Source organism: Roseofilum capinflatum BLCC-M114 (genome assembly GCF_030068505.1).
In the GTDB taxonomy this organism is placed as follows: Bacteria; Cyanobacteriota; Cyanobacteriia; order Cyanobacteriales; family Desertifilaceae; genus Roseofilum; species Roseofilum capinflatum.
In genome coordinates, this window is sequence record NZ_JAQOSO010000026.1 from 1 (window position 1) to 48836 (window position 48836).

A 48836-nucleotide genomic window follows, 5' to 3' on the forward strand; every position below is an offset into this window, starting at 1 on the left:
CTGTGGTGATGTCCCACACCCGTAGGGTATTGTCCCAACTCCCAGAAATGACCTTGGAGCCATCGGGGGTGATGGCGATAGAGGTGACATCATTCTGATGACCCTCCAGGACGGCTAAGGACTCTCCTGTGGTGATGTCCCACACCCGTAGGGTATTGTCGTTACTTCCCACCAAAGTACTCCCACTGCCAGAAATGACCTTGGAGCCATCGGGGGTGATGGCAATGGAGTTGACCGTACTCTGATGACCCTCCAGGACGGCTAAGGACTCTCCTGTGGCTATGTCCCACACCCGCAGGGTATTGTCCTCACTGCCAGAAATGACCTTGGAGCCATCGGGGGTGATGGCGATGGAGGTGACATCATTCTGATGACCCTCCAGGACGGCTAAGGACTCTCCTGTGGTGATGTCCCACACCCGTAGGGTATTGTCGTTACTGCCAGAAATGACCTTGGAGCCATCGGGGGTGATGGCGATAGAGGTGACATCATTCTGATGACCCTCCAGGATGGCTAAGGACTCTCCTGTGGTGATGTCCCACACCCGTAGGGTATTGTCGTTACTTCCCACCAAAGTACTCCCACTGCCAGAAATCACCTTGGAGCCATCGGGGGTGATGGCGAGAGACCTGACCGAAGCCTGATGACCCTGGAACAGTTGACGTTCGCGACTAACTTGCACGGTTTCCGCTAAACTCGATTGCACCAAGGGCAAAACTTGCCCCAGTTTCTGCTCACTTCTGGCAGTGGTTGCAATAGCACGAGTCAGGGCTGGTACAGGTCTAACTTCCACCAGCCTCTGTGCGAACAAGGCATCAGCTCGCACTTCTGCCTCCACCCTCCGTCGCTCTGCCTGCCATCCAAACAAACCTGCGGCGGCTGCCAAAACTGTCATCACTCCTCCCACAGCCACTGCCCCTTGTAGCACCCGTCGGCGCTGCTTTTCTCGCTCCTGGATACTCTTCTCTCGCTTCTCGATACTCTCACGAATAAACTCTTGTTGCTCCTTACTCAGTTCTCCTCTGCGCTCTTGCAACCAATACTCCGCCTGAATCAACCGCTTCCCTTGCAGCCAGTCCCCCAATTTCCGCTCCACTTCTAACTGCTCTTGCCAACGGCGAAACTCCCAGTCCTCCTTAATCCACTCTTGAAACCGTTCCCATTCTCGAATTAACGCCTCATGGATTAACTCAACCGTTTTTGTCCCCTCATTGCGATTCGTCACCACCAGGCGATAGTCTCCCTTCGCCAACTCCTGAGCCAGAGACCACTGTTGCTCCCCCAACTCAGAGCTAGTCACAATTTTCCGAGTATGGCGATTTTCCACTCCCGGATACACCAGTTGAATAAACAGTTGCCGCATCGTGTCCTGTTCCTCTGGCTTCAGAGCCTGAAACTTCGCCTCCGCATGTTGGGCAATCGCCCCCTTTACGCCGCCAATCTGCTCATAGGCTTCATGGGTGAGCCATCCCCGCTCATGGGCATCCCACAGTTGCTTGAGGGCAAACTCCACCAACGGCAAACAACCCGCTTGCTCCACCAACGTTGCCTCCTTCTCCGTCAGTGCATCCTCTAATATCCGTTCAGTCAACCCGTCCTGGATTTGCACCAACCCCTGAGCCGGTCGTTCAATTATCGCCCGCAACTGCTCCACCCCCATTGGCTTCACCTTCACATCCCCATCCAACACCTCCGCTAACCGAGGCTCAGACAGGGCATTTTCCATAAAGTCTGCCCGCATCGTAAACAGCAGCGTTACCCGGCGCTTCCCCTGGTTGAGCGCTGCCACCCCTTCCAGCACCCGTTCCAGAAACACACTGCGCTTTTCTGTGGTAAAGACCTCTTCAAACTGGTCAATCACCAACACTATCCGCTTCTGCGGGTGACGCTCCAACACAGAACCGAGCCACTTCTCAACCGTTAAGGGGTCATCTTGCAACCGTTGAGCCACAATCGGCGCGTTTAAGTTCTCCTCTTGCAGTTCCGTCTCTGGAGCAGTCAACCGCAACAACGCCCGCGCCAGTTCATACAACGGATCATTTTTCGGCCGCAACGACTCCATCAACCAACCGGACTGTTTCTCTAACTCAGGCAGCAACCCCGCAAACACCACGGAAGACTTACCACTCCCCGACGGCCCAATTACCGGTACAATCTCTCGACCCTCAACAGCCTGCACCAACTCCTGAATCAAGGCATCTCGACCAAAGAATAAATGTTGGTCATCTTTCCCAAACGCCGATAAACCCAGATAGGGACAAGGCAAGGACAGGGGCGGCGCTTGACCCCCCACCCACCGCAAATCAGGCAACGGTTGCCCCTGTTCCTCCTCGCTCCCCCGTTGATGCAGCAACTCCAGCACAACCACCAACATGGCCTTAATCTCTTGCAATTCCTGATGAATGCCGGACTCCACGCGCTCCAAAGCCTGACAAATATCCTCACGGGTAGCCAGTTTCTGAAAGGCTTCCTTAAACTCCTTCTCGATATTGTCCAGTTGGGCTAAGGTCTTGCCATGCAAATCCAGCAACATGCCCGCAAACGCTTCTCCCCCATTGGCTGCATCGTCTTTGAGGACTTCCCGCAGATTTTTATTAAAGTTGAGCTGCAACTCCTGGGCTAAAGCGTTGATGACATTGGCATAGTCTGCCAACTCCCCCAACAGCGCCCCCTGCTGGCAACCCTGCTCAAACAGCCAAGTCGCCAAGTCGCGCCACTCCTCCGCCCGCAAGACTTGATACTGGCTAAACTCCTCCGGACTCTGGGCAAAAATATTAACGAGTTTCTCTTCCCGCACGGACTCAAACAGGGTCAGGTTTTGGGCTTGTTCTTCCCACTGGAGCCAATAGGCCTCGGTCTGAGTCGCCAAGTGTTCCAATTGACCTTGAATTTTTGGATACTGAGGACTGATTTTCCCCAAAGCCAAGGTTATCGCCAGGGCCGCCGCCTTCGCTAAATCCTGATTACGCAAAACCTCCCGGTTATCGCGTAACTTATCGACCAACGCCCCTAAGTTATTCGCCACCATCCCCGCCGTGAAGTTGGAGATTCCAGTCAGCGCTCCCACAGCGATCGCCCCACCAATGGGGTTTGCCAACGCCAAAGCACCCGCGCCAATAGAGCCTAACCCCAACAGCGCCGTCCCACCCAAGAGTGACTTATTTAACCGGAGAATGTGTTTAATGTCCATAGCTGCTGCTGCCCTGTGGCTACCAGAAACCCGGTTTCTCCAAGAAACCGGGTTTCTAAACCTCGCCAAGGTTTTTCCGATACTGTTGTTCTGATTATAGGCTAACTGAAAGAGAGCTTGCGCTCTGAAGTCATACAATCTTGCAAATAAAGATCGATTAGCTCCTGACAAGAGATTCCTTGCTCTTGAGCCATAGCTTCAAAATATTCAATGACCTCAATTCTCAAAGAAAGGGTCACTTGTTTTTTTAACTGCTTGGCAAAAGGATTAGGTCTTCTTTTTAGTTTTGAAAGATCGTATTCTATTTTCATTGATTAATAATTGTTCGTTCATTTTCTTCCTTAACGATCCCACTCTTCTCTGAGCGTATGTAGCGATCGCCCCTCATCCCCCTACCCCCTTCTCCCGCGGGAGAAGGGGGAAAAAGTCCCTCTCCCACGGGAGAGGGATATAGGGAGAGGGCATCCCCCCCATCCCCCCATCCCATATTGATGGGACGCTCACAGGTGCTTAAAATGGGATCGTGTCCCATTCGTATCATCTAGAACCACTGTGACTACCACTCCAATCAATCCTCCTCAAACCATCGCCTCCGTACCCGATCGCCTCGGCCGGTTTGGTCAGTTTGGCGGCAAATATGTCCCCGAAACCCTCATGCCTGCCCTAGCTGAACTAGAGCAAGCCTACGATCATTATCGCCATGACCCCGAATTCCAAGCCGAACTGCAAGGCCTGCTCCGGGATTATGTTGGTCGTCCCAGTCCCCTCTACTTCGCCGAACGCCTCACCGCACACTACCGTAAACCCGATGGCACAGGCCCCCAAATCTATCTCAAACGAGAAGACCTCAACCATACGGGCGCTCATAAAATTAATAATGCCCTGGCTCAGGTTCTCCTCGCCAAGCGCATGGGCAAACAGCGCATTATTGCCGAAACCGGAGCCGGACAACATGGCGTTGCCACTGCCACCGTTTGCGCCCGGTTTGGTCTAAGTTGCGTGATTTATATGGGCGTTCAAGACATGGAGCGCCAAAAACTGAATGTGTTTCGGATGCGACTATTGGGGGCTGAAGTCTGTCCCGTGGAAGCGGGAACCGGAACCCTGAAAGATGCTACATCGGAAGCCATTCGCGACTGGGTGACGAATGTGGAAACCACCCACTATATCTTAGGTTCCGTTGCCGGCCCCCATCCTTACCCGATGATGGTGCGCGACTTTCACACCATCATTGGTGAAGAAACCCGCTCCCAAGCTTGGGAAAAATGGGGCGGACTCCCGGATATTCTCCTCGCTTGTGTGGGGGGTGGCTCGAATGCCATGGGACTCTTCTATGAGTTTGTCAAAGAGAGTTCGGTGCGCCTCATTGGTGTGGAAGCTGCCGGAGAAGGGGTGAAGACTGATAAGCACGCCGCCACTCTTACCCAAGGCCAGGTGGGTGTTTTACATGGAGCCATGAGCTATCTGTTGCAAGATGATGAGGGTCAGGTGATTGAAGCTCATTCGATTAGTGCGGGCTTAGATTATCCGGGAGTGGGGCCGGAACATAGCTATTTGAAGCAGACGGAACGGGCTGAATATTACAGTGTGACGGATGAAGAGGCAGTGGCGGCCTTTGAGCGGCTATCGAAATTAGAGGGGATTATTCCTGCTCTAGAAACATCTCATGCGATCGCCTATTTAGAAACCCTCTGTCCCCAACTCGAAGGCAGTCCCCGCATCATTATCAACTGTTCCGGGCGCGGTGACAAAGACGTGCAAACCGTAGCTCAATACTTGGGTTAAGTCCCATCTCGCCATCTCCCCATTCCCTCACTTCCCCACTCCCCCCAATGTAAAGAAATATTACAGTTTTTGGGATTTTGCATAAAAACCGCCTCAAAAAACTGAGAACCCTATAGGAGGGAGTGAACAACTCAGTCCTGCCGCTATCCTCTCGAAGGAGAACTCAGTTCTCCTTCTTTCCTCTATCCATCGCGTCTACCCAAGAAGATGAACTCCGAATCATCCCCCCCGCTTTCAGAAGCCCATACCCTGATTTGTCCCAATTTGGGCGAATATTGGAAACTCGGTAAAGTCAAGGACTCCGAGCAAGTTATCCTCAAAGCTCCCGGACAACAGTTCCTATTTTCACCCGCAGAAGGCTATGCTCTGCGCTACTTTACCGGGCAATTTAGTCTAGAGAGTATCCAAAAAGCTTGCCAAGATGAGTTTGAAGATACCCTTGACCCCAACTTTGCCGGGCAACTGCTGGAAAAATTAATGACGTTGGGGATTTTGACATTTGATGAAGTCGAAGCCCCAGAACCGCCTGAATCTCCGCCTCCTGGGGGTTCCCAACTCAAACCCTGTCTAGAGTGGATTGAACACCGAGACTATTGGGTACTGCGAAACCCAGAAAACGTCACATTTTTGCAAGTGTGCGAGCCAGATAAAATTATTATCGAACAGATTGGCCGGCGATCGCCCCAAGCCATTATCCAAGAATTTTGCATTCCCCCCCACCATCTCAAAGGCTTGCTGCAAATGCTGGCAGCCACCGGCATGTTAGTGGGAACGGAACCCGCCAAGCCCCGTAGAGGCAAATTTACGCCCCTACAACTGCTCTTTTTCCGAATTCCCCTTTTTAACCCCGATCGCTTCCTCAACGCCCATATCGACAAAATACGCTGGGTCTTTTCCCAACCCGCCTTTGTTCTCCTCCTCGGCTTTCTCAGCTTTTCGGCTGCCCTCGGCATCTACAACCGAGATCTAATTGTGTATCAAGGGCAACAACTTCTCCAAACCTATGGCGGTTCACTGATGTTACCCTTTGTTCTCTGTAGCGCCTTTGTCGTCACCCTGCACGAATTCGGTCACGCCTTCACCCTCAAACATTATCGAGGAATCGTACCCGAAATCGGTCTATTATTCATGATGCTCATCCCCGCAGCCTACACCAACACCAGCGATAGTTACTGTTTACCGCGCTGGAAACGGTTATTTGTAGTCGGAGCTGGCATCTTAGTACAATTCATTTTAGCGGCGATCGGCTTTTGGCTCTGGCACTTTTCCACCGACGGCATCTGGCTACATCAGACCAGTTTTCTGCTCATGGCTGCCGCCCTATTTACCCTCGCCCTCAACCTCAACCCCGTGGCCAAATTTGACGGCTATTATCTCGCCGTTGCTGCCACCGGCATTAACAACTTAAGAGGTCGCGCCTTCGGACTCTACATTAACTTTTTCACCGGCAAACCCATTCGCGAACCTAAAAAAGATCTGTGGATTTTAGCCCTGTACGCCCCCTTTAGCTTACTCTACATTTGGTTTGTCTTTGGCTTTCTTTTTTGGAGAATCTTCACCTGGAGTTTTGCCAATATGCCCATCACTGCCTTACTCTTATTGGCCATTTGGGCAGTTTACTATTTTTGTCCGAGAGACTAATTAGTTCATCAACTCTTGCCTCAAACTTCCTGTTATTTTATTCTTTGTATCTACCATGACTAGCACCCCTGAGAAAAAACCCGCTTCCTTAAAAGCCGTTCCCCCCAATCAAATTAAATCCTCTGCCCAATCTGCACCCAAATCGCCAGAAATGCCCGCCCAAGAATCCATGCCCGTCCCCGAAAAACCTGGCATCAACTGGGGCAGAATTCTCTTTCTATCGGTTGTTCTGGGTGGTGGTTTTTGGCTCTCCCAACTGGAAGTTCCTATCTCAGTGCGAGGAGAAGGGAAATTCACCCCTTTAGACGAGAATACCCACTCTGTTTATTTGGAAGAACCTGGAAGAATCATTAATTTCCTGGTTCAACACGCAGATGAAGTCAAACCTGGGACAATTTTAGCAGAAGTACAAAATGAAGATTTGAAAGACGAGATTGTAGAAGAACAATTTCAACTGCAAGAGGAACAAGCTAAACTGACCTCTGCTCGCGAACGAATTTTTATTTTAATGGCCCAAAAAAGTGAAGCAGAGCAACGGGTTAGAACTATAGAGCGTCAAGTTCAAGAAGCCGAGGATGATGTCAATCGATTATTGAGCAGCTCCCCCCCTCCAGAAATTCAGAGCATCACCCATGAAATTGCCGCGATGGATCGACAGATTGCGGGATTAGAGAAAGCCATTTATCATCGCGATCAACGCATGGAAGGACTTCAAAAACAGATTGATGATGCAGAAGATGCGATCGCAGTCCGGGCTTTATCGAGAAATTATCAAACGGATCTTGAAGAAAGAATCCAAATGTTGCAAGAAGAGTCGGCAATGAATGACGCGAGAATTTCAGAATTGATCGCACATCAGTTGTCTAAACAGGCAGAAATTGCGTCAATTGGTCAAAATTTGGAGCGCCAATTGGAGAATATTCAAGATGAGTTGCGAATGGAAGAAGATCGTTTAGCGACAGTCATTCAGGAATTGGAGTCTGCGGAGCAAGAAAAATTAGCTCAAGAGGATATTGTCCGGATGCATCAACAAGCGATCGCTTCGCTGCAAGAACAACAGGATAAAAATAAAACCCTTGAAGCGGAGCATGAAGGCGTTGTTTTTGCCGAAAATTTGTCAGAAAATAAGGGTAAATGGTTAGAGCGTCACGATCAGATTATGACAATTGTCAAAATCGATCAACTGGAGGCGAGAATTTTCGTCGATCAAGCGGAGCTTGATTTACTTCAACCCCTGATCAAGGCAGGATCGGCAGAAGTAAAGTTAAAACGGATGCAACCGGGTTATAAACCCCAAACGGTAGAACTGAGCAATATGAAACCAGTGGCGCAACCCGATCCTTCTCAAACCACTAAACAAGCGGTTTTAACGGCAACAGTCACGAATTTAGAGCAGCAAGAGCTGATCAATAGTGAATTTTATGCAGATATTCCCGTGGGAACCCTGCCCTTGTATGAACGGGTACGCCGCGAGGCGATAAAAGTGTTAAAATTGCGGCAATATTTCTAAGTATTTTAGGAGTTAGCTGAAATTGTTGCTTTCCGTCTTTCCGTGCGCCCTTCGACTATGCGCCCTGAGCGGAGTCGAAGGACGCATAGGGCGAGTATATTGGTGTAAATCTCCCGGCGATCGCTTTGACTTTCCCCTAGGAGTTTTGTTATTGTGAAGCTAACAGCATACAGCGCTTCGCGCTGTCATGAAGTACATGATCAGCCCGCCATCGCTGGAACTGCTGGATTGATGTTGTACCTCATAGCAGAGGAAAGTGCTGTATCCCTCTTCTATCACTTTCGGAAAAAAGGGCGTGAAACCCTGATTCCTTCGTGAGCGATAAAACTCCGTTTTCGGCTGTCGCCGACATGAAACGCTTCGCGATAAAACTCCGTTTTCGGCTGTCGCCGACATGAAACGCTTCGCGATCGCGGGCTGTAACAACGGAAATTCTAACGAATTTCCAAGAGTGAGAGAGATATCCCTCTTATGTCACTCTCCGAGTTCAATGAATAGCAAATCTGCCAATTATCCGGAAGGATAAAAGGATTGAAATTTATTAACACCGTTAATCAATTTATTAAATCCTCGTAATAAACAAGAACTCGGAACCACATCTAACCACGGAACAATTGACCAGAACAGAAGTACTAGGGTTTCATGAGCCAGAAAGTCGGAAGTTTACGGAGTTTGCGATCGCCTAAACCCTGATACTGCCTGGGATAGGGATAGTGGGGTAGGGGGTTTGGGGGCGATCGCCTGGCTCAAAGAACAGGGCGTTGAGGAGAATTTGGTGGATTTTTAAGAGGTCTTGGGCGCTTAGTCCCTGAGTATGCGTCCTGCATTCAGGATGGCTAATAAGGCAACCCCGACATCGGCAAAGACGGCTTCCCAGAGGGTGGCGACCCCGATCGCCCCTAGAGCAATGAAGAGGCCTTTCACCCCCAGGGCAAAGATGATGTTCTGCCAAACAATGCGAAGGGTTCTATGGGCAATCTGAATCGCTTCTGCCACCTTTGAGGGGGCATCCGTCATAATCACTATGTCGGCGGTTTCAATGGCTGCATCGGAACCGAGTCCCCCCATGGCTATGCCTACATCGGCTCTGGCAATGACGGGGGCATCATTAATCCCATCGCCAACGAAGGCTACTTTGCTTTGGGTTCCGTTGGCTTGATGTAAAAATTCTTCTAGAGCGTTTACTTTGTCTTCCGGTAGAAGTTCAGCGCGATAGCGATCGAGTCCTAATTCCTGGGCAATGCGATCGGCGACAGATTGACTGTCCCCGGTGAGCATGGCGGTTTGAATTCCTTGTGCATGTAAGCTTTGAATGGCTTCGGCTGCATCCTCTTTTAGCTCATCGGCAATCAGAATGCGTCCGGTGTATTGACCATCAACGGCCAGATGGGCGACGGTTTCCGTGACTCCACAGACCGTATTGGGGATATTTTCTTGGTGAAGGAGGCGATCGCTTCCTGCCAGTACAATTTGATTCCCCACTTGGGCGCGAATACCATATCCTGAAATTTCTTGATAGTCTTGCACCCTAGAATCATCAATCGTTTGGCCATAGGCCGCTCGGATCGATTGGGCAATGGGATGATGGGAATGGGACTCAACCGTTGCAGCTAATTCTAAGAGTTGGGCCGTCGTCAGTCCATTCTCAGAAATCACATCCGTCACCTTAAACGTTCCTTGGGTAAGCGTCCCCGTTTTGTCAAAGACCACGGTTTTCACTTGGGTGAGCGCGTCTAAAAAGGTGGAACCTTTGACCAAAATGCCCCGCTTGGCTGCACCCCCCACACCGCCAAAGTAGCCCAAGGGAATACTAATCACTAAACCGCAGGGACAGGAAATTACTAACAAGACCAAGGCTCGATACGTCCATTCTGCCTGGGTTGCACCAGCGAGTAATAGGGGGGGGAGCAGGGCAACGGCTAATGAGAGAAAAACGACGACGGGGGTATAGTAGCGAGCAAAACGGGTGATAAATTTTTCCGTTTCGGCTTTCTTACTACTGGCATTTTCCACCAGATCGAGAATCTTGGCAATGGAGGATTCTGCAAAGGGTCTCCTCACCTGTAGGGTGAGGAGACCAGATTGGTTAATCATGCCCGCGAGTATGGTTTCCCCGGCTCTGACGCTGCGGGGTCTTGATTCTCCGGTTAATGCAGAGGTGTCTACTTGGGAGTTGCCTTCTAGAATTGCTCCATCTAGGGGAACTTTTTCCCCTGGATTGACGATAATGATTTCTCCCACGTTAACGGTTTCTGGTGATACAGTTTTGACTGTGCCCTTGCGCTTCACATGGGCTGTATCGGGGCGAACTGTGAGCAGGGACTTGATGGAGCGACGAGAACGACCCACAGAGTAGCCTTGAAAGAGTTCTCCAATTTGGTAGAACAACATGACACCGACGGCTTCAGGCAGTTCGTGAATGGCGATCGCTCCCACTGTGGCAATGGTCATCAGAAAATTTTCATCAAACACCTGACCTCTGAGCAAGTTCCGTCCCGCAGCCTTGAGTACAGTGGAACCACTTAACCAGTAAGCGGGAAGAAAGAGGGCATATTCACCTAAACTGTAAGGGGTGTTATGGAGTGGTTTCTGAAACATCAACCCCAACGTCAAGAGAACGATTACGGTAATAATGGGCAGGAGTTTCTTGTTTAGGTCAAATTCTACGGCTTGTTGATCGCCGGAACTATTTCCGGAATCATTATTGCAACTACAGCAGCCCCCGGTTTCTGATTTTGGATTACTCATCTGGATTTTCTTAATCGTTTGACATATGAACAGTCTTTCATGTGTTATATCAAAAAAGAATGATTTTGTCCAACTTTAGAATAGGTCTCCTGAAGTTAAAATGATAATAATAATCAATGTTATATAATTAAATAGCCTAATCTCGGAGGCATGATTATGATTACAGCAATAGAAAAACGTCAAGCTTTGAGCTTAGAAGAGTTTTTGGCACTGCCAGAAACCAAACCTGCTCGTGAATATTTCAATGGAGAAATAACCCAAAAACCTATGCCTCAAGGAAAACATAGTCGCCTGCAAAGTCGTTTAGCACGGGAAATTGACCTATTCACAGAAGAGAAAAAAGTTGCTCTAGCCCTCACTGAATTGCGCTGTACTTTTGCTGGGCACTCTATTGTCCCGGATATTGCAGTGATTCGCTGGGATAATTTGCCCAAGGATGAAGAGGGGGAAATCGCAAATCGTTTTGAGCGTCATCCAGATTGGATTATTGAAATTTTGTCACCGGATCAACCCATGACCTTAGTGATGGAAAAAATTCTATTTTGTCTGGAAAATGGCACAGAATTAGGTTGGCTTATTGACCCTAAAACCCAGTCGATTACAGTATTTCAGTCAGGTTTGCCCAAAATTTATCGGGTGAATAATGGCGACGGGGAACCCTTACCGATGCTGACCGGTTTAGAGAAATGGACATTATCAGTAAACGATATTTTTGGCTGGTTGAAACTGTAGAAGTGAACAATTTTCGTCCCTACCACTTGATACTCTTTAATCAAGAGTTAGGGATTGAATGTTATCATCGCCACCTGGCCAAAACCCATCATTTAGCACTTCCTCGATTTCATAGGGACAACTTACAGGAAAACGACTCAACGACAATTGCGTCTCATCACTAGCTTCCTGTCGTGCCCGTGAATAAGCCGTTTCCAACACTTCCGGGAGATAATTTTTCAAACTGGGCGAATCTTCTAAGGCGTACAGAATGCGGGTGCGATGCTGGGTAATGCTTCCCGACCAACTACCGGTGCGAAATTCGGGCTGAAACTCCCACTTTAAAAGATGCATGAGGACAACGGTCAGATTGCTCTTGATGCTACGGCGTTCGCTTTTTCCCATATCCTCAATTTCTTCAAGCAAATTCTGCCAGTCTACCTGGTTGTAGTCGCGATCGCGTAACTGTTGTAAAGTGGTTTCAATCCACAGCAGGTAATCAATCTCGTAAAGTGTCGTTACTTTTTCTGGTGATAAGGTCATCACTCATGGCCCTTCAATTTCTTCAACCGCTTACACCTAGTCTAGCGGATTATTGAACAAAGATCTTGTAGGAGCGAAAAATTTTTCGCCCCTACAGATGCATGTCCCGACAAGTCAACTTTAGTGCTATCTTTATATCAAATCCGCTTAAACACTTGTCATTGTGACCGAAGGGAAGCAATCGCCAAGATTACCGGGATAGGCGAGATTGTTTCATTCCGCTTGCGCGACCTTCGCAATGACATACTGTAACTGATTATTCGGATTTGATATTACTTAATTGTTGAAAGATCCAGCGCATCAAAAGATTGCAAAAAAGTGAGTAATTTACGAGCAATTTTAGGGACTCCCCCGCTCACATTCGATTCGATATTCAAGGGAATAACTGGATCGTGAAGAGACAGACGCAGCAGAAACCAGCCCTGTTCTTCGGGATCGGTGCAGGAAACTCGTACACCTTCATAATTATGGGGAACTACGCTCCAGCTAGGTTGACTATTAGCAAAGGTAGAGAGGGCTTCAATGACTTGATTTCCATAGGGTTTAAAGTCATCGAGGGTGAGTTTAATACGGAATTCCTGGCTTTCGACGGGTTCTTTCAGGTTAGCAATTAAATCGGTGAGCGATCGCCCTTCTAATTTCCCTTTCGCCAATTCGATCGCCAGTTTACTCACTAAGTAAGCTCCGTCATCGAGAAAGTAATTTTCTTTCATCGCCGCATGACCGGAGGTTTCAATCGCCAACCAAGACTCCTGACCTTCTCCATTCAACCGTTGCGCTTCATTAATCACATTTTTATACCCGCGCTTAAATCGATGATGGACTCCTTTCAAGTCTTCAGTAATAAACCTCGTTAAACCATCCGAAGTAATGGAATCCGTCACCACCGTCGAGCCAGGATGTTCCCGCAGCACAATGGCAGAAATCAAAGCAATCAGGCGGTTGCGGTTCAGTTCTTTACCCGTTTCGTCTACGGCTCCGCCGCGATCGACATCTGTATCAAAAATAATGCCAAAATCCGCATTATTCTCAATGACAGCTTGACAGATAGCATCCATCGCTTTCCCATTTTCCGGATTCGGCACATGGTTGGGAAAGTTGCCATCCGGGTCAAGAAATTGACTACCTGTCGTGTCTGCCCCCAAGGGTTTTAGCACTTGACTGACGTAAAAACCCCCTGCCCCATTCCCCGCATCAACGACAATTTTGAGACCTTTCAGGGGCTGTTCAAAGTCCGTAGGATGGTTCACCCCTTCCCGGATTTTCTGTGCCAGTTGCCCCGCATAGACACTCATAAAGTCTTTGGGAGTAATGGTTCCGGGGGTGGGTGCTGGAGTAAAGTCAGCTTCCGAGCAGAGGGCCAGAATCTCACTGATATTTTGTTTTTCTAAGCCCCCTTTCGCCGTAAAAAACTTACAGCCATTACGATTAGACGGCAGATGACTCGCAGTCAGCATCATAGCTCCATCGCACTCAAAGCCAGGGGTTACCGTACTCATGAACATCGCAGGAGTCGAAGCGAGTCCAAAATCATACACCTTAGTACCAAGTGCAATAATGCCTTCCATCATCGCACTCATCAGATCTGGCCCAGAAATCCGGCTATCGCGTCCTAGAGCGAGGGTTAATTCTGCCACCGGTTTTTCTAAAGTTTGACTGAGCCAGGTGCAAAAACTTTGACCAATTTTACAACACACTTCCGGCGTTAAATTAACCGGTTCATCGGGGATAGAGGGAAGTGCCACCCCGCGAATATCCGAACCATTTTGTAATTTTTTCCAATTGATATCGTTAATCATAGCCAGTCAGCATAGGTAAAGCTAATTCGTACATTACCCTAAGTTGCACCCTATTTCCCCCAAGCTTAAGATAATTTACCAATCTCGCCTCAATTGACAAAAAAATCAATTCGATTACTCTAAAATTAGGTCATAATAAAAGAAAGCAAGAAAAGGGTGGGAAAGCTGAAGATAGAAATTAAGGAATCAAGTATAAGAAAAACTCAAAGAAGAACTAAAAAATCCGCAAGGATTTACAAGCTATAAAAAAGTACCGTTATGGTTAAAAGCCCTCTCTCTAGTAAACATTAAGGTTTTTAATAATATCTAGAACAGCTAAAAGCTCCACCAAGTCTGTTGTTTTCTCTCCCTATTCCCCCATCACAGCGCAAAGCGCTGTATCAACCAGTGGATTTGATCAAAAATCTCTATCCCCATACCCTTCAACTCCGCTCAGGGTAAGGGGAATCGGCTGTTAAATATCCAAATCAGCCAGGTTTAATTTCGGCCCGTAGGTTTCAATGAACTCGCGACGGGGAGCAACCCGATCGCCCATTAATACCGTGAAAATACGGTCGGCTTCGGCTGCATCTTCAATTTCTACCCGTTTCATCATCCGGGTTTCCGGGTTCATGGTGGTATCCCACAACTGCTGAGGCATCATTTCGCCCAACCCTTTGAACCGTTGGATGTTGTAGTTGGCATTGTCGGGGAATTGGCGAATTTGTTCTTGTAATTCGCGATCGCTATAACAATAGTAGTGCCGTTTACCGCGCTCTAACTTATACAAGGGAGGACAAGCAATATAAATATAGCCTTGATCGACCAAATCCCGTTGATAGCGATAGAAGAAGGTTAACAACAGGGTGCGAATATGGGCCCCGTCTACGTCAGCATCGGTCATAATCACCACCCGATGGTAGCGCAACTGCTCCGCATTAAACTCTTCTCCCTTAATGCCCAAACCCAAGGCAGTAATCAAGGATTGGATTTCATTATTCTTGTAGATCTTGGCATCATCGGTTTTCTCGATATTCAAGATTTTACCGCGCAAAGGCAAAATCGCTTGAAAGCGGCGATCGCGTCCCTGTTTCGCCGAACCGCCCGCACTATCTCCCTCAACCAAGAAAATCTCCGATTCTGCCGGATCTCTGGTACTACAATCTGCCAATTTACCCGGCAATGTGGAGCTTTCCAACACCGACTTCCGGCGCACCAACTCCCTTGCCCGACGAGCCGCTTCTGCCGCATTAAACGCCTGAATTGCCTTTTCTAGAATCGCATCCCCCACGGCGGGACGAAACTCCAGAAACTCATTCAAATATTCGCCCACCAGAGAATCCACAATTCCCCGCACTTCCGTATTTCCCAGTTTCGTTTTCGTCTGTCCTTCAAATTCTGGATCGGGAACTTTCACCGAAACCACACCGGTTAAGCCTTCGCGGATATTCTCCCCCGCCAGATTAGCATTATTTTCCTTCAGTTTATTCCGTTTGCGGGCGATCGCATTCATCGTCCGCGTCAGCACCGTCTTCAACCCCTCCAAATGGGTTCCCCCATCAATGGTGCGAATATTATTAGCAAAACCCAACAAATTATCAGAATAGGCATCCGTACACCACTGAAGCGCCACTTCCACCTGCACATCATTCTTTTCCGCATTCATGTAAATGATTTCTTCGTGCAGAGGCGTTTTTTCCCGATTAATATAGGCGACATATTCCTGAATGCCCCCATCATACTTGTAGCTCTCAATTTTTTCTGGGGTTACGCGATGATCGGAAAACGTAATTTTCACCCCAGCATTCAGATAGGCCAACTCTCGCAACCGACGGGCTAAGGTCTCATATTCAAACTCAATTCCCGTGGTAAAAATCTGCTCATCCGGGCGAAAATTCACCGACGTTCCCGTAAGCCCTTCGTTCTGCTTCGTCTTGATCAACTCGGTTACCGGAACCCCCCGTTCATAGCGTTGGGTGTGGCGTTCTTTTTCCCGATAAACCGTCACTTCCACCCATTCCGAAAGGGCATTCACCACGGAAACCCCCACCCCGTGCAACCCTCCAGACACCTTATAGCCGCCGCCACCAAACTTACCGCCCGCGTGCAACACGGTCATTACGGTTTCCAAAGCGGACTTTCCTGTGCGAGGATGGATATCGGTGGGAATGCCGCGCCCATCATCGGCAACGGAGACGGAACCATCGGCATTGAGGTCAACTTCAATGTGGGTGCAATACCCGGCTAAAGCCTCATCGATGGAGTTGTCCACCACCTCGTAGACTAGATGATGAAGTCCTCTAGGGCCGGTGGAACCAATATACATTCCGGGTCGTTTCCGAACGGGTTCCAATCCTTCAAGAACTTGAATCTGTTCGGCGCTGTAACTGCTGGTCATGTTAAGCTATCTCCTGGTGTGCGGGCGATAAACGACCCGATAAGCTAGTAAACGACAAAAGACTCCAAAATTCTAGCACAAAAGGGTTAGAGACGGTACTAAGGCAATTTTATAAGAATTTTCTGAGGGGGATGCACCCAATGAAACGAGGGTTGATTGTCATTTGCGGGCCGACGGCTACGGGAAAATCGGGTTTGGCGATCGCCTTGGCAAAGCACTTGCAGACGGTCATTCTGGGGGCTGACTCGCGGCAAATTTACCGGGAGTTTGACATTGGTACAGCCAAACCCTCCCCGGATGAACTGGGGCAGGTTCCCCATTATCTAATTAATATCTGCAATCCACAAGAGCTATTTACGGTTGCTGAGTATCAAGAGCAAACCCAGAGCCTGATTGAGCAGTTTCAAAACCAGGGAAAAATTCCCCTGTTGGTGGGGGGAACGGGCTTATATATTCGCTCGATTATCGCCGGAATGAAGATACCAAGGGTTGCACCTCAGCCAGAATTGCGATCGCAACTTCAAGCACTCTCCCAACCCCAATGTTACGCCATGCTGCAACAAGTCGATCCCCAAGCCACCCAAAAAATCCATGCCAACGATCAGGTGCGTACCCTACGCGCCCTAGAAGTCTACTATGTCACTGGTATTCCCATCTCCGAGCAACAAGGAGAAAACCCACCGAGCTATCCCATTGTGCAAATCGGCTTAGACTGTTTTGAATCCGAACATCTGCAAGACAGAATTGCCCAACGCACCGCCAAAATGATCGAGAATGGCTTAGTCGAAGAAGTGAAAACCCTCTGTGAAAAATATGGCGCAGACTTACCCTTACTCGACACATTAGGCTATCGGGAAATCAAACAATATTTAGCTGGAGAAATTGACTTAGCCACGGCTGAAGAATTAACCATTCTCCATACCCGACAATTCGCCAAACGCCAGCGCACCTGGTTCCGCGCCAACGAGCAGATTCAATGGTTCGATTCCGAAGATCCAGAGTTAGTAGAAAAGGCGATAAAGAGGATCAATTTGTTGCAGTAGGGTGTTCCTGGTAAATTCCTGCACGGCTCACAGCATGATCTGATAGTAGGGGAACATCAGGTTTGACACAAGCAGTAAAAGTATTGGTAAGCTGTTTAACCTTCGCATCAAACTCTTCAATACTGGGCATAGTTTGCTTCTGCTTTACAAGGCGATCTCGTTCTTCTATGGCTAGTCTAAATGAGTTGTGCAACAGGAAATGCCCTCTCCCTAATCCCTCTCCCACGGGAGAGGGACTTCTGCTCCCCTTCTCCTGCGGGAGAAGGGGCTGGGGGATGAGGGGCCGCTATTACATAACTCATTTAGGTTTGCTATAAAAGTTGCAACGCGGTTTGAACCACTTCATCGGCAGTTGAGTAGCGATCGCTTCGCCGTCAATGCTAAACTGATGAGAGTCTTTGACAAAAAAGTATTATGAGTATTCTTATTTCTGATGAAATCTTAACTCTGACTCGGATGAGTGAGCCTGAAATGAGGCAAGAAATCGCGGTTTTACTGTTTCAAAAAAGAAAGCTAAGTCTAGCTCAAGCTAGTCGTTTTGCTCAGATGAATCGTATCGCTTTCCAGCATCTTCTGGCTAGTCGTCAAATTTCCGTTTACGATCTAGAAGATTTTGAGAAAGATATTAAAAACCTACAGGAAATCGGTCGGCTATGATTGTTATCAGCGACACATCACCAATCAACAATTTAGCGGCGATTGGGTATCTTCATTTGTTGCAGTCACTTTATGAGACAGTCATTATTCCAGAAGCCGTTTATCAAGAATTAACTGACCCAGAATTTCCAGTTTCTGGTGCAACTGAAGTGCAAACCTTGGATTGGATTACCACTTGCACTTGTCGAGATCTGAATCTTGTTGAAGCCCTGTGTAATGAACTAGATCGAGGCGAAGCAGAGGCAATCGCTTTGGCACTAGAATTTAAAGCCGATGTTCTCTTAATTGATGAACGCCAAGGTCGTTTAGTTGCCGATAAATTCCATATCTATTATACGGGAGTATTAGGTGTTTTAGTCGAAGCAAAAAAACAAGATTTGATTAAAGCAGTGAGACCATTGCTGGATGATTTAATCGACAAAGCTGGATTTTGGATCGCTTTACCGTTATACAATAAAGTTCTCCAGCTTGTTGAGGAGAATGAATGATATTAATCTAGACGTATTGAATCTCACCATAAAAATTTATCGAGGAATGTCTTGCTCGTGCGATCGCCGAAATCAATCACCAAAGTTGTATCATCCTTATCTCCACCGAAAAACCTCTATCAGTGATGCAAGAGTACATCCAGACTGGGAAATAAAGTAGAGTAAGGTCGAAAAAATGCATCCCCCTAGCGTCAGATTTAGCGATTCCCTTGAATAATGTATTTGACTGTGGTTAGAGCTTCTAAATTAATCAAACCTCGGCGCACTCCTTTTTGATTCGACATACCTAAAAATACCGTATTGCCTCTAGTGCGATAGCGATAAAACCGAGGACTGGCATTAATGTAGAGTGAAGCACTGTTAATACCTAGGGCAAATTTACGACTTTCGTTATAGGATTGGGTGACTAAACAATTGGCATGGCCACTGCTATGGGCATTCATCCAGGCGATCGCCTCGTCTATATTGTCTGCCACCTTAAATGTAACAATTTTCTCTAAATACGCCTGATTCCATTCCTCCGGTTCTGCGGGTTTCAGCTCCTCATGTTGAGCCGCTAATTCGGGATCTGCCCTGAGTTCAAACCCTTTTTCTTTCAAGAACTTCCACAAAGAAACCATGGCCGAAGAACTTTGTCCCTGTTCAATTAAAACCTTCTCAATGGCATTGACGGGATCGGGTTCGCTGGCGTGGGAATCTAGAATTAAATGACGAACTGTATCTAAACTGCCAGAATTACCCCAATATAAATAACAATTACCCATCGCCGATCGCAATACCGGTGCAGTAGCCTGTCGCACCACTTGTTCTACCAAGGACGGCCGACCGTAGGGAATCACCAAATCAATCTGCTGGTCTTGCCGAATCACCTCGCGAATGGGAGCGCCTTCTTCTGAAGGTAACAAGATTAATGCATCTTTCGGTAATCCCTCCTCGTCCAATGCCGTTTGTAGGGCTTCAGCGATCGCATGATTCGTATGGGAGGATTCACTACCTCCCCGTAAAATTAAGCTATTTCCCGTTTTTAAGCATAATCCGGCGGCGATCGCCCCCAACTCTGGAAACGCTTCATACACCAAAGCCACCACTCCTAAAGGCATTCGCTGGCAATAGGTTTGTACCTCTTGCACTTGATAAGAAGCGTTCATCACCTCTTGGAGCGGGTCAGGGAACTCTGACAATCGTTGTAAGATTTTAACCGCATGTTGGATGCGCTCCGGGGTTAACTTGAGCCATTCTAAAATCAGATCCGGAACCGCCATCTCACGGGACGTTTCTAAATCTAAGGTATTGGCCTCTAACACTCGATCAATAGAGTCCTCCAACACCTCTGCCATCAGCTTCAGGGCGCGATCGCGCAAAGGACTCGGAGTCTTCGATAAAATTAAAGAGGCTTGGTGGGAAGCGCCCACATCCTCCAAAAGGTCATGGGATGAAGTCATGGATCAGTCGTCTACATCATTTAAGAAGAGCGTCGATACACCAGCCATTTCATCAGTGCCAGCAATAGGAGTAGGATCAAGGGAATGAACACCCACACTATAATACTCGACCCTGATGGCGCTAAGAGAAAATATAAGGATAACCATACAATGGGTAACACTAAAATGACCAACAAACCCACCGGTAAGTAATATTCCTTCAAATCTGAATGGGTTGCTACCCATTGTGTCCCTGTCCAGTACCAGGTTTTCTTGTAGGGAGAACTGGTTGAAACCTGCTGCAAAACATAGCTATTTTCTTCAACCGCAAAAATTTTCTGACAGCGATCGCATCCAAACGCTTCCGTGAGCAAAATCGGCTGTAAGCGACCTTTGCAACGGCAAGGACAAGGATAATCATGGATGGTCAAATCAATTTTTTGAGCTGGTTTAGACTTCACAAGTCACCCGTATTCTAATTTCAGATGAATTGAGACTCTTCTCGATCCTAAACGAGAAGTGGCGATCGGCTCTAACCCTGTTGATTCAATCTAGGCAAAAGTTCCCTATCCATCTAGTTTAACTGCAAAGATTAAACACGATGAAACTTTCTCTTAGACTTTATAAAGCGGGTAACGCGATTCGAACGCGCGACATTCACCTTGGCAAGGTGACGCTCTACCACTGAGCTATACCCGCATCACTTTATTAAGCTACACTAACCGTTGGCTCTTGTCAAGGGGTTAGCCAAGATTTTCCATCTCGGCCCATTCAACCTAGAGCTGTTGACTCAGCAAAGGGAGAACGAATCAGACTTAACGCCATACCCAGAGCAGGGTAAGCTATTTGAATCATCAAAAACATCTGTGTGGAGTGCCGGAACCTTGTCTGTAAAATACTTTTTCTTATCAGATGGATGGATTATTGGCCGCGTCTGGGAATTTGGAGGAATCTGGAATGAAGTGGTTTGGCGCAGAAAACCACAAATTGAGCCTCTCAACATGGGTATTGTGGAACATCAACAAACCCTATGGCTCTATCGAGTTGAAGAGGCTGTACTCATGGTGGAAGTCAAACCCATGGCCGACTCTCCCACCAACCAAACCATCGGCCAAGTGGTTCTCAAGCGACTGATTGATGCAGAACAGGTCATTGAGAGGCTTGGTCAAGCAGAAAGCGTTGTCCATCGCTTTTCCGAAGGATAGCCGCTTTATTGACACTCTGGGGGCTGAAGCCACGCAGATTCTTAAGCAGTCCAAAATCGGACTCTTAAAAGCGTTGTCAAAGTGCCCCTATCTAGTCGGTCGGCTTATATATGTTCCACTTCATTGACCAGCAAAGCTCTATTCACAGAACTATGCAAGAATGTCCCGTTTGTCAAGCGACTCTTCAAGCCAGGCGATCGCCTGGTCTATTATACTGCCAACAGTGCCAGATCTGGGTTTCCGACTTCAGCACTGATATCACACAACACTCAGAAGCCATCATTGAAGAAAATCGCGCCCAAGGCTTAAAACAACTACGCCTCAACAACTTTAACAAAATTCTTGACCATTTACAAACCTATGGCCCCTTAGAAAACCAGCGCCTTTGTGATGTCGGATGCGCCTATGGATGGTTCCTAGAAGCAGCCGCCCAACGGGGAATAGAAGCCGTAGGAATTGAACCCGAAGAAGCCGTCGCCCTGCAAGGAATTAAACAAGGATTAACCCTTAAAATCGGCTACTTTCCCGACTGTTTAGACGACGCAGAACGCTATGATATCATCTCCTTTAACGACTCCCTCGAACACTTACCCGACTTACCCACCATTTTCCAAGCCTGTTATCATCACCTCAACCCTGGCGGAAAACTGATTATTAACATTCCCAATAGTCAAGGAATCTTCTTCAAAATTGCCGAAAAACTCGCCCAATTTGGATATAGTAAACCCTGGGATAGACTGTGGCAGAAACACTATCGATTTCCCCATCTCATTTACGTCAATCCCCACAACCTAGAACACTATCTAACCCCCTATGGCTTTAAGCTGCTCCACAGTCAAACCTTAGAAACCCTTGAAATCAAAGGACTCTGGCAACGGTTACGCATGGATCAAAGCTCTGGGTGGCTCATGTCGGCTATACTTTATATCGGGTTGGTTCTCCTCTACCCTCTCATTCATAACTGTCCCTCCGATATCCTGCTCCAGATTTATCAAAAAGAAGCTTAGATGTTTATTCAACTCGATCCAGATTTTTTAGCCCAAATTGCAACCGATAACGATCGCATCCCCACCCTGTACTATTCTAAACTCGATTTAATCCGAGCCGTCTTCTGGATGCGACTCAGATTAATCTACTCCATCTTACAAGATCTGTATATTCAACGGGAAACTTGCCTAGACTTTGGTGGGGGTGGCGGCATTTTCTTGCCCACATTAGCCGAAGACTTCGATCGCGTCTTTTTCCTAGATCTCGAAGATCGAGAAGCCCGTCAAGTTATCGCTCACTATAACTTATCCAATATTCAGATTATCAAACAAGATGTCAGTCAAGTCAAGCTGCCCCATGAATCCTTCGATGCCATTATTGCGGCTGATGTTCTCGAACACTTCCAAGATTTATCTATTCCCACCCAACCCCTAAAATCTTGGCTCAAACCCAACGGGGTTTTAATTACCTCCCTACCCACAGAAAACTGGATTTATCAAGGATTACGCACCCTTTTCAATATCGAAAAACCCATCGATCATTATCATACCGGATACGAAGTCGAAGCCTATCTAGAATCTGAAGGATTTCACCCGATTCACCGTCAATTTGTCCCCCTCGTCTGGAATCTGTTTCCCTTATTTTTAATCACGGTATGGAGATTTAAACCCCAAAAAACATGACATTACCCATCATCACTTACTTAATTGCCTGTGTCTTCAGCATTAGCCTTGGGCAACTCCTGTTTAAGTTAGCCGCTAACTTTAGTAATACCCACTCTCCCCAAGGGTTAACCCTGATGAGCTATTTAAGCAATCCCTATCTGTGGAGCGCCCTGATTATTTATGGCTCGGCTACCCTGTTTTGGATGTGGTTATTGCGGTTTATTCCGCTCAATCAAGCTTATCCGTTTATGGCATTAGCGTTTGTGATTGTTCCCCTGCTCAGTAGCTTATTCTTAGGGGAAAAAGTCGATGCTCGCTACTTGGTGGGAGTTGCCCTGATTATGTCTGGTTTAATTATTATGAATTATCAATAACAGAGGGGAGTTGAATTGAGTTCAAAGCCGCTAATTGCTGTGATTATTCCCTGTTACCGAGTGCGCCAACATATCCATTCTGTGTTATCAGAAATTGGTGCAGCAGTGGATAAAATCTACCTAGTGGATGATTGTTGCCCGGAAAATACGGGGGAGTTTGTAGAAAAAAATAGTCAAGATTGCCGAGTTCAAGTTCTCTATCATGCCCAAAATCAGGGGGTTGGTGGTGCAGTGATTACGGGATATCAACAGGCACTTCTGGACGGAGCCACCATTTTGATTAAGCTGGATGGGGATGGGCAAATGAATCCCCGTTTTATCCCTCAATTGATTGCGCCGTTGCTCGCAGGAGAAGCAGATTATACAAAAGGAAACCGTTTTTATCATCCCGAACACCTGCAAGGAATGCCGATGATTCGAGTATTGGGGAATGCGGGTTTATCGTTTTTAACGAAACTTTCTTCTGGATATTGGGAATTATTCGATCCTACGAATGGCTATACTGCGATTCATCATACGGTTTTAGAATTGATTCCGTTGCGGAAATTGAGTAAACGGTTTTTCTTTGAGTCGGATTTACTGTTTCGTCTGAATACAGTGCAAGCGGTGGTGATGGATATTCCGATGGCTTCCCAATATGGAGAGGAAGAGAGTAATTTGAAGATTATGAAGATTTTTCTGCCGTTTCTATGGGGGAATTGCCATAATTTTATTAAGCGAATTTTCTATAATTATTATCTGAGAAGTTTTTCGATCGCCTCCCTAGAGCTGTTGCTAGGATTGCCGTTATTGGGTTTTGGGTTTATTTTCGGGGCTGTGGCTTGGCTGAAAAGTTTTACTACGGGTGAAACGGCGACTGCGGGAACGGTGATGTTAGCGGCGCTGCCAATTATTCTGGGCTTCCAGTTGGTGTTATCGTTTATTAACTACGATATTTCGATTACGCCTCGCATTCCGTTGCAACGGAAGTGGGGGAGGGCGGGTTTCCGCAAGCGGACATGAATACAAAAATAGTGATCAATCTACAAGATTTGGGTATAACCCGCCCCTACAGTAAATAATTGTTAATTGTTAATTGTTAATTGTTCATTATTTACGGGCCGTCTAATACGGCAGCTTGGATATCTTGACGACTGAGGGAATATTTAAATCCTCTCTGAATATCGTTGCCGTCATTTCCTGCTTTTAAGTAGCAGACGATGAGCTGTTCGGTTTCTAAATAAATTTCGGCTTCCCAACTGTTATGTTTTAACCGCCAACAATGGAGTTCTTCTTTATCTTGTTTACCCCCCAGTTGAGTTAACCATTGTTCAATTTGGGGGAGGGGATGGTTGTATAGGGGAGTGTCGGGAGTAGGAAGGGACATAGATGGAAAAGAAGATCGAGAAGATAAATTTAGGGGGATGGGGGTAGGGATAGGGTGGGTGAAATCAGTTCGGGATGCAGCCAGGCGATCGCGATCGCCAATCCTAAACATATCACAAAGGTCAGTCCCAGAATAAACAGGGCAAAGAGTTCCCCGGCAGACAGGGGGCGATCGGTCGAATCGAGATAAGCTGAAGAACGATACTCCTTTGGGGAGTTCCCGGAGCGCAAATCCACAGGAGGACGCACTACATAGAACCGAGAATAACCCATGGCGCGATCGTAGATGCCTCGACGCTCTGGATTACTTAAGACTGCATAGGCTTCATTGAGATCGTGAAAGCGCTGGGTTGCCACATCCGGATCTAGCTCCGTTGTATCCGGATGATAGCGCTTACTCAGCTCTCGATAGGCGCGGCGAATCTCCAACGCAGAAGCCAAAGGATGAACCCCTAATCGGACATAGTGAGTGGATGAAAGCGTCTGTTGACGCTGATCGGAAGAACTCGAAGAAGGATGATTCACGGATGAGCGTTTAGGTCACAACACTGAAGAACTTTAATGGATTTTAAGGGATTTTAGAGGGTGATGAAAGCGAGAGGAGATAATTTTACCCGATAGGATCGCCAGGGAACTTTGACGACTCTTAATCGTCTGCTCTAGGCTATTATCCAGGATATTCACAATGCCACTTGACCCCAATTATGGTAACTACAATTGTTTCGTGGGTTAGACAACTGAGAACATCGGGGCGCTTGTCTCGGTGGATATGGGTATTTTTAGCCACGGTCAGTTTAACGATTCTTGCCCAACCGTCTTTACCCCCCAGTATTGCCCAGAATGCTCGGATTACGGAAGCAACGATCGCCGAAATTGTGGGTAGACAAGTCTTAATTAATCGTCGTCTCGTGGGTCAAAATGACAAAGCCAGATTAGGGGAACGGATTCAAACCACGGGAGCGAGAGTAGAACTTAAATTGAATACCGGGGCGATCGCCCGTTTGGGAACCGATTCCGCTCTGATTCTGGGGAGTCAATGCTTACAACTGCAACAGGGACAGGTATTAGTCAGTGGAGCGAGTAGTGCTTGTACTCCCAACGTTGACTCCAACGTTCGGGAAGCCACTTATTTACTCGAACGATTGGACAATAACCAAACCCACTATGCCGTTTTAGAAGGAGAACTGGAAATCAGCAATCCTGAACTCCCCAATTTAGCCCCAGTTTCCGTCCAGCAAGGACAAGACATCATCATTGAATCCGACGGTCGTTTTAATCTCGTTCAGCCCCTCTCCTCTAGGGATTATGCCGAGATTCTCAACGGAGAATTAATGCGAGATTTTTCTAAGCCTTTACCCAACCTGATTGCCATTAAAGAAACCTTTGAAACCCTATATCCTAATCGCCTCTTTCCCTCCTATCTCTCTCAACGAATTGTCGAGCGATCGATCCGTTGTCCCGCTAATTTCGTCGCCACTGCTGCACCCGTAGAAACCCAACAAGATTGGACAACTCAACTCAAGTTATCTCGCCTCACCTCAGCCAGACAAGGGGGATTACTGATTCAACTGAACATTTTAGATAAACCCCTGACTCGATATGCCAATGCCGTTTATCAGGTTTATGCTTTGCAGGAACAGGATTGGGTTCCTTTGTACACCAGCACAGGAGCCAGATTAATTGAGAATCAGAATGGTAATTTGCTCCCCATGTCCGAAACCATTCCGATTGAATCTCTGCGCCTGCAAGCATTAGGAGAAGAGGTCAATATCGAGAACTTGGAGTTAAAAGCCGTGGTAAAAATTCGCTATGATTTATCCAGAGAAGAACGGGATATAGCCTTAGAAGTTGAACAAATCCAGGCTTATCCAGATATTCCCATTAGTCATTGTTTGCCCTAGTGATACAGCGCTTTGCGCTGTAACGGAGTACAGTCTCATTGAGATCAGTCATTGCGAATGGAATGAAGTGGAATGAAGCAATCGCAAAATCCCCCAATCTTGGCGTTTCGGCTGTCGCCGACATGAAAGCGAAGCTTGCGTGAAACGCGAATGCTTCCCTGCGGTCGCAATGACAACTCACAACAGGGCCTGATAACATTGATAATTGCGATCGTCCCAACAGACAACAATCACTTGCTCGATTGAGGGGTGTTGTTGCAACACTTTGCTAATCGTGCGTAGGGCGATGGAGGCTGCCCAGTCTGGGGGACATCCTAACGCACCCGTGGCAATGGAAGGAAAAGAGACGGTTTTTAATCCCTTTTGCAAGGCTAAATTAAGGGCATTCCGGTAACAGTTGGTGAGCTGTTCTTCTTCCTTCGCACGTCCCTCTTGCCAACCGGGGCCGACGGTGTGAATCACATATTGGGCAGGCAGATTAAAGGCGGGGGTAATTTTGGCTTCGCCTACATCACAGGTCACCAGGGCGTTGCAGGCTTGGCGTAATTCTGGGCCGGCGGCTCGGTGAATGGCGGCATCGACTCCAAATGTGCCGCTCATCAGGGGATTGGTGGCATTAACGATCGCCTCAACCCCAATCTGAGTAATGTCTCCTTTGACGACTTTAATCCGATCGCCCATCTGTTGCCAAAGTTTTGCCCCCTGTCCTGACTGGGGAACCGGTGAGGGAGATCCGACCCTCTTTTGACGCTCTTGTTGATATTCACCATAACGGGATTGTCCCCATCCGCGACTGCGACTATGGGATTCAAAATGACCGCGTTTACTAAATTGCTCGTATTCCCGCCGTTTCAGGTTGGTACTCAAAGACTCCAGGGCGTTTGATTCCTGACTCATGGCTGGGGAAGCAGGAGCAGATTGAATCACTTCCATGCCTTTGGCGATGGTTTGTTCGGCTAGGTCATACTGCCCCAGTCGGGCTTGCTCGGCGGCTTCTTTTTTAGCACGGGAGGCCAGCAGAGCGGCTACTTCTTGCTGCACTTCTGGGTTAAAGAGAAATTCGCTTAAGCTTTGCCGGTTCACCCAGGGTAAGGTCAGGGATTGATTGAGCTGTTGCCGTTGACCGGTTTCCACATCATCCCAGGCTAGATTCAGGGTGAGGATAGATGGCAGGGTTTGGGCCGGAATGTGTAGCCGTAGGGCAACGGTAAAGGGATTGCCAGCAATCAGGTTAGGCAGTTGATACTCACCATTGGGGAGGGTGGTAAAGTCGTTGAAGACATCGAGCAGTTGCACGGGATGGGGCAGGGTGAAGCCTAAACTGACGTTTTTGCCCTGAGTCGCCATCAAGCCTTGCAATTCCATGGCGAAAATGTCGGGGAGTTGGTCGGGACTTTCGATGTAGTAGTAGTTGCCATCGCCACTGGCGGCGATCGCCTCTAACAGGGTTTCATTATAGTCATCGCCCACGCCCATCGTCGTTGTACTGACTCCCCTCTGGGCGAGTCCATGGACATCGGCGGCGATCGCATCCGGGTTGGTTTCCCCCACATTAGCAATACCGTCTGATAGCAAAATTATCCGGTTGAGGGAATCCGGTTTGAGATGTTGGCTCACCTGTACCCCTCCTTCTATCCAACCGGCATGAAGGGCGGTTCCGCCCCCAGCTTGAATCTGTTGGATTTGTTGCAGGATATAGCGTTTATTCTGTAGGAGTTGACTGGGAACGGGGGTTTTAATGCGGCTCTCAAAGGTGACCACACTGACGCGATCGCTCGGCAATAAGGCATTTACGGCATAGGCAGCCGCTTGTTTGGTGAAGGTAATTTTGTTCCGGTCTGCCATGGAACCCGACCGATCTAGCACCAAGCTGAGATTAATGGGTGGCCGTTCCTGGGTCACCTGGGGGGCAGGGGGTGTAATCCGGATTAAAACATCGAGGGTGGTGGGAATTTCCGTGCATACAGCCCCACGGAGAGGGATAAATTCGATCGCAGGTTGCATAAAGACTTCCTCCAATGCAATTAAGAAGAATGCAGAGCTAAGAGCGCCTGGAGAATGGCTTGCACCAGGTTTTTCTGCTCTTGGGGACTGGTGGGTAGGGTGACATCCGATCGCAGATGGATTTCTAAACCCGGTAAGATTTCTAGGTGTTTCCAGTCTTCTGGGGTGGGTTGTGTTGCCTCGGAAACTAGGGGACGTTTCTGGTGTTTGCCCGGAGAACCGATGCTTCGTTGGGGAGCAGGGGGGGCTTCGGGCGATCGCTGTTTCACTTGTTCGAGAAACGCTAAAGCCGGATTCGCCGGTTCTAAGGCCAGTTGCACCCCTCCCTGTAGCAGGGACTCTAACTCAGTATCGGTTTTTGCCACCACAAAGGATTGCAGGGCGCTCGTGCCGAATCCCTCACTGAGTAATCGTCTGATTAACAACATCTGTAACAGATGACGGTAAGTATAACGGGCCTCCCTCCCCTGTTTGAGTGGCTCATCGAGCAACCCCTGACTGGCATAATGGCGGACTAAACGAGGGTTGACCTCTTCACGCGATCGCCGGGAGTGGGCTTGCCGATCCGGTAAAAATTGAGGCAACAACTCATTTAACACCTGGGCAAATTCCTCCAGAGACCAGAGGGGCTGCTCTTGTGAAAGCTGTTGCAATGTTTTCATAGTTCGAGTCTAACAATTACAATCAAAAGTGTCAATAACAAAAATATATGTCAGCTTAATCAAAGCGGTAAAACTCGTAACTGTCCTGAAAGGGGATATCCTGAAAAACGTGATGGATGATTTGGCGATCGCACAACAATTGCCCTAACTGCACCGCTTGCGGTTGTTTCAACTTCAGTGCTTTCATCCACCAATCGACCGCTTCAGCAGCCACAAACACACCGGGATAGAAATTCCCTCGATACCATCGATCCTTAATCTCTACCCCTTCTTCCCCTTGCATGTTCTCGATCAGATCCTCCAATGCTGTATCGGTCAACTCTAAAGGGGGGCTGTTCTGCGGCTCAGGTTTGGCTTCTGTGCCTTTTTGCAACTGCTGTAGCATCTCGTCGATATGGGTCGATCGCAGATGTAAATCCCGTTGAGGATAGGGAATCTCCAAATTATAGTAGCGCAGGGCTTTTTCTAAGCGAAAATAGAGGTCACTTTTGAGCTGAAATTGTTGGCGCGGTTCCCTGATCCATACCAATAGCTCAAAATCCAAAGAACTATCCCCAAACCCCTTAAATAACACCTGGGGAACCGGCTCAACCATGACATCGGGATGGGACTGAGCCGTATTTAAAAGGACAGAGCGCACCTGTTCTGGGTTGCAATTGTAGGAGACTCCCACGGGCAAACGCAACCGCGACACTGGGTTACTATGGCTCCAGTTAATCACCTCTGTTTCCAAAAACCGGGAATTGGGCACAATAATGGAAATTTGATCCAAGGTTAAAATCTGGGTACTGCGAGCGCCTACCTGTTCCACGGTTCCCATTAAATTTGCCACCTCAACAAAATCTCCGGCTTGCACATGGCGCTCGAAGGTAATAATCAAGCCACTGATTAAATTATTGGCAATATTTTGCAGTCCAAACCCAATCCCTACCCCCAACACACTGGCGATAATGGTTAAAGAGCTAACATCTAATCCCCAAATTTGTAAGATAATCAACAGCCCTAGAAACATGAGTAGGGATTGCACCAGCACCCCTAATACATCTTGCACGGCGCGATCGGTACTGGTAAAGGCAAGGACACGGATTCGGAAGAGGCGAGTGAGCGATCGCACCCCAAACCATAACCCCACCGTCAACCCAATTAAGGTCAGCAGATCTAACAGGGAATAGCTATTCTCATTGAGGGTAAAAACGGGGTCGGTTAAACTCTCTAGAATCAGATCGAAAAACCAATAGCGCGATCGCCGCAACAGGGGAAACAGATCGGTAACATAATATCCAACGGCCCACCACAACCCGAACAACATCCCAAAACGGACTAACTTAATTAACCGATGCAGTAATTTATCCGGGATTTGCAAGCGCCCAAACTGCCATCTCCCAGAGTCCATCCATATTCTTAGCCGACGCTCTCCCCACTGCACCCCCTTATTGACTCCTATATGAAGGCCAAGGGCCACAAACAACACCCCCAGCATCACCAATACTGCTTGGCGCAGATACTCAGCCGTGCGCTCATACTGGGCTGTCTCAATTCCGCTTAAAATTAGAGCCGCATAGCGTCGCGCTTGAGATTCTGTGGTGCGCTCCCCCCGCACATCCACAGGAGTCACGGTTAACAAATAGGAATTGTCAAAACTTAAAATTGATTGCTCATTATCCGGATCGATCGAGTATTGGGGAAGGGGTGAACCGGGTCTTAAATGGGATTGCAGCACTTGTTCGAGCTTGGTATTAATTACCTCCGCTCTCTCAGGAGCTGGAAAGCCCACAATCCCCCTAACTTCAAATAAAACCTTACCATCCATTTCCACAGTTGCCCGATTCTCAATGGGGCTAAAGGGAGAGCGTCCCCAACTTGGATGAGCGACTAGGGTTAACAGACACACCAACAGAGTCACCAGTATCCAACGCCACCTCAATTTGATCATTTCCGTAATTCCACCCTAAATGCCTCTTCTACCGCCGGTCTAGACGGTCTAGACTTTTCCAATAACCAACTCACCAGGGCCCATGTGCCCACAGCGATACAGACAGCGATCGCCGCGCCCATAATACCAATGATCCAAGACTGAGACCACCAAGGATTCAGGGTGGTTTGAGTTTGAGGACTCAGGGGCGATCGCCGAGTGGTTTCCGGTTCCGTGGCTTTCGGATCGTATTGACTGACCAAGCTTAACGTGATTTTATAGGGGCCAATTTCGATCTGGTCTTGACTCTGAATGGGTAGGGTTCCCTGTTGCAGCAGATGATTGTGTAATCGCGTACCATTGGCACTCCGATCGGTCAAGAGGATCTGGTTCCCTTCTAGGGTAATGAGGGCATGGAGGCGAGAGACTTTTTTATGGTCGAGTACCACGGGGGTAACAGTCTGATTTTCTACGGTCTTGGGCATCGAGATCTCCTCTCGACCCAAGGCAACCGGTAAGGGCAATACGGGGTTTTGGCGATCGCCCGTTTCTGGATCGTGCCACGTTAACTGAATAAAAAATGGCTCCTGAGACATAGGGAAAAGGCAACACAAGAGGGTGAAGGTCAATGACTTGTGCTTCTAAGCTATAGTTTCAGAGCTAAATTGACAATGGTTAAATTAGTTGGGTTTCTATCTCCCCATTTCCCCATTGCCTAACTCATCGCGGCAATCAGTAACCCCACCAGTTGGGCCGAGGTATGAATGGAGGTTTTTTCTTCCTCACTCAGGTTATAAGTCTCTGTCCATTGCAGGGAAAGTAGGGCTAACCGGTTTTGCTGATAGTGGATGGGAATTGCCAGATGAGCCTTAATGGAGCCATCCGTTGGTTGTGAATATTGGGGAGTCCCTGACGAAAGGGCTTCTTCTACTAAGGGATCTGTACTTAAGTCAATGGGAGCATCCGTACTGCTATAACGACCCACAGGGGAGCTAAGGGCCCCATCTTTAACGATTTGTAGAATACAGCCTTGGGTGTCAAAGGCCTGGGCAAATACTTGGGCGATCGCCACCAGAGCCGTCTCTAGTTCTTGAGGTTCTTGGGTTAACTTCACTAAGGTGGAGAGCAATAAGGTTTGAGCCTGACAAGTTTCTAACTCTTCCGTGCGCTGTTTGAGAAGCTCATAGGTTTGAGTCGCTCGGTCTACCACTCCCTTTAATTCTGTCGGGTCCCAAGGCTTCGTTATATATTTATAGACCTGGCCAGAATTAATGGCTTCTACAAGATCTTCTACATCCGTAAACCCAGTCAGAATGATCCGCATGGTATTCGGATACTGTTCCACCGTCTGACTGAGGAACTCTGTACCCTTCATTTGGGGCATCCGTTGGTCAGAGATAATTACCGCCACTTCCCCTTCTGCGGCCAACACCTTGAGGGCTTCAGCTCCACTTTCAGCTTTCGAGACCTGAAATTCACGCCTAAAGGTTCGATAAAGTAAGTCCAAATTATCCGGTTCGTCATCTACGACGAGCATTTTTGGCTTTTTCCGTCGGCTCATACTGTATAACTGGGGAACTGGTGGACAATTGAGACCAGCACTTCGGAACCGGTCACTCTATTAATCATAATGGCTTTTGGGTTGTTCTCCAACTGCATTATTGGGTGAGTTGAGCGATCGCCGAGTTTAGCGATCGCCCAGGTTTGGGTATTGGCCGATCTCTGTCCCTTCAACCCAAGTTTGTTGAGCTTCATCGAACTCCACTAGCCAACTGAGGACTTCACGGGGTTCTTCTATGGCCTGATCGTTGAACCGAGCGGCTTCACTCAAATAGCCGACATAATGCCCCATGAGAAAATAAACCGCTACCATGGCTACCGCAGCCCCTGCCACTAGAACCCCAGCTAACATCAGAGAGAATTCCCGCGTATGAATCGCCGATTCCATCAGATGTAAAGACCAGGCTACTAAGGCAATGACAATTATGAGAATAATGATCATTGCTCGTTTAAGAATTGTAACAATTCCTGTATTGTAACAAGTTATTGCAGGACTGTCGCGGTTCAATTCTTAAATTCTTGTAGAAATCTCTGTTTCCCCAACAGAGTGTGATAGATATCACCCCATTGGCTGTCTAATCTTCAAACCTTGGGCGGCCAAATGCTCCTTAATTTGAGCAACGGACAGTTGACCGTAGTGCAATAAGGAGGCTAAAAGAGCCGCTTCAGCCTTGCCGTCCGTTAACGCTTCATGGATATGTTCGCAGGTTCCCGCCCCCCCAGAAGCAATCACCGGAATTTCCACCGCTTCAGCAATCGTACGGGTTAGCACCAGATCGTAACCGGCTTGAGTGCCATCGGCATCCATGCTTGTGAGCAAAATTTCTCCAGCTCCGCGAGCGGCCACATCCTTCGCCCAGGAGAGGGCATCAAGTCCAGTATTCTCTCGTCCCCCGCGCACATAAACATCCCATCCCGGATTCCCAGGATCGTCGCGTCTTTTTGCATCAATCGCTACTACAATACACTGATTCCCAAAGCGATCGCTGGCCCGATTCACCAAATCCGGGTCTCGAACTGCTGAGGAGTTGATACTCACCTTATCCGCCCCGGCCCTTAACAAATTTTTAATCATTTCTAAGGATTGAATTCCTCCACCCACCGTCAGAGGAATAAACACCTGCTCGGCCGTCCGGTAAACCACATCCAGAATAATATCCCGGTCTTCATGAGTGGCTGTAATATCCAGAAACACCAACTCATCAGCCCCCGCATCATTGTAGATCGAAGCCAACTCCACCGGATCGCCCGCATCCTGAAGGTTAACAAAATTAATTCCTTTCACCACTCGCCCTGCCCTCACATCCAGACAGGGTAAAATCCGTTTAGCAACCATCCGCGTCCTCTGACTTATGACTTATGACTGATTACTTTTACTCTACAGCGCGATCGCCTATTTCTGTTTAATCACCACTAACGTAATATCATCAAACACCTTCTGCTTCCCAATAAACTCTCGCACATCTTGAATCACCCGCTCTCGAATTCCCTCGGCCGACTTATCTCGATGCTGAACTACCACAGTGCATAACTGTTCTAAGCCATATTGAACTCGATCCATATTAGCCGCTTCCGTAATTCCATCCGTATATAACACAACGACATCTCCCCGGTTGAGGTGAATATCTTGTTGGCTAATAAACTGCCTAATTTCTCCATCCAAACCAATCGGAAATCCTAAATCAATTGTATCAATAATCTCAACTTCACCCTCTAATCGCACCAGGATCAAGTGTTCGTGTTGTCCGCTTAGAGTCATCACCCCATCATGATAATCTAGAATCGATAACGTCATATTTTTATCACAATTCATTCGTTGCAAATTATCGTATAGCGTTTGATTGAGTACATCTAAAAACTCAACGGGGTTCGTTTGATTAACTTTTTGCAGCGTTCGGACGACGGTTTGAGTCATCAGCATTAATACACCGCTTTCCAACCCATGTCCCGTCACATCACCAATGCTGATTTTCAAATGATCCCCTTGTTGAAGCACATCATAATAATCCCCTCCCACTTCATCCGCAGGTTCCATATACCCAGCAATATCTAAACAAGATATATTCTTTAGCTCTCCGGGTTTTGGCAAAACCATTTTCTGGATAGTTTTTGCGATCTCTATTTCAGAGCTTAAACGAATATTTTCCGCCTTAAGTTTTTCATTTAAAATACCAATTTCTTGATTCGCGCACTCTAGCTCTGCTGTTCGTTCTTCGACTTTCTGTTCTAAGGTATGATAAAGATTCGCATTATCTAGGGAGGTATTGACTAAAACCTTCGCCAATTGTGAGAACTCGTCATTAGTTGATAAAGAAATATTGCGAATAGCTTCTCCTCGTTTGGTATTTTCAATAGCAGCGCTAAGTTTGTGCAGAGGAGAAACAATTCTATGGCGGAAAAAGACCAGGATATCGTAGACCAAAAACAGGACAGCTCCTAAAATAAAAACAATCACAATTGCAGGAATTAAAAGAGAGAACAACGCTTCTTCTATCGGTTGCTCAACAATAGCAAACCAAGGAACGACATTCAGAGATTGCCCGGAGGCAAACACCCATTTATTCTGCAATCCACGATAGAATTGCAGTTCCGTATTGGCAATACTTTCAGGAGTTCGGCCTAATAAATCCTTTAACGTGAGATTGCGATTGACTAAATAGCTGCGGTTGCGATGGCTAATCAGATAACCTTCGCTATCGACAATGTAAGCATACCCCGATTCACCAACCTGAATCGCCAAGGTTGTATTCCATAATTCCGTTAGATCAACTCTAACCATCAATATACCCGTTTGAATTCCCAGTTCATCAAACAAGGGGGTGAGGATATCGATCGTTGATATTTCTTCTTCATAAGCGATCTGACTGAAAGATATTTCTGAAAATTTAAGCTCCATTTTGAGCAATTCAGGGTATTCATATTGGGTAACATTGGGGCGACCAAAAGCATGATATTGATCGTTTATTTCTCCCTGTTGATTCATGATCAGAATATCAACAATTGAGGGATTTAGGGAGGCGATTTGCAAAATCGCATATTGAACATCATTAGTCGCTTGTAGTAAGTTAGAAGCCGCCAGAATACTGGCTTTTAAGCGAATAAAATACTCGTCAAATGCTCGAACTGCTTCCACATTAGAGTCAAGCATTTGTTTGTGTACTGAATCAATGCGATTGAGGGCTAATAAAACAATGGTGCTACCTAGACCGAATATACTAATAAGCGCGATTAGTAATACTTTTTGAATGAGCTGTTTGATTAAGGATTTATTTTTGCGAGTCTTCATGATTAATCATAATCTGATTACTGAAGAGAGTTTTGTGCATTCTCTTTAGAAACGACTTTAATTTCCGGCATATAGATGATAGAAGGAAGGGTTCCCCCTGTTTCTAAATGACGCACCATCATTTGTAGAGCAATACGAGCTTGAAGATCGGGAGATTGATCGATGGTAGCAGCAATTTCTCCTTTGGCGATCGCCGCGATCGCCTCCTGAATAGCATCATAACCGGTAATTAAAATATCACTGCGTCCCGCTTTTTGAATGGCCCTGAGCGCCCCCAAAGCCATGGTATCATTGGCACACATAATCGCATCAATATCCGAGAAATCATTGAGCCATTGAGTTGTTATTTGTTCTGCCATCTCCCGATCCCAAAGAGCAGATTCCGTCGCGAGAACATTGATATTGCCTTGTTCGAGTCCCGCTAAGAACCCATTGCGGCGATCGATCGCGCTCCTTTGACTCCTCACTCCTTCTAAAATCAAAACATTACTATTATCTTCTAGTCGTTCAACCAACCACTCTCCCATCACTTTTCCCGCTTGAAAATTATTAAAACTGACAAGAGACAATACTTTTTCAGTATTAATTGCACTATCTAGAGCAATTACGGGAATGCCTGTCTCAATTATTTTTTCAGTCACGGGAACCAAACGATTGGCATCCATCGGAGCAATAATCATTCCATCCGTATTTTCACTGCTTAAATACTCAGAAATTAGCCTAATTTGTGCTTCAATACATTCCAATTCATTCTCACAAGGATCGCTAATGTAAGCCAACTCTACATTAACTCCAAAGTCTTTTCCTGCCTGCTCGATACCGCGCCATGTCACTGACCAATAATCATCCTCTGATAATTCTGCGTAATTGGGAGCTTTCGTCACAAATGTAATATTCCAGGGTTGCGTCGCTACCCTTTCAGTCTCTAGATCGATTTCAGACCCATCAACCGTCGCAGAATCGGTTCCTGTTTGAGAAATAGTCTCACTAGAACTAGAGAGATTTTCTTCGGAAGTTAACGAATTGTTGGTAGCCGATTTACAACTGACTAAACTAATGCTAAGATAAAAAAGAATCATCCATGTCGTAAATAGATTTATTTTCATAAAACACCTAAAAAATAAAATTTACACCATTTTTATTATAAGCGAAAACAGTAAGCTTTATAGCTCAATCTATGCAATGTTAATCTTATGTCTACTTCAATGAGTGCTGTATCTTCGTCAACCTCAAACCTATTGTTTAGCTTCACTCCCAATGACACAATAGTTCTATGACTCTCAATGACTAATATATGCGTCTTCTGTTTACCATTGCCCATTTTTATAACCCCCAAGGATCTCAGCGACATGCTTCCCAACGTCCCGATCCTCAACCGCGTATCCAAGCGCTCACCTCAAGTTTGGCTGCTATTCATCAACTCTATAGCCAATTTCAATGCATGATTGACATTGGTAAACGAGAGGTTGTGCCGAGTAACCAACAATACATTAACCATATTGATATTGTTATTTGTACGACCAAGGGACATCACTTACTCAATCAACTCCCCATTTCCCCAGACTCTTACCATCACCATGCAACCCAATGCGAACCTATGTTTCTGGGGTTTGAATGTCAAGCCATCTTGCGAGATAACCTAGGATGTTATGATTATTACTGTTTTCTAGAAGATGACTTGATTTTATCTGACCCTTGGTTTTTTATTAAACTGATGTGGTTTAATCGGATTACTGGCGATCGCAACCTCCTGCAACCCAACCGCTATGAAACCTCCATCGGCGGTACATTTCGTAAAGCTTACATCGACGGAGACCTCAAACCCCACGTCACTCAACCCTTTCAAAACCTGGAAGAGCATCCCCAACTCACCGGAAAAGTGATGGAATGTCCCGTTGTCTTAAAACGTCCTCTTAATCCCCACTCCGGTTGCTACTTTCTCAATGGCGCACAAATGGATTATTGGGTCAATCAACCCCATTTTCTCGACCGAGATACTCGCTTTATTGGCCCCCTAGAAAGTGCGGCGACTCTAGGGATTATGAAAACCTTCCGCATCTACAAACCTGCGCCTCAGAATGCCAATTTTCTAGAAATTCAGCATTTTGGCACGAGCTTTTTAAGTCTGATTGGTAAAGAAGTGAAAATGCCCAATCAAACTCCTTGAGAGTTACAGCGCTTTGAGGCTAGATCCAGGTGTTGAACCACATCCGTAGGCGAAAGGCTTGGGGAGAGAGGGGAAGACCTAGGTAGATGGGGAGCCAAAAGAGGAAGCCGATCGCCATTATCCCTAAAGCGATTAGGGCTAACTTCTGAAATTTTCGCCTAGAATGATACAGCCAGCCATCCAGAATAACACTGAGGGCTAGAATAGAGAAGAGGAGAGCGCCCATGTAATGATAGAGAAAGACACAGCGACTGACGATGCTCCAGGGGAGCCAGTTGGCGAGATAGTTGAAGCCTAAATAGAGGGAGAGATTAAAGAGAGTCGGGGATTGATGACGTTCTAAAAGACACAGGGAGAGGGCGGCGATCACCAAGGTTGCCCCCCACCATAACAGGGGATTTCCGAAGGCATGAACATCAAAAATCACTTGTCCATCATTAACCGTTTGATAATAATAGGCAACGGGACGGATTAAAAATGGCCAACTGAACCAAGAAGAGCAATAAGGATGAACCTCTTCACCGCCACCAATGCGGTTATGATAGCCGATAATTTCCCCTTGCATCTGCCAGAAGCTATAGTCAGGATTGAGATTAAGATGGGGAATCCAAACTAGAGCATAGGTGAGATAGGGTACAATGAAGCCATAAATGGGAAGAGTCCACAGCTTTAACTCGGCGGCGCGATCGTACCATAATAAATTAGGAAATTGGCGATCGCGCTTACCCCAACCTTCCCACACCTTAATCGCCAGGATCGCCCCCCAAAATCCGAGCCAAAACCCCAACCCATTCCACTTCACCGCAGCCGATAATCCAAAACATATAGCAGATAAAATAAGCCCTAGAGTTCGCCATTGATGTCTAGTTTGCAAGGCCCATAATCCGAACACCTGGCCGAGCAATCCAAAGAACACTAAATAAATATTGATCAACCCATAGCGAGACTCGACTAAAAACAAGCCTTCTATGGTCATTAATCCCGCCGATAACAAAGCATAACTTTTGCGCTGGGTTAACTGATAACTCAGAGCTGCAACCAGCAAAGGAATCAACGATCCAGTAAAGGCATTAAACCAGCGATAACTCCAGGGAGAGCGTAGGGAACCAGTTAAATCATTGGTCACCGATGAATCGCCCCAAGAAAAGTAATCCGCCAGCGCCATTCCCACAGCAATCAAGTATTTTCCGAGGGGAGGATGGGCATCAAACAATGAAGTTTTGTCTAAATAATTTTGGGCAAATTTAGCAAAATAGACTTCATCAAAAACCAAGGTATTAAACCGATTTAATCCCCAAAACCGTAATCCTAAAGCCACGATCCAGAGCAGCAAAAGACCGAAGATAAACCAGGGAAAATTTGACCCAACGGTACTAGGATTAGATTTGGACATGGGTAGAGGTTTATTGAAGATGAGGATCGCGATCGCATCTTAAATTTTAACAAATCCTGATTTATAAGGCCTGTTCTATCGGTAATATAGACAGGTAGCGTCCCTCATATAGCGCTTTCCGCTTCGCGGACATGAACGCGCTAGGGAATAGGGAATAGGGTTGTAGTACATGGCTTTGAGCCTTTAAGACTGTACACCATAACAGCGCGAAGCGCTGTTATGCAAGCAAGGCGCTATAACTCATTAAAATGCTTAAATAACCTAGGGTAAGAGCGCGTGGAATTCTTATTACGTCTATCTCGGACAATCGATCGCCTGAATGAGGGCATTGGCAGAGCAGCCTATTGGCTGACATTGGTGATGGTAGCAGTGGGATCTTGGAATGTGTTTGGGCGCTATGTAGGACGGGCGATCGGTCACAATCTTAGCTCGAATGCCCTTTTAGAAATTCAATGGTATCTATTCGATCTCGTGTTTCTCTTAGGTGCAGCTTATACCCTGAAGCACAATAACCATGTGCGAGTAGATGTGCTGCAAAGTCGCTTAAATCCCAAACAAAAAGCCTGGATTGATTTAGTGGGTTCGCTAATCTTTTTAATTCCCTTTTGTACCATGATTATCTTTTATTCTACAGGGGCAGTCGTTAACTCCTGGAAACTATTAGAAAATTCTCCCGATCCTGGTGGCTTGGTACGCTACCCCATTAAAACGATGATTTTAGTGAGTTTCGGTTTACTGATATTACAAGGGATTTCTCAAGCAATTAAAAACTTGAATTTTATCCTCAATCATTCAGATCCAACTGACTAATATTACGCCAACCTGAAAACGATACTGATTCATTCGCCTCAAAACATTTTGATTGGGATTGGGGCGGCTGGGTTCAGAGAGAATATTTGTATCTAGTAAAAATCTAACCATAACAGCAGTTTTCGCTGTTATGTGGGACATCTTGATCCCCCTTTCATGTCCGCTTGCGGAAAATCCCCCTGCTTTTTAAGCAGGGCAAGGGGGGATCTTTTCCTACTGTCCACCGATACAGCGCAAAGCGCTGTATGTCATTGCGAGTGGAGCGAAGCGGAACGAAGCAATCTCGACCATCTCGGTAATCTTGGCGTTTCCGCTTTCCGAAGTGGGTTCGTGCGGGTTTCCGCAAGCGGACATGAATACAAAAATAGTTGTCAGTCTACAAGATTTGGGTATAACCCGCCCCTACAGAGATCTTTAGCGTAAATAAATAGATTTGATATAAAACCCTATTTTTTAGAATCACAACATTAGCTTTAAAAATAGAAAATCGAAACGTTTAAGCCCGATCGCCTTGTAGTTTTGTCCACAATTCATCCTTAATCCGATTTAAGATCGAAGTCTCATCTAGCCCCGATAAAATCCGGGTAACGACGGCTTTTGGCCCATCAGGGCCCCAGGATGCGCCATTGGCTAAATACTCTTTAGTCACTTGGCCAATGCCATAGGAGGATAGGGCAGAAATAGCCGCTTGACTAATCGCCACGGAGAGATAAGGCCCGATCGCCGCTCCTCCGGTCACAGGAGTGGCTAAACCCAACAAACCCTTCAGGCTACTGAGTCCCAAATTAGCGAACAATTCCCCAGCGCTAATTCCTCCCATGGCGATCGCAATTTTTTGCAGTAAATTCAGCGCCCCCTGTTGAGTCATCGGGATACCATAGAGCTGGGAGAGCTTGAGAATCATCACCACATCAATGATGGCCGCACTCAATAAATCGATCGCCGTCACCGGATTGAGAGCGATCGCCAAACCCTTAACCCTGACAAAATTCCAGATAATCTGATTCCCCTTCCCCTCCCGAATCTCCATCTTGCGCTTAACCAACCGCTCATTCACCGTATCCGCATAGAGCATCGTATTTAACGCCACTAAAGACTTGCCCTCGCGATCGAGCAGCTCCAAAATCTTCAGCTTCAAATCCTCCACCTGCGGTTCTCCCCGCACCAACTTCACCCCCAAACTGCCATCCGGTCGCCGTACCCCTTCCGGAACCAACGGACAAGCAGCCGCCATCACAATTTCCTCCGGGGACAGCAACTCCTTCACCCGTTCATCGCGAATTTTTTCATAAATCATCATCCGATCCGTATCCGGATATTGATCGATCTTATTAAACACCAACAAAATCGGCTTACTCTCCCCTCGCAACAGCGACAAAGCCTCATATTCCACCTGGGTCATATCCCCAGCAATCACAAATAAAATCAGATCCGACTGTTTCGCCACCTGATGAGCCAGAACCGCTCGCTGCTGGCCATTCACCTCATCAATGCCTGGCGTATCCATTAACTGAATTTGGGCTTGGCCTTGCCGGCCAATGGTCACCCGTACTAAGTCCGATTCCCGTTGAGTCGAAATTTCCCAGGAGGCTCCATGAATGGCGCGAGTGACTCCATGGGTAGGGCCGGTTTCAAACACGCGATCGCCCAACAGAGCATTCAAAACCGAAGATTTTCCCCGTCCCACTAACCCAAAGACGGAAATTTGGACTCGACTGTGTTCTAACTTGTCGAGCAGGGTTTGTAAATTCTCAATTTCTGCTTCCAGCCCTGACCGTTCTGAGGCGCTCAAATCCAAATTTTTGACCAAGGACTGTAAGGATTCCGTGGCCTGTTTATAGTTTAATTCGGCTTGTATATCGGCAAAGCTGAGGACGGTTTGTTCCAGTTCTCGCTCAAAATCGGCTGCACTCATGGATTATATCGGTATCCTACCGAAACGCTGACAAAGGAGAATCAGGCTCCTTTCCTGAGTTTAGCGAATGATCGAGAGATCGACTTTGCCGAAGTTGGTACTCAGAGCGACATTCATATGTTCAAGGGCATGAACCAACCAGGAAACTGCCGACTTGGTAGAGCCTTCATAGTGGTTATAGAGGATGGCTAACCGTTTTTCTAAGTAGGGTCTGACCTTACGGCAAATCAGGACAATTTTCAGCAATAAGCCAATGGTAGCAGTGGGGCCATTGTTAGAGAGCAGGTCAATAAAGGTATAGTGTTGGGGATTTTTCTGCCCTTGAACGACCATAAAGTTGAGCAGTTGGCTACAAGTGCGGATCACCAGGAAATCACTGGGTTTTTGGTCGTCACTGTCGGAGAGGGTGTTACTGAGTTGATTGTAGAGTTGGTTGTTGAATTTCCGTTGACCATAGCTGGAGTCAACGGAAGTGGAGAGATATTCATAAAGAGTGTCTTTGTACTCTTTGAAGGTTCTCACCTGATCGGTGTGGGTGATGAAGGATTGGGCTAAGTCTTGATGGGTATACGATCCTTCGACTTTACCCACATAGTGTTTGAGGGCCCCAACTAATTCGCGATCGCTCAATAGGGTCGGATTTTCTTGCGGTTTGACCAGTCGTTTGGCTTTTTCTGGAGAAGCTACGCGCAGAATCTGGCTTTGCCGCACTCGATAGGTCACATACTGGGACAGGTTTTGCTCAAACTTCTGCTGCATTTGAGTTTGTACCTGTCTCACCGTATCCTGTTGCTCTAAACTGCTTTGGTCGCTTAACATGCAGTGGGAATAGAGGTAGGGATAGCGGTGGATAAGCTGTTTAAGAGGAACCTGATCTCCGGCTTGATTGGAAGTGCTACTAAAGACTTCTGCTAACCGAGAAAGGGTTACATATTGCTCAGTTTCGGTAAAGTCTTGAACCAGAGACCGCAGACGACGAAGAGAGCGCATGTGAGTGAAGCCACCACCGGAACCATTCCGGGCCCGATCGAAGAGGGCAACTAAATCAGGAATGCTGCTCTGATGTTGGGGATGGGTTCGCCACTGGTTGATGAGGATATGACAACAGCGATTAATCACGAACTTGAAGTCGTCTTCTGCTCCTTTGGCGGCTGTGAGCTGGTTTAAGGCCGCTACCACGTCTTGATTCTCGTATCCGAGTCCCTGGATAAATAGTTTCTGAAAGCGATCGACGAGTTGATCGGGGGTTTCCGCTTGGACACAAGCGAGTAGATGGTCATAGATGACCTGTTCTTGTGCAATTCGATTGGATGGGTTACCGGCAGTTATCATGACCTTATTCATTGTACGTCCCCCTAGTTTTGAGTGATTTGGGGGTTATCCCCTTCGTCTGTTACTCAACCAATATGTTGACCCTAGTTCGTGATTCCTTTGTCGGCGGCTGGGTTTCCGCCTAGAAATTACAATAAATTATTTTTGAGTAAATTATATGACTCTCTATATCCCCTATTTTCCCCCTGAATGGGGTCACCCTGCATCCGTTAAATTTGGGATTTTTGCATCAAAGCCTGTCAACACCCGATCGGGATAAACCATGATAAACGGGTTGAATTGATGGATCAAAATGACCAGTGCTTCTAAGACCTTTATATAATTTACCTGTAATTGACGGCATTTTTTTTAAATTTTTGGTAAAGTTCCTCCTGTCGATCCGGGTTTTCTGTAAAGATTGCGTGAATTTATGAGGTATCCTGGAAATTAAGACTTCAGGAATGAAGGCCAGCCTGTTGGTTAAAGCAATAGTTAAGTCGTTATGACATTTCAGGTAACCCTTGCCCAGTTAATTGATGTTTTAGGGGCTACGGTCATCCATGATCCGCAATTAGACCCTAGTCTAGAGGTGACGGGAATCTCGACGGATACTCGTTCTCTGACTTCTGGATCGGCTTTTGTTGCCTTGCGAGGGGAAAGCTTCGATGGCCATGAGTTTGTTGACCAGGCGATCGCCAAAGGCGCGATCGCTTCAATTGTTGATACTCCCGTTCCCCATCCGGGTCTTCAACTGCAAGTTCAAGATACATTAGCTGCCTATCAAACTCTAGGCAGTTGGTGGAGAGGGCAGTTTCAGATTCCTGTAATTGCGGTTACTGGATCTTGTGGCAAAACCACCACAAAAGAACTAATTGCCACTGTTCTAGCTTATCTCCAGGGTAGCAATTTTACAGCAAATATTCTGAAAACGCAACAAAATTTTAATAACGAAATTGGAGTTCCGAAAACCTTATTGGAGTTATCAGACACTCATAACTATGGGGTGCTGGAAATGGCCATGCGCGGCCGGGGACAAATTGCCTTGCTTTCGGAGTTAGCTCGGCCGACAATTGGGGTAATTGTGAATGTGGGAACCGCTCATATTGGGTTGTTGGGATCGGAGCAGGCGATCGCCGAAGCGAAATGTGAGTTACTCGAAAAAATGCCCAAAGACTCAGTAGCTATCTTAAATGCAGATAATGAGAGATTACTGAAAACGGCGGCTACTGTCTGGTCGGGTGAAACGGTGACCTATGGCTTCACGGGAGGAGACTGTCATGGGACGCTGATCGATCCAGAAACCATGGAATTAGACGGAGTGCGCTTACCCTTACCCCTTCCCGGTCGTCATAATGCGTCCAACTATCTAGCGGCGATCGCCGTGGCCAAGGTCTTAGGGTTAGACTGGAAGCGGCTAGAAGGGGGATTATCCGTAACTTTACCGACGGGACGAGCCGGACGCTATGTTTTACCCAACGATATTATCCTGCTTGATGAAACCTATAATGCCGGTCTAGAATCCATGAAAGCGGCCCTAGAGTTATTATCCCAAACTCCAGGCGATCGCCATATAGCCGTCTTAGGAACCATGAAAGAATTAGGCGAGCAGTCCTTTGAATATCATCGTCAAGTGGGAGAATGGGCGGAAAAACTCAATCTCGATCGGGTGATGGTTTTAGAAGATGACCCAGACTCAGAAGGCATTGCCCACGGTATCCAAGAAATCCCCTGTGAACAATATCGCACCCAAGAAGCCTTAATTGAACGGCTCAAAGCATTCATGCAACCCGGCGATCGCATTTTATTGAAAGCCTCCCATTCCGTGGGTTTGGAGCGGGTAGTGAAGGCGATCGGCAACCCATTAAGGAGCTAGGGAGCGAGACGCTCCCACGCCTTAATATTAAAGGTTTTAGGAGTGCGGGCATCTTGCCCGCTAGTTATATCAAGTCCGTTGGAGAACCTAAGAGAAATCGCGTTTGTGGACTCCCTGCATCCGGATTGTGCCAGCTCGTCAGTGAAGAATAAAACTAAGTATGTAGCCACGGGTTAACGAGCGTGGGAAAATAGGGCAAACCTCAACCGGGCAAAAAAAGCATTTTTGAAATGACTGGTTATCCGTGACTCATAAGCAGGGCAAAAGCGCCTATGATATTCTCCAATGATAGTGTGTTGTGTGTGGAGTGTTCTGAAAATGGTTCAATCTTTATCCAAACCTCAAACTCCGGTAGCCAGTCGTCCAGAAATTGCGCCCCTCGATCCGCTCTGGAATCCCCTGAACTTACCGCCTTCTCGCCTATTTGGTACGGATGGTATTCGGGGAAAGGCGGGGGACTTGCTCAATGCTCCCTTTGCGCTTCAATTGGGATTTTGGGCTGGACAAGTGTTACGCCCTGCGGGGATGAGTTCGGGCATCGTCATTTTAGGGCAAGATTCCCGCAATTCTAGCGATATGTTGGCCATGTCCCTGTCCGCCGGTTTGACAGCAGCCGGCTTAGAGGTGTGGAACATTGGATTGTGCCCGACTCCTTGTGTTTCTTATCTGACGGGAGTGACAGAGGCGATCGCCGGTATCATGATCTCAGCCAGCCATAATCCTCCCGAAGACAACGGCATTAAGTTTTTTGGTTCCGATGGTACAAAATTGTCTCAAACCGTTCAGGGGCAAATTGAGGCAGCGCTCAGAGGACAAATGCACCTCCATACCAGTCTTCCTCACTGGGGACAACATTATCATCGCCCAGAGCTGCTCAAACAGTACGCAACGGCTTTGCATCAACCCTTGGTCAACACCCTGGATTTACGGGGAATGCGGGTTGTTTTAGATTTAGCGTGGGGAGCTGCGGTTCCGGTTGCCCCTGGGGTATTTGCAGATCTGGGCGCAGAGGTCATCAGTTTACACAACCGAGCTGACGGCGATCGCATTAATGTTCACTGTGGTTCCACCCATCTGGCTTCCCTGCAAGCCGCCGTGCAAGAACACAACGCCGATCTCGGATTTGCCTTTGATGGGGATGCTGACCGGGTAATCGCCGTAGATTCCCAGGGAAGACCCGTAGATGGAGATTATATTCTCTACCTCTGGGGCTGTACTCTGCATCATGCCCAAAAACTCCCCAATCAAACCATTATCTCCACGGTGATGGCTAATCTCGGATTTGAACATGCCTGGGCAAAACTGGGAGGTCAACTGGTGCGGACTCCCGTGGGCGATCAGCATGTTCATGCAGAAATGATTAAAAGCGGGGCTATGCTTGGGGGCGAACAGTCGGGTCACATTCTCTGCCACCATTACAGTTTAACCGGAGATGGGCTGCAAACGGCTCTGCACCTATCTGCCATTGTTCGTCAGTCGGGAATGAGCCTGGCTGAGTTGGTAAACCAAAGCTTCCAACCCTATCCCCAATTGCTGAAAAATGTGCGCGTTGAAGACCGCCATACTCGTTTAAATTGGCACAGTTGCCAACCCCTGCAAGAGGCGATCGCCCATGCCACCGAAGCCCTGGGAAACCAAGGCCGAATCCTGGTTAGAGCGTCCGGGACTGAACCCGTTGTTCGGGTAATGGTGGAAGCCATTCAGGATAATCTGGCTCTCCATTGGACAGAACACCTTGTCCAAGCGGTACAGCGCCATTTAGCCTAGAAATGCGGTGTCATTCTTAATTGGCTATCAATGGCCATGACCTAATGACTAGCACATTTTGATGATAGGGTAGTCATATCAAGTCCGATTAAACAGCTATAATTACCAATCCTTGTAGGTGGGCAGGGTATGCGGGTAGAATTTGAATCATTTTGCCTAGGCTCCTGCCCACCCTACGGCTATATTTTGATTGATTACCCGGACTTGATATCACATTCCGTTTCCCTTATCTTCCTGCCCATGGATTTGGATTGGCTTGGCCCCCTCATGTTTGTCGGAGCGCTGTTTTTGCTGGCGATCGGTTATCCGGTGGCTTTTTCCCTCGGTGCTACTGCTCTTCTGTTTACCCTCATTGGTATGGCAGTGGGGACATTTGATCCGATCTTGTGGTCAGCAATGCCAGCACAGATTTTTGGCATCATGAATAATTTTACTCTGCTGGCAATTCCCTATTTTATTTTTATCGGCTCGATGCTGGAAAAGTCCGGGATTGCCGAGAATCTTCTGGAAACCATGGGTATTTTATTTGGCCGAGTGCGGGGAGGGTTGGCGATCGCCGTTATCCTGGTCGGAGCGCTCCTGGCAGCTACCACTGGAGTCGTAGCCGCCACCGTCGTTGCCATGGGGTTGATTTCTTTACCGACCATGCTCCGTTATGGGTATAATCATGCCCTCGCTGCCGGGGTGATTACCGCATCAGGAACCCTGGGACAGATTATCCCCCCTAGCGTTGTATTGGTGGTACTTGGAGACCAGTTAGGGGTATCGGTTGGCGATTTGTTTTTGGGGTCTTTAATTCCCGGTTTAATGATGACCTCCGCCTTCCTGATTCATGTCCTTATTTTTGCCTCAATTCGTCCTGATTTGGCTCCTCCCCTACCCGCTAAAGTCCGCAAAGCCCCAGGGTTAGCCATGCGCGTCTTCAAAGTCATGATCCCCCCCATTCTACTGATTTTCATGATTTTGGGCAGTATTTTCTTTGGCATCGCCACCCCCACAGAAGCGGGTGCAGTGGGGTGTTTAGGGGCGATCGCCTTAGCCTCCGCCAATCACCAATTAACTTGGAAAAATTTGCGAGAAGTCTGCGATGTCACCTTACGCACCACCTCCATGGTGGTGTTTATCTTAATCGGCTCCAAAGCCTTTAGTCTCGTCTTTCGCGGTTTAGGGGGAGAGCGCCTAGTCCGGGAATGGTTCACCAATCTACCGGGAGGAGCAATGGGATTTCTCGTTATCAGTATGGCGATCGTCTTTATCCTGGGCTTCTTTATCGACTTCTTTGAAATCGTCTTTATCGTCGTGCCCATGTTTGTGCCCATCGCCCAAGCCTTTAACCTAGATTTAGTCTGGTTTGGCGTAATTTTAGGCGCAAATATGCAAACTTCCTTTCTTACTCCCCCCTTTGGCTTTGCCCTCTTCTATCTGCGCGGTGTTGCCCCCCCAGAAGTGCGAACCGAAGAGATTTATCAAGGGGCAATTCCCTTTATCATTCTGCAATTAATTGTGATGGTTTTATTGATTATATTCCCTGGGATTGTCAGCTTTTTACCCTCGTTGAAATTGTAAGCCTCATAGTAAAGCAAGGAGTGCGTAGCGTAGGGTGTCCGCAGGACAAACATCTTGCTCTCTGTGGTCTGCCACCCACTGAAGGATCTCATATCAAGTTCGCTTATTCATGTCCGCGAAGCGGAAATACCATGATTAAAAATTTAGGGAGCGAGACGCTCCCACTCCAGTCATATCAAAGAATTCGAGGAGTGCGGGCA

40 protein-coding genes and 1 tRNA gene are annotated in these 48836 nt (G+C 47.3%); 18 read left to right on the forward strand and 23 right to left on the reverse strand.

Annotation, left to right across the window (positions count from 1 at the left end):
- A partial coding sequence (locus PMG25_RS06050) for an NACHT and WD repeat domain-containing protein (protein ID WP_283766005.1) occupies positions 1 to 3190 on the reverse strand: 3190 nt, incomplete at its 3' end.
- A gap of 101 nt (positions 3191 to 3291) precedes the next feature.
- Entirely contained in the window at positions 3292 to 3501 is a 210-nt protein-coding gene (locus PMG25_RS06055) for a hypothetical protein (RefSeq protein WP_283766006.1), read from the reverse strand.
- Positions 3502 to 3742: 241 nt separating this feature from the next.
- On the opposite strand from PMG25_RS06055, the gene trpB reads away from it, so the two are divergent.
- The 3 genes from trpB to PMG25_RS06070 all read left to right on the forward strand — a co-directional run bounded on the left by trpB (position 3743) and on the right by PMG25_RS06070 (position 8126).
- Positions 3743 to 4975, forward strand: a complete 1233-nt coding sequence (trpB, locus tag PMG25_RS06060) for a tryptophan synthase subunit beta (RefSeq protein WP_283766007.1) — start codon at positions 3743 to 3745, stop codon at positions 4973 to 4975.
- A gap of 207 nt (positions 4976 to 5182) precedes the next feature.
- On the forward strand, positions 5183 to 6616 hold the full coding sequence (locus PMG25_RS06065; protein ID WP_283766008.1) for a M50 family metallopeptidase: 1434 nt from the start codon (positions 5183 to 5185) through the stop codon (positions 6614 to 6616).
- Positions 6617 to 6671: 55 nt separating this feature from the next.
- Positions 6672 to 8126, forward strand: a complete 1455-nt coding sequence (locus PMG25_RS06070; RefSeq protein WP_283766009.1) for a coiled-coil domain-containing protein — start codon at positions 6672 to 6674, stop codon at positions 8124 to 8126.
- Between the two features lie 801 nt (positions 8127 to 8927).
- Here the strand turns inward: PMG25_RS06070 and PMG25_RS06075 are convergent.
- A complete protein-coding gene (locus PMG25_RS06075) occupies positions 8928 to 10874 on the reverse strand; it encodes a heavy metal translocating P-type ATPase (RefSeq protein ID WP_283766010.1) in 1947 nt (648 codons plus the stop codon).
- A 156-nt stretch (positions 10875 to 11030) separates the two neighbouring features.
- Between PMG25_RS06075 and PMG25_RS06080 the strand changes: the two genes are divergently transcribed.
- The gene (locus PMG25_RS06080) at positions 11031 to 11606 is read left to right on the forward strand and encodes a Uma2 family endonuclease (protein ID WP_283766011.1); all 576 of its coding nucleotides are present in this window, start codon (positions 11031 to 11033) and stop codon (positions 11604 to 11606) included.
- 36 nt (positions 11607 to 11642) lie between these two features.
- On the opposite strand, the gene PMG25_RS06085 is transcribed toward PMG25_RS06080, so the two are convergent.
- The 3 genes from PMG25_RS06085 to gyrB form a co-directional block, all read right to left on the reverse strand.
- The gene (locus tag PMG25_RS06085) at positions 11643 to 12128 is read right to left on the reverse strand and encodes a DUF29 domain-containing protein (protein ID WP_283766012.1); all 486 of its coding nucleotides are present in this window, start codon (positions 12126 to 12128) and stop codon (positions 11643 to 11645) included.
- 272 nt (positions 12129 to 12400) lie between these two features.
- Positions 12401 to 13927, reverse strand: a complete 1527-nt coding sequence (locus PMG25_RS06090) for a phosphomannomutase/phosphoglucomutase (protein ID WP_283766013.1) — start codon at positions 13925 to 13927, stop codon at positions 12401 to 12403.
- Positions 13928 to 14381: 454 nt separating this feature from the next.
- Positions 14382 to 16304: a DNA topoisomerase (ATP-hydrolyzing) subunit B gene (gyrB, locus tag PMG25_RS06095; protein ID WP_283766014.1), complete on the reverse strand. Its 1923-nt coding sequence runs from the start codon at positions 16302 to 16304 to the stop codon at positions 14382 to 14384.
- Positions 16305 to 16444: 140 nt separating this feature from the next.
- Here gyrB and miaA point away from each other — a divergent pair, with 140 nt between their 5' ends.
- The 3 genes from miaA (at position 16445) to PMG25_RS06110 (ending at position 18492) form a co-directional block, all read left to right on the forward strand.
- A complete protein-coding gene (miaA, locus tag PMG25_RS06100; RefSeq protein ID WP_283766015.1) occupies positions 16445 to 17347 on the forward strand; it encodes a tRNA (adenosine(37)-N6)-dimethylallyltransferase MiaA in 903 nt (300 codons plus the stop codon).
- A gap of 414 nt (positions 17348 to 17761) precedes the next feature.
- A complete protein-coding gene (locus tag PMG25_RS06105; RefSeq protein WP_283766016.1) occupies positions 17762 to 18004 on the forward strand; it encodes a UPF0175 family protein in 243 nt (80 codons plus the stop codon).
- Positions 18001 to 18492, forward strand: a complete 492-nt coding sequence (locus PMG25_RS06110; RefSeq protein WP_283766017.1) for a PIN domain-containing protein — start codon at positions 18001 to 18003, stop codon at positions 18490 to 18492. The genes PMG25_RS06105 and PMG25_RS06110 overlap by 4 nt, the downstream gene beginning before the upstream one ends.
- A 197-nt stretch (positions 18493 to 18689) precedes the next feature.
- Here the strand turns inward: PMG25_RS06110 and PMG25_RS06115 are convergent, their stop codons facing one another.
- The 3 genes from PMG25_RS06115 to PMG25_RS06125 all read right to left on the reverse strand — a co-directional run bounded on the left by PMG25_RS06115 (position 18690) and on the right by PMG25_RS06125 (position 20612).
- Positions 18690 to 19934 carry a glutamate-5-semialdehyde dehydrogenase gene (locus PMG25_RS06115; protein ID WP_283766018.1) on the reverse strand — a complete coding sequence of 415 codons (1245 nt, stop codon included), beginning with the start codon at positions 19932 to 19934 and terminating at the stop codon, positions 18690 to 18692.
- 20 nt (positions 19935 to 19954) lie between these two features.
- Entirely contained in the window at positions 19955 to 20374 is a 420-nt protein-coding gene (locus PMG25_RS06120; RefSeq protein ID WP_283766019.1) for a hypothetical protein, read from the reverse strand.
- Positions 20375 to 20540: 166 nt separating this feature from the next.
- Positions 20541 to 20612 (reverse strand) — tRNA-Gly (locus PMG25_RS06125).
- 185 nt (positions 20613 to 20797) lie between these two features.
- Between PMG25_RS06125 and PMG25_RS06130 the strand changes: the two genes are divergently transcribed.
- From PMG25_RS06130 to PMG25_RS06150, 5 genes are all read left to right on the forward strand, one after another.
- Positions 20798 to 21118 carry a hypothetical protein gene (locus PMG25_RS06130; protein ID WP_347178756.1) on the forward strand — a complete coding sequence of 107 codons (321 nt, stop codon included), beginning with the start codon at positions 20798 to 20800 and terminating at the stop codon, positions 21116 to 21118.
- Positions 21119 to 21270: 152 nt separating this feature from the next.
- The gene (locus tag PMG25_RS06135; RefSeq protein WP_283766021.1) at positions 21271 to 22125 is read left to right on the forward strand and encodes a class I SAM-dependent methyltransferase; all 855 of its coding nucleotides are present in this window, start codon (positions 21271 to 21273) and stop codon (positions 22123 to 22125) included.
- Complete coding sequence (locus tag PMG25_RS06140; RefSeq protein WP_283766022.1) at positions 22126 to 22788, forward strand: class I SAM-dependent methyltransferase; 663 nt, start codon at positions 22126 to 22128, stop codon at positions 22786 to 22788.
- The gene (locus PMG25_RS06145; RefSeq protein ID WP_283766023.1) at positions 22785 to 23144 is read left to right on the forward strand and encodes a DMT family transporter; all 360 of its coding nucleotides are present in this window, start codon (positions 22785 to 22787) and stop codon (positions 23142 to 23144) included. Before PMG25_RS06140 ends, PMG25_RS06145 begins: the two co-directional genes overlap by 4 nt.
- Before the next feature lie 15 nt (positions 23145 to 23159).
- Positions 23160 to 24146 carry a glycosyltransferase family 2 protein gene (locus PMG25_RS06150; protein WP_283766024.1) on the forward strand — a complete coding sequence of 329 codons (987 nt, stop codon included), beginning with the start codon at positions 23160 to 23162 and terminating at the stop codon, positions 24144 to 24146.
- A gap of 91 nt (positions 24147 to 24237) precedes the next feature.
- Here PMG25_RS06150 and PMG25_RS06155 read toward each other — a convergent pair whose 3' ends face one another.
- Together PMG25_RS06155 and PMG25_RS06160 are read right to left on the reverse strand one after the other, a co-directional pair.
- Positions 24238 to 24510, reverse strand: coding sequence for a DUF3143 domain-containing protein (locus PMG25_RS06155; RefSeq protein WP_283766025.1), 273 nt, complete (start codon positions 24508 to 24510; stop codon positions 24238 to 24240).
- A gap of 29 nt (positions 24511 to 24539) precedes the next feature.
- Positions 24540 to 25034 (reverse strand): J domain-containing protein, encoded by a 495-nt coding sequence (locus tag PMG25_RS06160; RefSeq protein WP_283766026.1) that lies wholly within the window; start codon positions 25032 to 25034, stop codon positions 24540 to 24542.
- 179 nt (positions 25035 to 25213) lie between these two features.
- Here PMG25_RS06160 and PMG25_RS06165 point away from each other — a divergent pair, with 179 nt between their 5' ends.
- A complete protein-coding gene (locus PMG25_RS06165) occupies positions 25214 to 26410 on the forward strand; it encodes a FecR family protein (RefSeq protein WP_283766027.1) in 1197 nt (398 codons plus the stop codon).
- Positions 26411 to 26587: 177 nt separating this feature from the next.
- Here PMG25_RS06165 and PMG25_RS06170 read toward each other — a convergent pair whose 3' ends face one another.
- From PMG25_RS06170 to PMG25_RS06210, 9 genes are all read right to left on the reverse strand, one after another.
- Entirely contained in the window at positions 26588 to 28414 is a 1827-nt protein-coding gene (locus tag PMG25_RS06170; protein ID WP_283766028.1) for a macro domain-containing protein, read from the reverse strand.
- A 20-nt stretch (positions 28415 to 28434) separates the two neighbouring features.
- The gene (locus PMG25_RS06175; protein ID WP_283766029.1) at positions 28435 to 29076 is read right to left on the reverse strand and encodes a MerR family transcriptional regulator; all 642 of its coding nucleotides are present in this window, start codon (positions 29074 to 29076) and stop codon (positions 28435 to 28437) included.
- A 55-nt stretch (positions 29077 to 29131) separates the two neighbouring features.
- A complete protein-coding gene (locus PMG25_RS06180; protein WP_283766030.1) occupies positions 29132 to 31009 on the reverse strand; it encodes a mechanosensitive ion channel domain-containing protein in 1878 nt (625 codons plus the stop codon).
- A complete protein-coding gene (locus PMG25_RS06185) occupies positions 31006 to 31584 on the reverse strand; it encodes an FHA domain-containing protein (RefSeq protein ID WP_283766031.1) in 579 nt (192 codons plus the stop codon). Before PMG25_RS06185 ends, PMG25_RS06180 begins: the two co-directional genes overlap by 4 nt.
- A 119-nt stretch (positions 31585 to 31703) precedes the next feature.
- Positions 31704 to 32525, reverse strand: coding sequence for a response regulator (locus PMG25_RS06190; RefSeq protein ID WP_283766032.1), 822 nt, complete (start codon positions 32523 to 32525; stop codon positions 31704 to 31706).
- A gap of 150 nt (positions 32526 to 32675) precedes the next feature.
- Positions 32676 to 32990, reverse strand: a complete 315-nt coding sequence (locus tag PMG25_RS06195; RefSeq protein ID WP_283764841.1) for a hypothetical protein — start codon at positions 32988 to 32990, stop codon at positions 32676 to 32678.
- 117 nt (positions 32991 to 33107) lie between these two features.
- A complete protein-coding gene (hisF, locus tag PMG25_RS06200) occupies positions 33108 to 33884 on the reverse strand; it encodes an imidazole glycerol phosphate synthase subunit HisF (RefSeq protein WP_283766033.1) in 777 nt (258 codons plus the stop codon).
- A gap of 57 nt (positions 33885 to 33941) precedes the next feature.
- Complete coding sequence (locus tag PMG25_RS06205; RefSeq protein ID WP_283766034.1) at positions 33942 to 35834, reverse strand: SpoIIE family protein phosphatase; 1893 nt, start codon at positions 35832 to 35834, stop codon at positions 33942 to 33944.
- A gap of 17 nt (positions 35835 to 35851) precedes the next feature.
- Positions 35852 to 36940: a sugar ABC transporter substrate-binding protein gene (locus tag PMG25_RS06210; RefSeq protein ID WP_283766035.1), complete on the reverse strand. Its 1089-nt coding sequence runs from the start codon at positions 36938 to 36940 to the stop codon at positions 35852 to 35854.
- Positions 36941 to 37128: 188 nt separating this feature from the next.
- Between PMG25_RS06210 and PMG25_RS06215 the strand changes: the two genes are divergently transcribed.
- Positions 37129 to 38001 carry a hypothetical protein gene (locus PMG25_RS06215; RefSeq protein WP_283766036.1) on the forward strand — a complete coding sequence of 291 codons (873 nt, stop codon included), beginning with the start codon at positions 37129 to 37131 and terminating at the stop codon, positions 37999 to 38001.
- Positions 38002 to 38020: 19 nt separating this feature from the next.
- On the opposite strand, the gene PMG25_RS06220 is transcribed toward PMG25_RS06215, so the two are convergent.
- On the reverse strand, positions 38021 to 39394 hold the full coding sequence (locus PMG25_RS06220; protein ID WP_283766037.1) for a dolichyl-phosphate-mannose--protein mannosyltransferase: 1374 nt from the start codon (positions 39392 to 39394) through the stop codon (positions 38021 to 38023).
- 276 nt (positions 39395 to 39670) lie between these two features.
- Here PMG25_RS06220 and PMG25_RS06225 point away from each other — a divergent pair, with 276 nt between their 5' ends.
- Positions 39671 to 40204 (forward strand): TRAP transporter small permease subunit, encoded by a 534-nt coding sequence (locus tag PMG25_RS06225; RefSeq protein WP_283766038.1) that lies wholly within the window; start codon positions 39671 to 39673, stop codon positions 40202 to 40204.
- Between the two features lie 496 nt (positions 40205 to 40700).
- Here the strand turns inward: PMG25_RS06225 and PMG25_RS06230 are convergent, their stop codons facing one another.
- Positions 40701 to 42119, reverse strand: a complete 1419-nt coding sequence (locus tag PMG25_RS06230; protein WP_283766039.1) for a GTP-binding protein — start codon at positions 42117 to 42119, stop codon at positions 40701 to 40703.
- A 60-nt stretch (positions 42120 to 42179) separates the two neighbouring features.
- The gene (locus PMG25_RS06235; RefSeq protein WP_283766040.1) at positions 42180 to 43463 is read right to left on the reverse strand and encodes a hypothetical protein; all 1284 of its coding nucleotides are present in this window, start codon (positions 43461 to 43463) and stop codon (positions 42180 to 42182) included.
- Between the two features lie 469 nt (positions 43464 to 43932).
- On the opposite strand from PMG25_RS06235, the gene PMG25_RS06240 reads away from it, so the two are divergent.
- The 3 genes from PMG25_RS06240 to PMG25_RS06250 all read left to right on the forward strand — a co-directional run bounded on the left by PMG25_RS06240 (position 43933) and on the right by PMG25_RS06250 (position 48636).
- Entirely contained in the window at positions 43933 to 45303 is a 1371-nt protein-coding gene (locus PMG25_RS06240; protein ID WP_283766041.1) for a UDP-N-acetylmuramoyl-tripeptide--D-alanyl-D-alanine ligase, read from the forward strand.
- A 318-nt stretch (positions 45304 to 45621) separates the two neighbouring features.
- On the forward strand, positions 45622 to 47070 hold the full coding sequence (gene glmM, locus PMG25_RS06245) for a phosphoglucosamine mutase (RefSeq protein ID WP_283766042.1): 1449 nt from the start codon (positions 45622 to 45624) through the stop codon (positions 47068 to 47070).
- A gap of 240 nt (positions 47071 to 47310) precedes the next feature.
- Positions 47311 to 48636: a TRAP transporter large permease gene (locus PMG25_RS06250; RefSeq protein ID WP_283766043.1), complete on the forward strand. Its 1326-nt coding sequence runs from the start codon at positions 47311 to 47313 to the stop codon at positions 48634 to 48636.
- The last annotated feature ends 200 nt before the right edge of the window (positions 48637 to 48836 follow it).

Coding starts and splice junctions, on each gene's coding strand:
- PMG25_RS06180 (WP_283766030.1), bottom strand. CDS start 31,009: ATGATCAAATTGAGGTGGCGTTGGATACTGGTGACTCTGTTGGTGTGT.
- PMG25_RS06240 (WP_283766041.1), top strand. CDS start 43,933: ATGACATTTCAGGTAACCCTTGCCCAGTTAATTGATGTTTTAGGGGCT.
- PMG25_RS06170 (WP_283766028.1), bottom strand. CDS start 28,414: ATGCAACCTGCGATCGAATTTATCCCTCTCCGTGGGGCTGTATGCACG.
- PMG25_RS06070 (WP_283766009.1), top strand. CDS start 6,672: ATGACTAGCACCCCTGAGAAAAAACCCGCTTCCTTAAAAGCCGTTCCC.
- PMG25_RS06090 (WP_283766013.1), bottom strand. CDS start 13,927: ATGATTAACGATATCAATTGGAAAAAATTACAAAATGGTTCGGATATT.
- PMG25_RS06195 (WP_283764841.1), bottom strand. CDS start 32,990: ATGATCATTATTCTCATAATTGTCATTGCCTTAGTAGCCTGGTCTTTA.
- PMG25_RS06250 (WP_283766043.1), top strand. CDS start 47,311: ATGGATTTGGATTGGCTTGGCCCCCTCATGTTTGTCGGAGCGCTGTTT.
- PMG25_RS06210 (WP_283766035.1), bottom strand. CDS start 36,940: ATGAAAATAAATCTATTTACGACATGGATGATTCTTTTTTATCTTAGC.
- PMG25_RS06175 (WP_283766029.1), bottom strand. CDS start 29,076: ATGAAAACATTGCAACAGCTTTCACAAGAGCAGCCCCTCTGGTCTCTG.
- miaA (WP_283766015.1), top strand. CDS start 16,445: ATGAAACGAGGGTTGATTGTCATTTGCGGGCCGACGGCTACGGGAAAA.
- PMG25_RS06165 (WP_283766027.1), top strand. CDS start 25,214: ATGGTAACTACAATTGTTTCGTGGGTTAGACAACTGAGAACATCGGGG.
- PMG25_RS06190 (WP_283766032.1), bottom strand. CDS start 32,525: ATGCTCGTCGTAGATGACGAACCGGATAATTTGGACTTACTTTATCGA.
- PMG25_RS06075 (WP_283766010.1), bottom strand. CDS start 10,874: ATGAGTAATCCAAAATCAGAAACCGGGGGCTGCTGTAGTTGCAATAAT.
- PMG25_RS06205 (WP_283766034.1), bottom strand. CDS start 35,834: ATGAAGACTCGCAAAAATAAATCCTTAATCAAACAGCTCATTCAAAAA.
- PMG25_RS06140 (WP_283766022.1), top strand. CDS start 22,126: ATGTTTATTCAACTCGATCCAGATTTTTTAGCCCAAATTGCAACCGAT.
- glmM (WP_283766042.1), top strand. CDS start 45,622: ATGGTTCAATCTTTATCCAAACCTCAAACTCCGGTAGCCAGTCGTCCA.
- PMG25_RS06055 (WP_283766006.1), bottom strand. CDS start 3,501: ATGAAAATAGAATACGATCTTTCAAAACTAAAAAGAAGACCTAATCCT.
- PMG25_RS06145 (WP_283766023.1), top strand. CDS start 22,785: ATGACATTACCCATCATCACTTACTTAATTGCCTGTGTCTTCAGCATT.
- PMG25_RS06230 (WP_283766039.1), bottom strand. CDS start 42,119: ATGAGTGCAGCCGATTTTGAGCGAGAACTGGAACAAACCGTCCTCAGC.
- PMG25_RS06065 (WP_283766008.1), top strand. CDS start 5,183: ATGAACTCCGAATCATCCCCCCCGCTTTCAGAAGCCCATACCCTGATT.
- PMG25_RS06155 (WP_283766025.1), bottom strand. CDS start 24,510: ATGTCCCTTCCTACTCCCGACACTCCCCTATACAACCATCCCCTCCCC.
- PMG25_RS06110 (WP_283766017.1), top strand. CDS start 18,001: ATGATTGTTATCAGCGACACATCACCAATCAACAATTTAGCGGCGATT.
- PMG25_RS06185 (WP_283766031.1), bottom strand. CDS start 31,584: ATGTCTCAGGAGCCATTTTTTATTCAGTTAACGTGGCACGATCCAGAA.
- PMG25_RS06135 (WP_283766021.1), top strand. CDS start 21,271: ATGCAAGAATGTCCCGTTTGTCAAGCGACTCTTCAAGCCAGGCGATCG.
- PMG25_RS06115 (WP_283766018.1), bottom strand. CDS start 19,934: ATGACTTCATCCCATGACCTTTTGGAGGATGTGGGCGCTTCCCACCAA.
- gyrB (WP_283766014.1), bottom strand. CDS start 16,304: ATGACCAGCAGTTACAGCGCCGAACAGATTCAAGTTCTTGAAGGATTG.
- hisF (WP_283766033.1), bottom strand. CDS start 33,884: ATGGTTGCTAAACGGATTTTACCCTGTCTGGATGTGAGGGCAGGGCGA.
- PMG25_RS06080 (WP_283766011.1), top strand. CDS start 11,031: ATGATTACAGCAATAGAAAAACGTCAAGCTTTGAGCTTAGAAGAGTTT.
- PMG25_RS06220 (WP_283766037.1), bottom strand. CDS start 39,394: ATGTCCAAATCTAATCCTAGTACCGTTGGGTCAAATTTTCCCTGGTTT.
- PMG25_RS06215 (WP_283766036.1), top strand. CDS start 37,129: ATGCGTCTTCTGTTTACCATTGCCCATTTTTATAACCCCCAAGGATCT.
- PMG25_RS06235 (WP_283766040.1), bottom strand. CDS start 43,463: ATGAATAAGGTCATGATAACTGCCGGTAACCCATCCAATCGAATTGCA.
- PMG25_RS06105 (WP_283766016.1), top strand. CDS start 17,762: ATGAGTATTCTTATTTCTGATGAAATCTTAACTCTGACTCGGATGAGT.
- PMG25_RS06085 (WP_283766012.1), bottom strand. CDS start 12,128: ATGACCTTATCACCAGAAAAAGTAACGACACTTTACGAGATTGATTAC.